This window comes from Devosia sp. 919 (assembly GCF_013185965.1).
Lineage (GTDB): Bacteria > Pseudomonadota > Alphaproteobacteria > Rhizobiales > Devosiaceae > Devosia.
Genome location: NZ_JABAOL010000001.1, coordinates 2,189,611 through 2,245,307, shown reverse-complemented (window position 1 = coordinate 2,245,307; position 55,697 = coordinate 2,189,611). Strand labels below are relative to the sequence as shown.

General features: G+C 61.5%; 58 protein-coding genes and 1 tRNA gene (2 of these 59 only partly in view). 18 read left to right on the top strand and 41 right to left on the bottom strand.

Annotated features, from left to right (window positions below):
• The 26 genes from dnaE to HRQ64_RS10925 all read right to left on the bottom strand — a co-directional run.
• Positions 1-33, bottom strand: partial view of a DNA polymerase III subunit alpha gene (gene dnaE / locus HRQ64_RS11050; RefSeq protein ID WP_172123313.1) — the beginning only. It extends 3,423 nt beyond the left edge of the window; the window shows 33 of its 3,456 coding nt (coding positions 1-33); it begins with the start codon at positions 31-33; its stop codon lies beyond the left edge, outside the window.
• Positions 34-480: 447 nt separating this feature from the next.
• A complete protein-coding gene (locus tag HRQ64_RS11045) occupies positions 481-1,167 on the bottom strand; it encodes an ABC transporter ATP-binding protein (RefSeq protein WP_172123312.1) in 687 nt (228 codons plus the stop codon).
• Positions 1,160-2,464, bottom strand: a complete 1,305-nt coding sequence (locus tag HRQ64_RS11040; protein WP_172124976.1) for an ABC transporter permease — start codon at positions 2,462-2,464, stop codon at positions 1,160-1,162. Before HRQ64_RS11040 ends, HRQ64_RS11045 begins: the two co-directional genes overlap by 8 nt.
• Before the next feature lie 59 nt (positions 2,465-2,523).
• A complete protein-coding gene (gene proS / locus HRQ64_RS11035; protein WP_172123311.1) occupies positions 2,524-3,873 on the bottom strand; it encodes a proline--tRNA ligase in 1,350 nt (449 codons plus the stop codon).
• 386 nt (positions 3,874-4,259) lie between these two features.
• A complete protein-coding gene (locus tag HRQ64_RS11030; protein WP_172123310.1) occupies positions 4,260-4,508 on the bottom strand; it encodes a DUF1467 family protein in 249 nt (82 codons plus the stop codon).
• A 96-nt stretch (positions 4,509-4,604) separates the two neighbouring features.
• The gene (locus HRQ64_RS11025; protein ID WP_172123309.1) at positions 4,605-6,278 is read right to left on the bottom strand and encodes a ribonuclease J; all 1,674 of its coding nucleotides are present in this window, start codon (positions 6,276-6,278) and stop codon (positions 4,605-4,607) included.
• A 73-nt stretch (positions 6,279-6,351) separates the two neighbouring features.
• Complete coding sequence (locus tag HRQ64_RS11020; protein WP_172123308.1) at positions 6,352-7,188, bottom strand: biotin--[acetyl-CoA-carboxylase] ligase; 837 nt, start codon at positions 7,186-7,188, stop codon at positions 6,352-6,354.
• Positions 7,189-8,634: an NADH-quinone oxidoreductase subunit NuoN gene (gene nuoN / locus HRQ64_RS11015; RefSeq protein ID WP_172123307.1), complete on the bottom strand. Its 1,446-nt coding sequence runs from the start codon at positions 8,632-8,634 to the stop codon at positions 7,189-7,191.
• Between the two features lie 12 nt (positions 8,635-8,646).
• Complete coding sequence (locus HRQ64_RS11010) at positions 8,647-10,155, bottom strand: NADH-quinone oxidoreductase subunit M (protein ID WP_172123306.1); 1,509 nt, start codon at positions 10,153-10,155, stop codon at positions 8,647-8,649.
• Complete coding sequence (gene nuoL, locus HRQ64_RS11005) at positions 10,155-12,266, bottom strand: NADH-quinone oxidoreductase subunit L (RefSeq protein ID WP_172123305.1); 2,112 nt, start codon at positions 12,264-12,266, stop codon at positions 10,155-10,157. Before nuoL ends, HRQ64_RS11010 begins: the two co-directional genes overlap by 1 nt.
• Before the next feature lie 11 nt (positions 12,267-12,277).
• Positions 12,278-12,586, bottom strand: a complete 309-nt coding sequence (nuoK, locus tag HRQ64_RS11000) for an NADH-quinone oxidoreductase subunit NuoK (RefSeq protein ID WP_127755220.1) — start codon at positions 12,584-12,586, stop codon at positions 12,278-12,280.
• 14 nt (positions 12,587-12,600) lie between these two features.
• Complete coding sequence (locus tag HRQ64_RS10995) at positions 12,601-13,209, bottom strand: NADH-quinone oxidoreductase subunit J (RefSeq protein ID WP_127753048.1); 609 nt, start codon at positions 13,207-13,209, stop codon at positions 12,601-12,603.
• A gap of 11 nt (positions 13,210-13,220) precedes the next feature.
• The gene (gene nuoI / locus HRQ64_RS10990) at positions 13,221-13,709 is read right to left on the bottom strand and encodes an NADH-quinone oxidoreductase subunit NuoI (protein ID WP_127753047.1); all 489 of its coding nucleotides are present in this window, start codon (positions 13,707-13,709) and stop codon (positions 13,221-13,223) included.
• A complete protein-coding gene (gene nuoH / locus HRQ64_RS10985) occupies positions 13,709-14,791 on the bottom strand; it encodes an NADH-quinone oxidoreductase subunit NuoH (RefSeq protein ID WP_248305287.1) in 1,083 nt (360 codons plus the stop codon). The genes nuoI and nuoH overlap by 1 nt, the downstream gene beginning before the upstream one ends.
• A 21-nt stretch (positions 14,792-14,812) precedes the next feature.
• Positions 14,813-16,879 carry an NADH-quinone oxidoreductase subunit NuoG gene (gene nuoG, locus HRQ64_RS10980; protein ID WP_172123304.1) on the bottom strand — a complete coding sequence of 689 codons (2,067 nt, stop codon included), beginning with the start codon at positions 16,877-16,879 and terminating at the stop codon, positions 14,813-14,815.
• Between the two features lie 6 nt (positions 16,880-16,885).
• Entirely contained in the window at positions 16,886-18,193 is a 1,308-nt protein-coding gene (gene nuoF / locus HRQ64_RS10975; RefSeq protein ID WP_127753044.1) for an NADH-quinone oxidoreductase subunit NuoF, read from the bottom strand.
• A gap of 2 nt (positions 18,194-18,195) precedes the next feature.
• On the bottom strand, positions 18,196-19,377 hold the full coding sequence (gene nuoE / locus HRQ64_RS10970; RefSeq protein WP_172123303.1) for an NADH-quinone oxidoreductase subunit NuoE: 1,182 nt from the start codon (positions 19,375-19,377) through the stop codon (positions 18,196-18,198).
• Complete coding sequence (locus HRQ64_RS10965; RefSeq protein WP_127753042.1) at positions 19,377-20,573, bottom strand: NADH-quinone oxidoreductase subunit D; 1,197 nt, start codon at positions 20,571-20,573, stop codon at positions 19,377-19,379. The genes nuoE and HRQ64_RS10965 overlap by 1 nt, the downstream gene beginning before the upstream one ends.
• Positions 20,570-21,187, bottom strand: a complete 618-nt coding sequence (locus HRQ64_RS10960) for an NADH-quinone oxidoreductase subunit C (protein WP_127753041.1) — start codon at positions 21,185-21,187, stop codon at positions 20,570-20,572. Before HRQ64_RS10960 ends, HRQ64_RS10965 begins: the two co-directional genes overlap by 4 nt.
• A 12-nt stretch (positions 21,188-21,199) precedes the next feature.
• The gene (locus tag HRQ64_RS10955) at positions 21,200-21,784 is read right to left on the bottom strand and encodes an NADH-quinone oxidoreductase subunit B (protein WP_127753040.1); all 585 of its coding nucleotides are present in this window, start codon (positions 21,782-21,784) and stop codon (positions 21,200-21,202) included.
• Positions 21,775-22,140: an NADH-quinone oxidoreductase subunit A gene (locus tag HRQ64_RS10950; protein WP_127753039.1), complete on the bottom strand. Its 366-nt coding sequence runs from the start codon at positions 22,138-22,140 to the stop codon at positions 21,775-21,777. The genes HRQ64_RS10955 and HRQ64_RS10950 overlap by 10 nt, the downstream gene beginning before the upstream one ends.
• A 271-nt stretch (positions 22,141-22,411) precedes the next feature.
• Positions 22,412-22,978 carry an outer membrane beta-barrel protein gene (locus tag HRQ64_RS10945; RefSeq protein ID WP_164854804.1) on the bottom strand — a complete coding sequence of 189 codons (567 nt, stop codon included), beginning with the start codon at positions 22,976-22,978 and terminating at the stop codon, positions 22,412-22,414.
• A 245-nt stretch (positions 22,979-23,223) separates the two neighbouring features.
• Complete coding sequence (locus HRQ64_RS10940) at positions 23,224-23,781, bottom strand: outer membrane beta-barrel protein (protein ID WP_127753037.1); 558 nt, start codon at positions 23,779-23,781, stop codon at positions 23,224-23,226.
• Between the two features lie 281 nt (positions 23,782-24,062).
• Complete coding sequence (locus HRQ64_RS10935) at positions 24,063-24,605, bottom strand: porin family protein (protein WP_172123302.1); 543 nt, start codon at positions 24,603-24,605, stop codon at positions 24,063-24,065.
• Between the two features lie 71 nt (positions 24,606-24,676).
• Positions 24,677-25,339, bottom strand: a complete 663-nt coding sequence (gene msrA / locus HRQ64_RS10930; RefSeq protein ID WP_349236737.1) for a peptide-methionine (S)-S-oxide reductase MsrA — start codon at positions 25,337-25,339, stop codon at positions 24,677-24,679.
• 169 nt (positions 25,340-25,508) lie between these two features.
• Positions 25,509-26,321 carry a DUF1206 domain-containing protein gene (locus tag HRQ64_RS10925; protein WP_172123301.1) on the bottom strand — a complete coding sequence of 271 codons (813 nt, stop codon included), beginning with the start codon at positions 26,319-26,321 and terminating at the stop codon, positions 25,509-25,511.
• A 315-nt stretch (positions 26,322-26,636) separates the two neighbouring features.
• Between HRQ64_RS10925 and HRQ64_RS10920 the strand changes: the two genes are divergently transcribed.
• Positions 26,637-27,098, top strand: a complete 462-nt coding sequence (locus HRQ64_RS10920; protein ID WP_127753034.1) for a MucR family transcriptional regulator — start codon at positions 26,637-26,639, stop codon at positions 27,096-27,098.
• A 133-nt stretch (positions 27,099-27,231) separates the two neighbouring features.
• Here the strand turns inward: HRQ64_RS10920 and HRQ64_RS10915 are convergent.
• Positions 27,232-27,308 (bottom strand) — tRNA-Asp (locus HRQ64_RS10915).
• Between the two features lie 590 nt (positions 27,309-27,898).
• Entirely contained in the window at positions 27,899-28,486 is a 588-nt protein-coding gene (locus tag HRQ64_RS10910) for a hypothetical protein (RefSeq protein WP_172123300.1), read from the bottom strand.
• Between the two features lie 457 nt (positions 28,487-28,943).
• Here HRQ64_RS10910 and HRQ64_RS10905 point away from each other — a divergent pair, with 457 nt between their 5' ends.
• The 9 genes from HRQ64_RS10905 to HRQ64_RS10865 all read left to right on the top strand — a co-directional run bounded on the left by HRQ64_RS10905 (position 28,944) and on the right by HRQ64_RS10865 (position 36,802).
• Positions 28,944-31,889: a monovalent cation/H+ antiporter subunit A gene (locus HRQ64_RS10905; RefSeq protein ID WP_172123299.1), complete on the top strand. Its 2,946-nt coding sequence runs from the start codon at positions 28,944-28,946 to the stop codon at positions 31,887-31,889.
• Positions 31,889-32,230 carry a Na+/H+ antiporter subunit C gene (locus HRQ64_RS10900; protein WP_172123298.1) on the top strand — a complete coding sequence of 114 codons (342 nt, stop codon included), beginning with the start codon at positions 31,889-31,891 and terminating at the stop codon, positions 32,228-32,230. Before HRQ64_RS10905 ends, HRQ64_RS10900 begins: the two co-directional genes overlap by 1 nt.
• Positions 32,227-33,855 (top strand): monovalent cation/H+ antiporter subunit D, encoded by a 1,629-nt coding sequence (locus tag HRQ64_RS10895; protein ID WP_172123297.1) that lies wholly within the window; start codon positions 32,227-32,229, stop codon positions 33,853-33,855. The genes HRQ64_RS10900 and HRQ64_RS10895 overlap by 4 nt, the downstream gene beginning before the upstream one ends.
• Positions 33,852-34,340 (top strand): Na+/H+ antiporter subunit E, encoded by a 489-nt coding sequence (locus HRQ64_RS10890; protein WP_172123296.1) that lies wholly within the window; start codon positions 33,852-33,854, stop codon positions 34,338-34,340. The genes HRQ64_RS10895 and HRQ64_RS10890 overlap by 4 nt, the downstream gene beginning before the upstream one ends.
• On the top strand, positions 34,337-34,618 hold the full coding sequence (locus tag HRQ64_RS10885; protein WP_127753029.1) for a K+/H+ antiporter subunit F: 282 nt from the start codon (positions 34,337-34,339) through the stop codon (positions 34,616-34,618). The genes HRQ64_RS10890 and HRQ64_RS10885 overlap by 4 nt, the downstream gene beginning before the upstream one ends.
• Positions 34,615-34,995, top strand: coding sequence for a monovalent cation/H(+) antiporter subunit G (gene mnhG / locus HRQ64_RS10880; RefSeq protein ID WP_172123295.1), 381 nt, complete (start codon positions 34,615-34,617; stop codon positions 34,993-34,995). Before HRQ64_RS10885 ends, mnhG begins: the two co-directional genes overlap by 4 nt.
• A 280-nt stretch (positions 34,996-35,275) precedes the next feature.
• On the top strand, positions 35,276-35,689 hold the full coding sequence (gene rnk, locus HRQ64_RS10875) for a nucleoside diphosphate kinase regulator (RefSeq protein ID WP_172123294.1): 414 nt from the start codon (positions 35,276-35,278) through the stop codon (positions 35,687-35,689).
• 124 nt (positions 35,690-35,813) lie between these two features.
• Positions 35,814-36,365 carry a nucleoside-diphosphate kinase gene (locus HRQ64_RS10870; RefSeq protein WP_172123293.1) on the top strand — a complete coding sequence of 184 codons (552 nt, stop codon included), beginning with the start codon at positions 35,814-35,816 and terminating at the stop codon, positions 36,363-36,365.
• Between the two features lie 44 nt (positions 36,366-36,409).
• Positions 36,410-36,802: a GreA/GreB family elongation factor gene (locus tag HRQ64_RS10865; RefSeq protein ID WP_127753025.1), complete on the top strand. Its 393-nt coding sequence runs from the start codon at positions 36,410-36,412 to the stop codon at positions 36,800-36,802.
• A gap of 663 nt (positions 36,803-37,465) precedes the next feature.
• On the opposite strand, the gene HRQ64_RS10860 is transcribed toward HRQ64_RS10865, so the two are convergent.
• The 10 genes from HRQ64_RS10860 to HRQ64_RS10815 form a co-directional block, all read right to left on the bottom strand.
• Positions 37,466-38,191 (bottom strand): RraA family protein, encoded by a 726-nt coding sequence (locus tag HRQ64_RS10860; RefSeq protein WP_164854802.1) that lies wholly within the window; start codon positions 38,189-38,191, stop codon positions 37,466-37,468.
• A gap of 55 nt (positions 38,192-38,246) precedes the next feature.
• Complete coding sequence (gene ugpC, locus HRQ64_RS10855) at positions 38,247-39,422, bottom strand: sn-glycerol-3-phosphate ABC transporter ATP-binding protein UgpC (protein WP_172123292.1); 1,176 nt, start codon at positions 39,420-39,422, stop codon at positions 38,247-38,249.
• A 17-nt stretch (positions 39,423-39,439) separates the two neighbouring features.
• Positions 39,440-40,336, bottom strand: a complete 897-nt coding sequence (locus HRQ64_RS10850) for a carbohydrate ABC transporter permease (protein WP_172123291.1) — start codon at positions 40,334-40,336, stop codon at positions 39,440-39,442.
• Entirely contained in the window at positions 40,323-41,300 is a 978-nt protein-coding gene (locus tag HRQ64_RS10845) for a sugar ABC transporter permease (RefSeq protein ID WP_248306964.1), read from the bottom strand. The genes HRQ64_RS10850 and HRQ64_RS10845 overlap by 14 nt, the downstream gene beginning before the upstream one ends.
• Before the next feature lie 121 nt (positions 41,301-41,421).
• Complete coding sequence (locus tag HRQ64_RS10840; RefSeq protein ID WP_172123290.1) at positions 41,422-42,765, bottom strand: extracellular solute-binding protein; 1,344 nt, start codon at positions 42,763-42,765, stop codon at positions 41,422-41,424.
• A gap of 313 nt (positions 42,766-43,078) precedes the next feature.
• A complete protein-coding gene (locus tag HRQ64_RS10835; RefSeq protein ID WP_164854799.1) occupies positions 43,079-43,375 on the bottom strand; it encodes a YciI family protein in 297 nt (98 codons plus the stop codon).
• Between the two features lie 4 nt (positions 43,376-43,379).
• Positions 43,380-44,282 (bottom strand): NAD(P)-dependent oxidoreductase, encoded by a 903-nt coding sequence (locus HRQ64_RS10830; protein ID WP_172123289.1) that lies wholly within the window; start codon positions 44,280-44,282, stop codon positions 43,380-43,382.
• A 2-nt stretch (positions 44,283-44,284) separates the two neighbouring features.
• Positions 44,285-45,190, bottom strand: a complete 906-nt coding sequence (locus HRQ64_RS10825; protein WP_172123288.1) for an amidohydrolase family protein — start codon at positions 45,188-45,190, stop codon at positions 44,285-44,287.
• A gap of 53 nt (positions 45,191-45,243) precedes the next feature.
• The gene (locus HRQ64_RS10820; protein WP_172123287.1) at positions 45,244-46,020 is read right to left on the bottom strand and encodes an RraA family protein; all 777 of its coding nucleotides are present in this window, start codon (positions 46,018-46,020) and stop codon (positions 45,244-45,246) included.
• 206 nt (positions 46,021-46,226) lie between these two features.
• Complete coding sequence (locus HRQ64_RS10815; RefSeq protein WP_127753016.1) at positions 46,227-46,922, bottom strand: GntR family transcriptional regulator; 696 nt, start codon at positions 46,920-46,922, stop codon at positions 46,227-46,229.
• 144 nt (positions 46,923-47,066) lie between these two features.
• Between HRQ64_RS10815 and HRQ64_RS10810 the strand changes: the two genes are divergently transcribed.
• The 3 genes from HRQ64_RS10810 to HRQ64_RS10800 are packed head-to-tail and all read left to right on the top strand — an operon-like array spanning position 47,067 to position 50,856.
• A complete protein-coding gene (locus HRQ64_RS10810) occupies positions 47,067-48,293 on the top strand; it encodes a CoA transferase (protein ID WP_172123286.1) in 1,227 nt (408 codons plus the stop codon).
• Entirely contained in the window at positions 48,290-49,078 is a 789-nt protein-coding gene (locus HRQ64_RS10805; protein WP_172123285.1) for an enoyl-CoA hydratase, read from the top strand. Before HRQ64_RS10810 ends, HRQ64_RS10805 begins: the two co-directional genes overlap by 4 nt.
• A gap of 20 nt (positions 49,079-49,098) precedes the next feature.
• Positions 49,099-50,856 (top strand): DUF4038 domain-containing protein, encoded by a 1,758-nt coding sequence (locus HRQ64_RS10800; RefSeq protein ID WP_172123284.1) that lies wholly within the window; start codon positions 49,099-49,101, stop codon positions 50,854-50,856.
• Between the two features lie 117 nt (positions 50,857-50,973).
• On the opposite strand, the gene HRQ64_RS10795 is transcribed toward HRQ64_RS10800, so the two are convergent.
• Both HRQ64_RS10795 and HRQ64_RS10790 read right to left on the bottom strand, forming a co-directional pair.
• Positions 50,974-51,750, bottom strand: coding sequence for an RraA family protein (locus tag HRQ64_RS10795; protein ID WP_172123283.1), 777 nt, complete (start codon positions 51,748-51,750; stop codon positions 50,974-50,976).
• Positions 51,751-51,775: 25 nt separating this feature from the next.
• Positions 51,776-52,273 carry an RpiB/LacA/LacB family sugar-phosphate isomerase gene (locus HRQ64_RS10790; protein ID WP_172123282.1) on the bottom strand — a complete coding sequence of 166 codons (498 nt, stop codon included), beginning with the start codon at positions 52,271-52,273 and terminating at the stop codon, positions 51,776-51,778.
• Positions 52,274-52,403: 130 nt separating this feature from the next.
• Here HRQ64_RS10790 and HRQ64_RS10785 point away from each other — a divergent pair, with 130 nt between their 5' ends.
• The 3 genes from HRQ64_RS10785 to HRQ64_RS10775 all read left to right on the top strand — a co-directional run bounded on the left by HRQ64_RS10785 (position 52,404) and on the right by HRQ64_RS10775 (position 54,569).
• Positions 52,404-53,129, top strand: coding sequence for an FCD domain-containing protein (locus tag HRQ64_RS10785; protein ID WP_248308204.1), 726 nt, complete (start codon positions 52,404-52,406; stop codon positions 53,127-53,129).
• On the top strand, positions 53,113-53,412 hold the full coding sequence (locus HRQ64_RS10780) for a response regulator (protein ID WP_172123281.1): 300 nt from the start codon (positions 53,113-53,115) through the stop codon (positions 53,410-53,412). The genes HRQ64_RS10785 and HRQ64_RS10780 overlap by 17 nt, the downstream gene beginning before the upstream one ends.
• A gap of 86 nt (positions 53,413-53,498) precedes the next feature.
• Complete coding sequence (locus HRQ64_RS10775; protein WP_172123280.1) at positions 53,499-54,569, top strand: M42 family metallopeptidase; 1,071 nt, start codon at positions 53,499-53,501, stop codon at positions 54,567-54,569.
• A gap of 15 nt (positions 54,570-54,584) precedes the next feature.
• On the opposite strand, the gene HRQ64_RS10770 is transcribed toward HRQ64_RS10775, so the two are convergent.
• Positions 54,585-54,968 (bottom strand): rhodanese-like domain-containing protein, encoded by a 384-nt coding sequence (locus HRQ64_RS10770; protein WP_172123279.1) that lies wholly within the window; start codon positions 54,966-54,968, stop codon positions 54,585-54,587.
• A 154-nt stretch (positions 54,969-55,122) separates the two neighbouring features.
• Here HRQ64_RS10770 and HRQ64_RS10765 point away from each other — a divergent pair, with 154 nt between their 5' ends.
• On the top strand, positions 55,123-55,593 hold the full coding sequence (locus tag HRQ64_RS10765; RefSeq protein ID WP_172123278.1) for a GNAT family N-acetyltransferase: 471 nt from the start codon (positions 55,123-55,125) through the stop codon (positions 55,591-55,593).
• Positions 55,594-55,670: 77 nt separating this feature from the next.
• Positions 55,671-55,697 carry the beginning of an SH3 domain-containing protein gene (locus HRQ64_RS10760; protein WP_172123277.1) on the top strand. Its footprint extends 480 nt past the window's final position, so 27 of the gene's 507 nt are visible here — the first part of the coding sequence; its start codon is at positions 55,671-55,673; its stop codon lies off the right edge, out of view.

Sequence of the window (55,697 nt, the reverse complement as noted above, 5' to 3'; positions counted from 1 at the left end):
GACGTGAAGGTGAATGAAACCGGGGCCGCTCATGCTCGTCTCCTAGGCCGTCTTTGTGACAGCCTGCGGGCAGCGGCGGAACCCATTGCGGTGCCGTTGCCCACAACAAGCCTCACACGAGTCGGCTGACGATATCCATCCAGGTGAGCGAGCCAATGGTGAAGGCGCCGAGGGTGACGAACGCGGCCAAATCCTTGATGAAGGTGATCATGTCGGTGTCTCCGTTGAATGCTCTCCTTGTATGTTCTCGTTTTGTTCTTGTCGAGATTGAACTCCGTGAACAGCGTGGATTGCCGCTGATTGGTTAGCTGATCGTTAAGGGATGAACGGTGCGAGCGAGGTCCCTGCCGGTTGTTAAGGCGGGGAGAAGAAGCTGCGCGTGACCATTCAGGCGGCCGCCAAATGGCAGAGGTACAGAAGGCAAACGCCCCTTCCCCGGCCTGGCCGAGGAGAAGGAGCATCAAGCGTCAGCGGCCGAGGCTAAAGCGTGTGTTCGACGACCAGACCGCCACGCAAGGTGACAATGCGGTCGGCCCTGCGAGCAAGGTCATGATTGTGGGTGGCGATCAAGGCCGCGGCGCCTTCGTTGCGGATCAGGGAGCGCAACGCTTCGAACACCAGGTCGCTGGTGTCCGGATCGAGATTGCCAGTCGGCTCATCGGCAAGGATGACCTTGGGGTGGTTGGCCGCGGCTCGGGCAATCGCGATGCGCTGCTGTTCACCGCCCGAGAGTTCGGCCGGCCGATGGGTCGCCCGTGGCTTTACGCCAAGCAAGTCGAGCAGTTCCATCGAGCGTGCTTGTGCCTCCGCGCTCGTCTTGCCCGCGATCAGCTGGGGCATGGAGACATTTTCCAGCGCCGTGAACTCGGGCAGCAGGTGGTGGAACTGGTAGACATAGCCAACTGTCGATCGCCGCAATTGCGTGCGGCCACGATCACCAAGCTTGCTGGTGCGGATGCCGGTGATCTCCACCTCGCCGCTTTGCGGCGACTCCAGCAGCCCGGACAAGTGCAGCAATGTGGATTTACCCGCACCCGAGGGCGCGACGAGGGCAACCAGCTCGCCGCTCTCCACCGTCAGATTGGCGGCTTCGAGCACGCGAACAGTCGCGTCGCCCTGGCCATAATGGCGGTGAACATCGGTCAGGACGAGGTGCGGTCTACTCATAGCGAAGCGCCTCTACCGGATCGTATTGGGCTGCCCGCCAAGCGGGATAAAGGGTGGCCAAAAAGCTCAGCGCGAGCGCAAGGCTTACCACGATGGTGACTTCCAGCGGATCGGTCTTGGACGGCAAGGACGACAGAAAGAACACCTCAGGTGGGAAAATCGCCACTCCGAGCGTATTGGAAATGAACGCTCGCAGCGGCTCGGCATTGGCAGCAACGATAAGCCCCAGAACGGTTCCGACCACCGTTCCGATCACCCCGATCGTCGTGCCTGTGATGGAAAAGACCCGCATGATGGCGCCGCGCGTCGCGCCCATGGTGCGCAGCACCGCAATGTCGGCGCTCTTGTCCTTCACCAGCATGATCAGGCTCGAGATAATGTTGAAGGCCGCAACCACGATGATCATCGATAGGATGGTGAACATCACCACCCGTTCGACCTGAAGGGCCGAGAAAAAGGTCTCGTTGCGCTGCTGCCAGTCGGTCAACACCAATGGACGACGGTCCGGATCAGAAAGCCGCTCGCGCATCAGCGTGACGTCATCGGGATTATCGATGAAGATCTCGGCGGCCGTTACGCGCGGCACCCGCTCATAGGCGGCATCGATTTCCGCATCAGTGGCCATGGGTCCGAGCGGGGGCTGTCCGGGCTTGAGCACCTCGTCTACGAGCTTGAAGTAATCCTGCGCGGGCTCCAGCGGCATATACATGAACAGCGAGTCGAACTCGATCATGCCCAGATCAAAGATGACGCTCACCGGGTAGGAGCGGATCTGGGGCGTGCTGCCAAATGGCGTCATCGCCCCATCCGGATTGATGATGGTTACCTGGTCTCCCAACGACAGGCCAAGCGTTTGGGCCAGGCGGTAGCCAATGGCAACGCCACGGCCTTCATCCCAGCCATCCCAGCCGCCTTGCTCGGCGGCCTGGTACAACAGGTCCAGCTTCTGGATGTTCTCCAGGTCCATGCCGCGAACGCTGACCCCGGTTGAATTGCCGCGCCCGGATGCCAGCACCTGCCCTTCCACGAAGTAAACCGCGAAGTTCACGCCTTCGACCTCTTCAAGATCCGCGATGGCAGATTTGTAGTCGGTGAACTCACGCTCGATCGGGAAAGCCGTGAAGTGGCCATTCAGCCCCAGGATCTTTGTCAGCAATTCCTCGCGAAAGCCGTTCATCACCGACATAACGACGATCAGGGTCGCAACGCCGATGGCGACGCCAACCATGGTCAGGCTGGCAATCACGGAGATGAATGCTTCCTTGCGGCGGGCGCGAAGATAGCGGCCGGCAATCATCCATTCGAAGCGGGAGAACGGGCGCGTGCCAGCGCTCGCGGCGGGCTGGACCTGATCGGTCAAATGTCGGTCTTTCTTTGCGGTTCAATCAGCGAGCGGAGCCGCTCGACGGCGGCGGCGATGGGCAGCGTCTCGCGCTCGCCGGTCTTGCGATGCTTGATCTCGGCCTCACCCGATTTGAGCCCACGTGGCCCAAGGATGATCTGGTAGGGAATGCCGACCAGATCGGCGGTAGCAAACTTGCCGCCCGCTGGCTGATCGCGATCGTCATAGAGCATGTCGAGACCCGCTGCCTGCAGCTCGCCATAAAGGGCGTCACACGCCGCATCGCAGGCGGCATCGCCGGCCTTGAGATTGATCAGCACCGCTTCGAATGGGGCGACGCTGACGGGCCAGATGATGCCGGCATCGTCATGGCTGGCTTCGATGATCGCCGGCAGCAGCCGGGTCAGGCCAATGCCATACGAACCCATATGCACGATGGTTTCCTTGCCGTCCGGACCGGTGACGCTCGCCTTCATGGGCTCGGAATACTTGGTCCCGAAGTAGAAAATATGGCCGACCTCGATGCCGCGCGCGGAAATGCGCTTGTCCTCGGGCACCTGGGCCTCGTAATCGCCCATGTCCACCATCTCCTCGGTGGCAGCGTAGAGCGAAGTCCAGTCGTCGACGATGGGGTTGAGGTCGCCGCGGAAGTCGGTGTCCTTGGCCGGAATCGGCTTGTCCAGCAGGTCGCGGTGGCAGAACACCTGGCTTTCGCCGGTTTCGGCCAGGATGATGAACTCATGGCTGAGATCGCCGCCAATCGGGCCGGTATCGGCGCGCATCGGGATGGCGGTGAGCCCCATACGGGCATAGGTGCGCAGATAGGCGACGAACATGCGCTGGTAAGCGCGAACGGCGTCTTCCTTGGTCAGATCGAAGCTATAAGCGTCCTTCATCAGGAATTCGCGCGAGCGCATCGTGCCGAAGCGCGGGCGCACCTCGTCGCGGAACTTCCACTGAATGTGGTAGAGGTTGAGCGGCAGATCCTTGTAGGATTTCACGTAGGCCCGAAAGATGTCGGTGATCATCTCCTCGTTGGTGGGGCCATACAGGAATTCGCGCTCGTGCCGGTCCTGGATGCGCAGCATTTCCTTGCCGTAAGCATCATAGCGGCCGGATTCCCGCCACAGATCGGCGGACTGGATCGTGGGCATGAGTAGCTCCACGGCGCCGGAGCGGTTCTGCTCCTCTTCGATGATGCGCTGCACCTTCATCAGTGCCTTATAGCCAAAGGGCAACCAGCTATAGAGGCCCGAAGCCTGCTGGCGGATCATGCCGGCGCGCAGCATCAAACGATGCGAGACGATCTCGGCTTCCTTGGGAACGTCACGGAGCACTGGCAGGAAATAGCGAGACAGGCGCATAGCGACTCCGAAAACATTAAAGCGAGGCAAGGGCTTGCTTGATGCCTATTGAAGGGCCGCGCGTCCATCCAATTCAAGCATAGAAGGCATGCAGAATCTGCGTGACAGTCCTACAACAACTTGTTAGGTTCCGTGTCAATAAAGCAAAGGCGGTTCACACCGCTAGACGTCGGCAGCGTCAGGGAGGAGCGTTGGCAGCCGCTTTCGAGCGAGCCTAAGACCAGCGTATGTCGTCAAACTCAAACAAGCAGGGCCATGTGCCCTGCTTTTTTGATTCAGTACCCTAGTCGCGCTACCCGCAAGACTAGGGGAGAGCGACTGCTTCCCGGTCATCGGCGCATCTGATCACCGTTCAGTATTGATGTCCCTCGATCGAACCGGCGCACTCAGCGGTTCCAGTAGTCGTGCAAGATACCGTTGTTGACACCCCAGAGCAGCAAGGGCGTCACAACTGCAGCAAGGAGAGTCGCCACAATGACCTTGCGCAACAAGCGCGGCACTGCCGGCGCACCCGGCTCGGTGCCAGGCGTCACATTGCCAATCTCATGCTGGCTTTGTGTGCCGATGGGCAGCACCGCGACAAAGCAGAGCCACCAGACGACAAAGAAGACAGCGAGGATCGAGCCGATCGGCATGGCAATGCTTCTTTCCTATTTGCCAACGAGACATGCGCGCGGCCGATACTAAAGTCGAGGGGGCAGAATGCCGCCCTCAAGCTTCAGTTCGGACGATCATACCCGGTGCACGAACACCGAAACATTGGGCTTGCGGCCCCAATAAAGGTTCACCTCGTTGCGGATCGCCTTGAATATCGCCGAGTTGAGCACTTCGGCATCGCTGCGCCGCTTGGGGGGCATGCTTTTCAACACGCCGGCAATCGTGTCCTCGACCAGGTCGGTCAGGGATTCGTCCTCGGTCTCAGGCAAACCTTCAACAACCAGGTCGGGACCCGAAACGATCTGGCCATTGCTGCCGACGCAGAGGCTGACCACCACATGGCCGCCAAAGGACAGGCGGCGCCGACCCTTGACGCCGGATTCCTCAGGCGTGCACAGCACCAGACCGTCGAGATAAAGCTCGCCGGTGCGCACTTCGGCCGGAAAGGCCAGCGGCTCTGGGAACAAGCGCACCATGTCGCCATTGCGCGCATCGATCACATTGGGAATACCTGACTCCCGACCAAGCTTGGCATGCGCCTGCAGATGCGCCGCCTCGCCATGCACTGGCACCAGCACCTCGGGCTTTACCCAGGAATATAGCTTTTGCAGCTCGCCACGGCGCGGGTGGCCCGTCACATGGACCAGGCCATTGTTCTGGGTGATCAGCTCCACGCCCTTGTCGATGAGGAGGTTTTGGATATCGATCACTTCGCGCTCGTTGCCAGGAATGGCCCAGGACGAGAAGATCATGCGATCGCCCGCATTGAGCTCAATGACCGGGTGCTCGCCCCGGGCAATGCGAGCAATGGCCGCGCGCGCTTCGCCCTGCGAGCCGGTGCAGATCAAAACGACCTTGTCGCGCGGTAGGCCCCGATAAGCATCCTGGTCCAGCAAGGGCGGCAGACCTTCGAGCATGCCCAGCTCGCGGGCAATGCCCATGATCCGGTGCAGCGAACGACCCGACAGCACGACCTGACGCCCCGCCTTTTCAGCGGCGCGTACGATTGAAACAACCCGGCCGACATTGGACGCAAAAGTCGTGACCGCGACGCGATTTGGTGCATTGGCGATCAGCGCTTCGAGGTTGATCGCGACCTCGGCTTCGCTCGGGCTTTCGCCCTCCTTCATTGCGTTGGTCGAATCGCAGACCAAAGCAAGCGGCGTCGAGGTATCCTCGCCAATAGCCTGCAGGCGGGCAAAATCGGTCGGCTTGTTGATCACCGGCGTAGGGTCGAGCTTCCAGTCACCCGTGTGCAGCACGCGACCGATGGGAGTCGAGATCAGCAGCGCATTGCTTTCGGGGATCGAGTGCGCGACGTTGATCGCCTCTATGGTGAACGGGCCGACATTGAACGGCTTGCCCGGCTGCATGATGGTGACATCGACATTCTCGACAATGCCATCCCCTGCCCGCTTGGCGGCCAGCATGGCGGCCGTAAAGGGCGTGCAGTAAACCGGCTTTTCAAAACCCGGCCACAGATCCAGTACAGCGCCGTAGTGATCTTCGTGGCTGTGCGTCAGGATCAGTCCAAGCACGTCATCAGCGCGTTCTTCGAGAAATTCGGGATTGGCCATGATCAGCTCGATCCCGGGCAGATCGGGACCGCCGAAGCTGACGCCGCAATCAACAACGATCCACTTGCGCGAGCGCTCAGGGCCAAAGCCATAGGCGCCCATATTCATCCCGATTTCGCCGACGCCGCCGAGCGGCACAAAAACGAGTTCGTCCCTTTGGTTTTGAGCCATGGGTTATTCAGTCCTTTCTTGGCGCGGCGCGCGGCGAACTTTGGCCACCGGTCGTCAACGCATATATTTGCGGTCAGCTCTGGGCGCTGGCCGTTGCCCCAAAATGTACGTCGCCAGCCGTGATGGCGATGCGACGATCGTCAGGCGCGCGCACAATCAGGCGTCCGCTGCCATCGATGGTTTCGAAGACGCCCCGCAGGACCTCTCCGTTCTGATTTATTGCCACCGGAGCCCCAATCCCGGCAGCGGCGGAACGCCACTCCTCAAGGATTGCTTCAACGCCGCGGCCGTCATCCCACAGCCTGAACGCTTCAACCCATGAATCGCTCAAGGACGCAAAGACTCGCTCAGCCGACTCGGACGCGCCAAGTTCCACGAGGCTCGTTGCGGGATAAGGCAGCCCGGTCGGCGCGGCAACCACATTGACGCCGAAGCCGATCACGACCGCCTGCCGCCCGTCAGGCGCCTTACGACCCTCCAGCAAAATGCCGGCGAGCTTAGCACCATCGGCCAGCACGTCATTGGGCCATTTCAGTGCTATCCGCGCGGGCGCACCACTTGCAGTGCCATCGGCACCATCGAGGCCGATCCGCAATCTGCCGGCCGACAGCAATTGAGCAAGTGCGCGGTTCATTGCCACCCCGGCTACGAAGCCGAGTGTTGCAGCCAAAGTGGGGTCGGCTTCGGGCACGATCAAGAGCGTGGCGGCCAGATTACCAGCCGGGGACTCCCAAAGCCGTCCACGGCGCCCCCTGCCTGCTGTTTGCTGACGGGCAGCGAACCATAACCCACCGGGATCGCCCGCCCCCGCGGCGGCGAGCGCCTCAGTATTGGTTGAGCCGATCGAGTCAAATCCGCGCAGGCGATACCCTGCCGCCCGCGCGGAGCCACCAAGAACGAACGACGTCACCTAGAACAAGCTTCCAGCCGCGGCATTAGCGGCAGAGGCAAGCGAATTGCCCAGGGTGAAGTAGTAAGTCACGACAAGGAAACCGCTGGCCGCCATGATCACGGTCAGCTCACGCGGCGCCGCTACAAACTGGCGCGTCGGTTCGTCGAAATACATGGTCTTGATCACGCGCAGGTAATAATAGGCGCTCACAGCTGAAGCCAGCACGCCGATCACGGCCAGCACGAAGAGCTGCGCTTCGATGGCCGCAAGGAACACGTACCACTTGGCGAAGAACCCGGCCAACGGTGGTAGGCCGATCAGCGAGAACATCAGGATCGCAAAAATGGCCGCCACAAAGGGCCGAGACTGTGCCGCACCGGCAAGGTCATCGATGTTCTCGACGTAACCGGCTTCGGTGCGCAGCGACAACAGGCAAGCGAACAGCCCTACAGTCATGGCCAAATAGATTGCCATGTAGATCGCGACGCCTTCCACCCCAACCTGCGTGCCGGAGGAAAGCCCCACAAGCGCAAAGCCGACATGGCCAATGGATGAATAGGCCATCAGGCGCTTCAGCGACTTCTGGCCAATGGCGGCAAAGGATGCCAGCACCATGGAGGCAATCGACAAAAAGATCACGATCTGCTGCCAGTCGCGGGTGATGGGCTCAAAGCTGTCCATCACCAAGCGAACCATCAGTGCCATGGCGGCGACCTTGGGCGCCCCGGCCATGAAGGCGGTAACGGGCGTTGGCGCACCTTCATAAACGTCGGGCGTCCACATATGGAACGGCACGGCAGACATCTTGAACGCGACGCCCGCAAGCAGGAACACCAGGCCAAAGATCAGCCCGATCGAGCGACCTTCGTTGGCGATCGCGGCAACAATACCCTGCAGATTGGTTTGGCCGGTGAAGCCATAGATCAGCGAGGCGCCGTAGAGCAGCATGCCCGAGGAGAGAGCACCCAGCACGAAGTACTTGATGCCCGCCTCGGTGGCGCGGCTATCGTCGCGCTTGATCGCGGCGAGCACATAAACCGCCAGCGACTGCAGCTCGATGCCAATATACAGGCTCATCAGGTCGTTGGCCGACACCATCACCATCATGCCCAAAGTCGCGAGCAGGATCAGAATGGAATACTCGAACCTGTGCGTGCCGTTCTCGTCAGCGTGCGGCCACGACATCATCAGCGCGAATGCCGAACCAACCAGCACCAGTGCCTTCATGAAGCGGGCAAAACCGTCCTGGATGAAGACGCCATTGAACAGCACGCCTTCAGCAGGCTGGAACACGACGAGCGCTGCCGTTGCCACCAGCAATACCACGCCCAGCATGCTGACCAGTGAAGAACGTTCTTTGTTGAGGATGACACCGACAAGCAGCAGCACAATTACGCCGACTGCCATCAGCATCTCAGGATAAGCGGGAGCCAGGCTCGCGAAATCGATGACGTCTGAGTTCACGGGGTTCCCCTCCTAGTGGGCAACAGCCACTTCGGCCGGCGCAGCAGCGCCGATCGAGGCGGAATAGTGGGCAACCAGATTGTCGACCGCGGCCGCGGTAGTATCGAGAATGGGTGCCGGATAGAAGCCGAAGAAGATGATCAGCGCGATCAATGGGTAAAGCGTCAGTTTTTCGCGCAGGTTGAGGTCGAGCATACCCCGCAGCGTTTCCTTGGTGAACGCGCCAAAGATCACACGTCGATACAGCCACAGCGCGTAGCAAGCCGACAGGATAATGCCGAAGGCCGCGAAGAACGCCACCCAGGTATTGACCTGGAAAGCACCCATCATGGTCAGGAACTCGCCGACAAAGCCGGACGTGCCGGGAAGGCCGACATTGGCCATGGTGAAGACCATGAACGCCACGGCATAGCGCGGCATGGGCGAAACCAGCCCACCATAAGCGGCAATGTCGCGCGTATGCAGCCGGTCATAAATGACGCCAACCGACAGGAACAAGGCACCCGAGACCACGCCGTGCGAGAGCATCTGGAAGATGCCACCCTGGATGCCGAACTGGTTGCCGGCAAAAATACCCATCGTCACAAAGCCCATATGGGCCACAGACGAATAGGCGATCAGCTTCTTGATGTCCTGCTGCACGAGGGCGATCAGCGAAGTGATGATGATCGCCGCCACCGACAGTACGAAGATGACATTGGCAAACTGTGCCGAAGCATCGGGGAACATGGGCAGCGAGAAGCGCAGGAAGCCATAGCCACCCAGCTTGAGCAGGATTGCCGCAAGGATCACCGAGCCAGCGGTCGGCGCTTCGACGTGCGCTTCGGGCAGCCAGCGGTGCAACGGCCACATCGGCATCTTGACCGCGAGCGAAGCGAAGAACGCCCACCACAGCCAGGGCTGCATTTCGATGGGGAAATCATGGGTCAACAGGCGCGCGATATTGGTGGTGCCGGCACTCCAATACATGGCCATCATGGCCAGCAGCATCAGCACCGAGCCGACAAAGGTGTAAAAGAAGAACTTGTAGCTGGCCTGGATCCGGCGCTTGCCGCCCCAAATGCCGATGATCAGGAACATCGGCAGCAAGGTGCCTTCGAAGAACACATAGAACATGGCCAGATCGAGCGTGGTGAAAACGCCGATCATCAGCATCTCGAGCACGAGGAAGATGCTCATATATTCCTTCACCCGGAAGGATATCGACTCCCAGCTGGCCAGGATGCAGAACGGCATCAACAGTGCCGAGAGCACCACAAACAGCACCGAGATGCCGTCCACGCCCACACGGTAACCGATATTATCGCCGATCCAGGGGCGGTCGACGACGAACTGGAAACCGGGATTTGCCGGGTCGAACATCGACCACATCCACAGCGACAGCACGAAGGTCACCACCGTGGTCGCCAATGCGGTCCAGCGGATCGCGTCGAACGCCGTCCTGGGCATGAAGAGGATCGCCACTGCGCCAAAAAGCGGCAGGAAAGTCAGGATCGTCAGGATAGTGTTGGCGAAGGTCATCAGATCAGTCCCCCGGCCGCAATGGCCCAGGTCAAAAGCGCCGCAATGCCGATCAGCATCACAAATGCGTAGTGGTAGAGATAGCCGGACTGGAGCTTGACGACCCATGAGGTGACGTTGTTGACCCGCCGTCCAACACCTTCGGTCAGCTTGGCATCGATCAACCAGTCATCAAAGCCATGCCAAAGCGCGCGGCCGATCCACAAGGCAGGACGCACGAAGATCGTGTTGTAGAGCTCGTCGAAGTACCACTTGTTGAGCAGGAACTTGTAGAGGCCAGGATTGGTCTCAGCGAGCCGGCGTGGGGTTTCAGGCGAGCGGATATACATATACCAGGCCGTCACAAACCCAATGATCATCGCGAAAGTGGCTGACCACTTCACCCACAATGGCACATGGTGCGCAGCCTCGATGATCTCAGGCTCAATAACGACCGAGCCGGCGAAGAAGTGTTCGATATGGCCCACGTCATGGAAGAACATGCCGTAGAACACCGCACCCGAGAACACTGCGCCAACTGCGAGCACATATAGCGGCACCAGCATGACATTGGGCGCCTCGTGGGCGTTGTAATAAGCACTGCCGTGATGACCATGAGCATGATCGTCATGGGCAGCATGCGCATCGCTGGCCGTCGCCGGCTCATGATGGGTTTCGGAGTCGCTATGCTCTGGCTCGGGATGAGCCGTCAGCGCATGCTGGGCATCGCGGGGCGAGCCGTGGAAGGTCAGGTGAATGAGGCGCCACGAGTAAAAGCTCGTGAACACGGCCGCGATCACCAGCAGCCAGAAGGCCATCGAGCCCACATTGCCGCCATAGGCGTAAGCCGCCTCGATGATGGAGTCCTTGGAGAAGAACCCGGCAAAGCCGATGAACTCGGTGCCCGGAATACCCACACCCGTCAGCGCCAGGGTGCCGATCAGCATCATGGCATAGGTGATCGGGATCTTCTTGGCGAGGCCACCCATGTTGCGCATGTCCTGCTCGTGATGCATGGCGTGGATCACGGCGCCCGCACCCAGGAACAGCAATGCCTTGAAGAAGGCGTGCGTGAAGAGGTGGAACACGCCGGCCGTATAAGCCCCCGTCCCCAGCGCCACGAACATGTAGCCCAGCTGCGAACAGGTGGAATAAGCGATCACGCGCTTGATGTCGTTCTGCACCAGACCGACCGTCGCGGCAAAGAACGCGGTGATCGCGCCGATGACGATGATGAAGGTCAGTGCCGTCGGCGAGGTTTCGAATAGCGGCGACAGCCGTGCAACCATGAACACGCCGGCCGTCACCATGGTCGCGGCATGGATCAGCGCAGACACGGGCGTTGGGCCTTCCATGGCGTCGGGCAGCCAGGTGTGGAGCAGGAACTGCGCCGACTTGCCCATGGCACCCATGAACAACAACAGGCAGATCACCGTCATCGCATGCAGGTCCCAGTTCAGGAACCGCATGCTCGCTTCGGCTGCCTCTGGGGCAGCATGGAACGCGCTGTCAAAGTCGAGATGGCCGAGCACCATGAAGGCGCCAAAGATGCCGAGCATGAAGCCGAAGTCGCCCACGCGGTTGACGATGAAGGCCTTCATGGCGGCAGCATTGGCCGATGGACGGGTGTACCAGAAGCCGATCAGCAGATAGGAGGCGAGGCCCACGCCTTCCCAACCAAAGAACATCTGGAGGAAGTTGTCGGCGGTCACCAGCATCAGCATGGCGAACGTAAAGAGCGACAGATAGGCGAAGAAGCGCGAGCGATGCGGATCCTCGGCCATGTAACCAATGGAATAAACGTGCACGAGGCTGGAAACGGTGGTGACGACCACCAACATGATAGCCGTGAGCGTGTCGACGCGCAGCGTCCAGTGCATGTTCATGCTGCCGACCTGAATCCAGCGCATCAGGTCGACCTTGAGCACCGCGGCATGGCTGCCCTCGGCAATCTCGGCTCCGACCAGCCCGCCGCCAAAGGCGATGGGCAGGAAGACGATCCAGCTCAGCACTGCGGCAATGATCAGCAAGCCGGTGGTGACGAATTCGCTCGGCCGATGGCCGATAATACGGCCCAGCAGGCCGGCAATGAGGGCGCCCGCGAGGGGCAGGAAAACAATCGCTTGGATCATAGCGGTGCTGCTTAGCCCTTCATCTGGTTGACGTCTTCAACCGCAATCGAGCCGAGATTGCGGTAGAAAATTACGAGAATGGCGAGGCCAATGGCCGCCTCGGCAGCCGCCACCGTCAGGATCAACAGCGCAAAGACCTGCCCCTGCAGATCGCCCAGATGCGCGCTGAATGCCACGAGGTTGAGGTTGACCGCCAGGAGGATCAACTCGATCGACATCAGAATAACGATGATGTTGCGGCGGTTGAGGAAAATGCCGAACACGCCCAGCGTGAACAGGATTGCCGCGACGGTCAGGTAGTGACCGAGGCCGATTGCCAAGCCCATGATTGCTCCTACAGCCCTTGACCGCTTTTGACTTTGACGACTTCCAGCGTGTCCGCGGGCTGGCGATTGACCTGCACCGACGGGTCCTGGCGCTTGATGCCGGGCTTGTGGCGCAGCGTCAGCACAATTGCACCGATCATTGCCACCAGCAGAATCGCGGCCGCGCCCTGGAACAGGAACACGTAGCGCGTATAAAGCACCTGCCCTAATGCGCGCGTATTTTCAACGCCCGCGTCGATCGGCAAAGCGCCAATTCCACCTGCTTCCGGTGCGATCCAGGAGCTGCCGGCCACGAGCAGGAGCTCGAGCAGCAATACGATCCCCACAAGGACGCCGATCGGTGCATATTGCAGCGAGCCGCGGCGCAGGTCCTTGAAGTCAACGTCCAGCATCATGACGACAAACAGGAACAGCACTGCCACAGCGCCGACATAAACCACGATCAGGATCAGGGCGAGGAACTCGGCGCCGGCCAGCATGAAGAGGCCTGCAGCGTTGACGAACACCACGATCAAAAACAGCACCGCGTGCACGGGATTGCGCGAGGACACGACCATGAACGCCGAAGCGATCGCCACGACCGAGAAGAGATAGAAAAAGAACAGGGGAAGGCTCATCCGGTCTTCCTTCAGCGATAAGGTGCGTCGGTGGCGATGTTGTGAGCGATTTCGCGCTCCCAGCGGTCGCCATTGGCCAGCAGACGCTCCTTGGAGAAGTAAAGCTCCTCACGCGTTTCGGTGGCGAACTCGAAATTGGGGCCCTCAACGATCGCATCCACCGGGCAGGCTTCCTGGCAGAAGCCGCAATAGATGCACTTCACCATGTCGATGTCGTAGCGCACCGTGCGCCGGGTGCCGTCATTCTGGCGGGGGCCAGCTTCGATGGTAATGGCCTGTGCAGGACACACCGCTTCACACAGCTTGCAGGCAATGCAGCGCTCTTCCCCATTGGGGTAGCGGCGCAGGGCATGCTCGCCACGAAAGCGCGGGCTTACCGGGTTCTTTTCGAACGGGTAGTTCACCGTCGGCTTGGGCGTGAAGAAGTAGCGCATGGCGAGGAAGAACCCCGTCACGAACTCCTTGAGCAGCAGCGAATTTACAAATCTCAGGGCGTGCATCAGGCAACCCCTCCATGCCAGCCCCAGCCAGTCAGCTGCAGGACGAATGCGAGAACAATGACCGAAACCAAGGAAAGCGGCAGGAAGATCTTCCAGCCCAGGCGCATCAACTGGTCATAGCGATAGCGCGGCACGATGGATTTGGTCATGGCGTAAAAGAAGAAGAAGAAACACACCTTGAGCACGAACCACACCGCACCCGGGATCCAGGTGAAGGGCGGCAGGTCGATCGGCGATGTCCAGCCGCCCATGAACATGATGGTCATCAGCGCGCACATCAGGATGATGGCGATATACTCGCCCAGCATGAACAACAGGTAAGGCGTAGAGGAATATTCCACCATGAAGCCGGCCACCAGTTCCGACTCTGCTTCGGGCAGGTCAAATGGCGGGCGGTTGGTTTCGGCCAGAGCCGAAATCATGAACACGATGAACATCGGGAACAGCGGCAGCCAGAACCAGTTGAGGAAGGTCAGCCAGGGCAGCCCGATCATGTGCGCCAGGCCCATCTCATACTGCGCCTGCACGATATCGGTCAGGTTCAGTGAGCCCACGCAGAGCAGCACCGTGATGATCACGAGGCCGATCGAGACTTCGTAGCTGACCATCTGCGCCGCCGAACGCAGCGCGCCCAGGAACGGGTATTTCGAGTTCGAGGCCCAGCCGCCGATGATCACGCCGTAAACGCCGAGCGAGGAGATCGCGAGCACGTAAAGAATGCCCACATTGATGTCGGCAATCGCCCAGCCGGGGCTGATGGGAATAACCACCCAGGCCGACAGCGACAGGGTCGCAGTGATCAGCGGCGCCAAAAGGAACATGAGCTTGTCCGACCCAGCGGGCAGGATAGGTTCCTTGAACACGAATTTGAGTAGGTCGGCAAAGCTCTGCAGCAGGCCAAACGGGCCCACGACGTTGGGGCCACGGCGGATCTGCACGGCCGCCCAGATCTTGCGGTCGGCGAGCAGGATGAAGGCGGTGAAAATCAGCAGCGTAACGAGGAGCAGCAGCCCCTTATACACGAAGCCGACCTGGGTCCCCCCGAGGAAGGGCACGCCAAGCAGGTAGTCAAGAACGGCCATAACAGAGTCCATAGCGCTCCCCTACTCCGCTGCCTGACGCAGGCCGGCGGCCATGGCAGCGCATTCGCCCATGGTTGCCGATGCGCGCGCGATCGGGTTGCTGAGATAAAAATCACTGACCGGAGAAGCAAAGCTGAGCTTCTTGCCGCGGGTCGAGCCCTTGGCCAGCTTGGTGATGTCGGCCAGCTTGGTGGGCGCAACATCATCGATCCGGGCCAGATGCGGGTATTCAGCATAAAGCGCGGCGCGCAGCTGCGGCAGCGAATTGAACGGCAGGGTCACGCCGGCAACTGCCGAAAGCGCCCGCAGGATGGCCCAGTCTTCCTTGGCCTCACCTGGGGGGAACACGGCGCGGTTGGTGACCTGCACCCGCCCTTCCGTGTTGACATAGGTCGCGCTCTTTTCGGTATAGGCGGCGCCGGGCAGGATGACGTCGGCGCGGTGAGCGCCATTGTCGCCGTGGGTGCCCAGATACACCACCATGGTGTCGCCAAGACCGGTCAAATCGTGTTCGTCGGCGCCCAGCAGGAACAACACGTCAACGCCGCCCGCCAGCATGGCCGCCGTATCCGCAGCGCCCTTGGCGGGCACGAAACCGACATCGAGAGCGCCGACGCGAGCTGCCGCATTGTGCAGCACGGCAAAGCCGTTCCAGCCTTCTGCCAGTTCCGGATTGCCGGTGGCGAGCTGTGCGGCCGCAGCCAGGACATCGGCCGTGGCAGCGCCTTCGCCCACGATCACCAGCGGTCGCTTGGCCTGCTTCCAGGTATCGGCGAACGAGCCGAGACCCGCAGCCAGGTCCAGCAGCGTGTTGTTACCGTGACCAAGGTGCTCATAGGTGTAGGTCAGGTCAGCGGCTTCTCCGATCACGCCGATCGGCAGGCCGGTGGCGCGCCACACCTTGCGGATGCGGGCATTGAGCACGGCCGCTTCACGGCGGGGATTGGTGCCGACGAGGAGAATGGCGTCAGCCTGCTCGATCCCGGCAATAGTGGGATTGAACACATAGCTGGCGCGACCGCCGGCAGGGCTCAGGGCCGATCCAACCGGGCGCGCATCGATATTGCTCGAGCCGAGCGAGGCCAAAAGCGTCTTGAGCGCAAACATTTCCTCAACGCCGGCAAGGTCGCCGGCAATGGCACCGATGCGCACGCCCGGCTTCTTGACGGCCTTGGCAACGGTCGCGAACGCGTCTTCCCAGGTGGTGGGAGCCAGTTTGCGGTTGCGCCGGACATAGGGGCGGTCAAGGCGCTGGGACTTGAGCGCATCCCACACATAGCGGGTCTTGTCGGAAATCCACTCTTCGTTGATCGCCTCATTGACGCGCGGCAGGATGCGCATCACTTCGCGACCACGGCTATCGACGCGGATGGCCGAACCCAGGGCATCCATGACATCGATGCTCTCGGTCTTGCTCAATTCCCACGGACGGAACGAGAAGGCATAGGGCTTTGATGTGAGCGCGCCCACCGGGCACAGATCAACCACATTGCCCTGCAGCTCGCTCGACAGCGCCTTTTCGAGATAGGAGGTGATCTCGGCGTCCTCGCCGCGACCCAGCAGGCCCATCTCGGCAATGCCGGCCACTTCGGTGGTGAAGCGAACGCACCGCGTGCAGTGAATGCAGCGGTTCATCGAGGTCTTGACCAGCGGCCCAAGATACTTGTCCTCGACCGCGCGCTTGTTTTCGGCAAAGCGGTTCTTGTCCACGCCATAGGCCATGGCCTGGTCCTGCAGATCGCACTCGCCGCCCTGATCGCAGATCGGGCAATCGAGTGGATGGTTGATCAGCAGGAATTCCATCACGCCTTCGCGGGCCTTCTTGACCATTGGCGTGTTGGTGAACATTTCGGGCGGCTCGCCATTGGGGCCGGGACGCAGGTCCTTGACCGCCATGGCGCAGGAAGCCTGTGGCTTGGGGGGGCCGCCCTTCACCTCGACCAGGCACATGCGGCAGTTGCCGGCCACCGACAGGCGCTCATGGTAACAAAAGCGCGGGATTTCGGCGCCGGCCGCTTCGGCAGCCTGCATCAGGGTGAAGTGATCGGGAACTTCGACGAGTTGGCCGTCGACTTTGATATTTGCCATCGGGCCCTACTCCGCCGCGATCGACGGCACCGCGCCGTCGGAGGTGGATGAATATGTGTACTGGTCGATCCGCTCTTCGATCACGTGCCGGAAGTTGCGGATCAGGCCCTGGATCGGCCAAGCCGCGGCATCGCCCAGCGCGCAAATGGTGTGGCCCTCGATCTGCTTGGTCACTTCGAACAGCATGTCGATCTCGCGCTTCTGGGCGCGACCTTCAACCATGCGATCCATGACGCGCATCATCCAGCCCGTGCCTTCGCGGCAGGGCGTGCACTGGCCGCAGCTTTCGTGCTTGTAGAAAGCGGCAAGGCGCCAGATGGCCTTGATGATGTCCGTCGACTTGTCCATCACGATGATGCCGGCGGTGCCGAGCGAGCCGCCCACTTCGCGCAGGCCGTCGAAGTCATAGATGGCGTGGCGGATCTTTTCGCCGGGCACGCAGGGCACGGACGAGCCGCCGGGGATCACGGCGAGCAGATTGTCCCACCCGCCGCGAATACCGCCGCAATGCTTCTCGATGATCTCTTCAAAGGTGCAGCCAAGCGCTTCCTCGAAGGTCGCGGGCTTGTTGACGTGCCCCGAAACGCACATCAGCTTGGTGCCGGTATTGTTGGCGCGGCCGATAGAAGCGAACCAAGCGCCCGAACGACGCAGGATTTCGGGCACAACGGCGATGGACTCGACATTGTTGACCGTGGTCGGGTTGCCGTAAACGCCCATGCCGGCGGGGAATGGCGGCTTGAGCCGGGGCTGGCCCTTCTTGCCTTCCAGCGATTCCATCAGCGCAGTTTCTTCGCCGCAGATATAGGCCCCCGCGCCGTGATGGACGATGATGTCCAGGTCCCAGCCATGGATGTTGTTCTTGCCGATCAGCTTGGCGTCATAGGCCTCCTGAACGGCCTGCTCCAGGTGCTGCCGCTCGCGGATGAATTCGCCGCGCACATAGATAAAGGCCAGGTGCGCATCCATGGCGCGGGCCGCCAGAAGGCACCCCTCCACCAGATGGTGCGGATCATGGCGCAGAATATCGCGGTCCTTGCAGGTGCCGGGCTCGGATTCGTCGGCATTGACCAAGAGGTAATGCGGGCGCCCGTCAGACACCTTGGGCATGAAGGTCCACTTCAGCGCCGTCGGGAACCCTGCCCCGCCGCGGCCGCGCAAGCCCGAAGCCTTGACCTCGTTGGTGATCCAGTCGCGGCCAGCATCGATGAACTCGCGGGTGCCTTCCCAGGCACCGCGCGAGCGCGCACCGGCCAGTGTCCAGTCGCCCTGACCATAGAGATTGGTGAAAATGCGATCTTTGTCAGCGAGCACGATTATGACTCCGACTTGTCGTCGTTGGAGATGTCGCCGCCATGTTCCACGGTCGGCTTCAAATCCTCGGTTTTGGGCTTGCGGCGCCGAACGGGCTTTTTGGCCGCAGCATCAACGGCTGCCGCGTCTTCCCCGCTCAACTCCTTGCTGTCGACCACCGTGCTGCCGGAGGTCGATTCCGCTTCTTGGGCATCTGGCTGCGTACCGCCGCCGGCGGCGCCATCGCTGCTGCCCGAGCGGCTTTCCTTGCCTGGAGCCTTGCCACCGTCGATCTTGCTGGCGTCGCTTTCCGCGCCAGTGGCGTCAGGCCGCATCGCCTTGTTGGGCTCGCCATCGGCATTGGCTTCGCGGTCGAATTCCTTGCGCTCGGCTTCGGCATGGGCCTGTGAAACCTTGCCCTGGGGCGCCGGTCCCTTGAAGGCAGGTGCAGAGTCTTCGTTGACATCACGCGGCTTGGCCGCAGTGGTCGGCGCCTGGGGCGCTGCCGGCTTGGGTGCAGCAGGCGCGGCACCTGCCGGTGCGGCAGCGTCGGCCGGAGGCGCTGGCGGCACGAACTTTTCGCGCTTCGCGGTCGGTGGCTCGTTGAGCGTCGTGCGTCCGCCTTCGGCCGCGGAATTCAGCCGCTCGATCTGGGTGCCCGTCTTGATGCTGGCGCCCTGCCCCGCCGCAAAGGCATCGACGATCTCTTCGAAGCGCTCTGGGCTCAGGTCTTCGTAGGTGTCGTGGAAGATGGCGACCATGGGAGCATTGACGCAGGCGCCCAGGCACTCGACCTCTTCCCAGGACATGGTGCCATCCGCATTGGTATGGCGCTGTTCAGGATGGATCTTGCTTTTGCACACCTTAATCAGCGCTTCCGAACCGCGCAGCATGCAGGGCGTCGTGCCGCAAACCTGAATATGGGCGCGGGTGCCGACAGGTGCCAGTTGGAACTGCGTATAAAAAGTCGCAACTTCCAGCACCCGGATATAGGCCATGCCAAGCATATCCGCGATCGTCTCGATCGTGGCCCGGGTGACCCAGCCATCCTGATCCTGTGCCCGCATCAGCAGCGGAATCACTGCCGATTGCTGGCGTCCTTCGGGATAAAGGCCAATGGTGCGTTCCGCCCAGCGGGCGTTTTCCGAATTGAACGCGAAAGTAGCCGGTTGAACCGACTCGTCTGCAAGGCGACGCGCAACCATCAGCGATCAACCTCTCCGAACACGATGTCTAGTGAGCCCAGGATCGCCGAAACGTCCGCCAGCATGTGGCCGCGACACAGGAAATCCATGGCTTGAAGATGGGCAAAGCCGGGAGCCCGGACCTTGCAGCGATACGGCTTGTTGGTGCCGTCCGAGACCAGATAGACGCCGAACTCGCCCTTGGGCGCTTCGACGGCGGCATAGACCTCGCCGGCGGGCACCTTGAAGCCCTCGGTATAAAGCTTGAAGTGATGAATCAGCGCTTCCATCGACCGCTTCATCTCACTGCGCTTAGGGGGCACGACCTTGCCGTCGAGCGCAGCGATCGGACCCTTGCCTTCCGGGGCATTAAGGCGATCGATGCACTGCTTCATCAGCGAGGTCGACTGGCGCATTTCTTCCATGCGGATCAGGTAGCGATCATAGCAATCGCCATTCTTGCCGATCGGAATGTCGAACTCGAGCTCTTCGTAGCACTCATAGGGCTGGCTCTTGCGCAGGTCCCAGGCAGCGCCGGCGCTGCGCACCATGATCCCCGAGAAACCCCAGTTCCAGGCATCCTCGAGTGACACGACGCCGATATCGACATTGCGCTGCTTGAAGATACGGCTGTCCGTCAGCAGCGTGCCGATATCCTCGAGCGCTGAAGGGAAGGTCTTGGTAGCAAAAGCCTCGATATCGTCGATCAGGTCCTGCGGCAGGTCCTGGTGCACGCCACCGGGGCGGAAGTAAGCGGCGTGCAGGCGACTGCCCGACGCGCGCTCATAAAACATCATCAGCTGTTCGCGCTGCTCAAAGCCCCAAAGCGGCGGGGTAAGTGCGCCGACGTCCATGGCCTGGGTGGTCACGTTCATCAGGTGCGACAGCAGCCGGCTGATTTCACAGAACAGAACGCGGATCAGTTGCGCGCGGCGCGGCACTTCGATGCCGAGCAGCTTTTCCACTGCAAGGCAGAAGGCGTGCTCCTGGCTCATCGGCGCGACATAATCGAGGCGATCGAAATAGGGCACGGCCTGCAGATAGGTCTTGTGCTCGATCAGCTTTTCGGTGCCGCGATGCAAGAGGCCAACATGCGGGTCCACGCGTTCGATGATTTCGCCATCAAGCTCAAGGATGAGGCGCAGCACGCCGTGCGCCGAAGGGTGCACGGGACCGAAATTGAGTGTGAAATTGCGGACTTCGGCTTCTAAAGTCATTGCTTCGCCTTCTCGTCGCCCGGCAGCACGTAATCGGTGCCTTCCCAGGGCGACAGGTAATCGAAAGAGCGGAATTCCTGGTGCAGCCGGACCGGCTCATAGACCACCCGCTTGCGCTCCTCATCGTAGCGAACTTCGATGAAGCCAGTGAGCGGGAAGTCCTTGCGCAGGGGATGACCGTCAAAGCCGTAGTCAGTCAGCAGACGTCGCAGGTCCGGATGGCCCGAGAACAGCACGCCGTAAAGATCATAGGCCTCGCGCTCGAACCAGTCGGCGCCCTTGAACACGCCCGTGATGCTGGGCACCGGCACGATGTCGTCGGCGGCCAGCTTCACGCGGATGCGCAAATTCGTATAGGGGCTGAGGAAGTGGTACACTACCTCGAAGCGTTCCTCACGCTCGGGGTAGTCGGCGCCGCAAATGTCGATGATGCTGACCATCCGGCATTGCGGGTCGGTGCGCAAGAATTCAGCTACCGCCACAATCGAGTCGCGCTCGACCATAACCGTCAGTTCGCCAAAAGCGATAGCGGTCTCCAGCACGGCGCTGCCAAGCGAGCGCGCTACATGCTCGCCCAGGGCGGCGAGTGGATCGACCTGGATTGCCTCATCCATACCCAAAAGACCTTATCGCTCGATGGTACCGGTGCGGCGGATCTTCTTTTGCAGCAGCAGAATGCCGTAAAGAAGCGCCTCCGCGGTTGGGGGGCAGCCAGGAACATAGATGTCGACCGGCAAGATGCGATCGCAGCCACGCACCACCGAATAGGAATAGTGGTAGTAGCCGCCGCCATTGGCACAGGAGCCCATGGAGATCACATAGCGCGGCTCGGGCATCTGGTCATAGACCTTGCGCAGGGCCGGAGCCATCTTGTTGGTCAGCGTGCCCGCCACGATCAACACGTCAGATTGGCGTGGAGACGCGCGCGGTGCGGTACCGAACCGCTCCACGTCATAGCGCGGCATCGACATCTGCATCATCTCGACGGCGCAGCAGGCCAGGCCCGTCTGCATCCACATCAGCGAGCCGGTACGTGCCCAATTGATCAACTGGGAAACGCTGGAAACCAGGAAGCCCTTGTCGGCCAGCTCGTCGGTCACATCCGTGAAGAACGGATCGTCGGCGCCGGCCGGCTTGTTGGTGCGCGGGTCGATCAGGCCACTGGGACGAGGCGTCACCAGCGTGCCGTTGTTTTGTTCACTCAATCCCATTCAAGTGCACCTTTCCGCCATTCATAGAGGAAGCCGACGGTCAACACGCCCAGGAAGATCATCATCGACCAGAAGCCGAACCAACCCACATCCCGGAAAGCCACGGCCCAGGGGAACAGGAACGCAACTTCAAGATCGAAGATGATGAAGAGAATCGAGACGAGATAGAATCGCACATCGAACTTCATGCGGGCGTCGTCAAAGGCATCAAAGCCCGCCTCAAAGGCCGATACTTTTTCTGGATCGGGGCGCTTCACTGCAATCAGGAACGGCGCGATCAGCAGTGACATGGCGATCAAGCCAGCCAAACCGACAAAAAGCACGATGGGCAGGTAGTTGCTGAGCAATTCAGTCATGCGGCAGCCTGTGTTCAAGACCCGACCGGGCGGTCGGTTTGCGCGCCGGCAGCGCAAGCAATTGGGGCGAGCGACGCGGGGCGAAATTGATGCCTCCGCTTAGACCTTCCACCCGGTTGTTTCAAGGGAAAGAAAATCTGATCTAACAGATCATGTATAGGCGAGCAGACGTGCCGACGTTTCGACCGCTTATTTAGTGCAGAGCAGGCAAAAGAAAAGGCCCCGCAATGCGGGGCCTCAACACTAGACCGTCATCAAACAGTCGGCATTCTTAGAAGTGGTAGAACACACCAACGGTGGCCTTGCCAGCAGCGAAGAAGTCGTCGTTGCCGTCGATGTCATCGTCGTCGTCCAGGTTGCCCAGGCCGAGAACTTCACCACGGAGCGACACGGAGTCGGTCAGGGCAACTTCAACGCCAGCGCCGAGAGCATAGACGCCCTGTTCGTCGTCGCCACCAACGGTGGAGCCGAGACCACCAGCTGCGTAGATCAGGACCGAGTCGGTCAGCAGAGCGCCAACGCGACCGAGGGCCAGGATCAGGCCGGCATCATCGTCGCCGTCCAGGAACAGGTAATCAGCCTGCAGCTCGATACCGACAACGATCGGATCGGCAACGGTGAAGTTCACACCGATGATACCGCCGACCAGGCCGGTGGTGTCGACGTCGTCGGCAAAGATGCCGCCGGCTTCGATACCAGCATAGAGGCCATCCCAGCTGAAGCCGGCAGCTTCATAGATTGGCTCTGGGGTGGTTGGGATGATGAGATCGGCAGCCTGCGCGCCGACCGAAGCAACAACGGCGATGGAAGCGCCAAGGAGAAGAGAACGAATGGCCATTAAAGCCCCCATATCAAGGAAGAATACGAGAGTAGTGGGGCAAGTACAGATTCGCCGCAAGGGCGATTGTGGCCTTCCGGGCCGGCCGGGCAACGCTTGTTGGCAGCTGTTGCACTAAGGCCGCACTGTGGCAGATCGTGTTAACACCTTGTTAAAACCAAAACGGCGAACCGCGGTGCGGTTCGCCGAATTGGGTTTGCAAGTTTGTGCTGGCAGGGCGTCACCGCCCTGCCAGCTTGCAGATCTTAGAAGTGGTAGAACACGCCAACGGTTGCCTTGGCAGCGTTGAAGAAGTCGTCGTTGGAATCGTCGTCGTCGTCGAGCGAGCCGAGACCAAGAACTTCACCGCGCAGCGACACGGAGTCGGTCAGAGCAACTTCAACGCCACCGCCGAGAGCGAAGACGCCTTCTTCGTCGTCACCACCAACAGTGGTGCCAACGCCGCCAGCTGCGTAGACCAGGACCGAGTCGGTCACAACGGCGCCAACGCGGCCGAGAGCCAGGATCAGGCCGGCGTCATCGCCGTCCAGGAACAGGTAGTCAGCCTGCAGCTCGATACCGACAACGATCGGATCGGCAACAGTGAAGTTCACACCAACGATACCACCGACCAGGCCGGTCGTGTCGACGTCGTCGGCAAAGATGCCGCCGGCTTCGATACCAGCATAGAGGCCATCCCAGCTGAAGCCAGCAGCTTCATAGATTGGCTCTGGAGCGGTTGGGATGATGAGGTCGGCAGCCGAAGCGCCGGAAACGAGGAGCGCCGTAGCGGCGACACCGAGGGTAAGCGAACGTACAAACATAATCTTGCACTCCCATAGAGTTAACCGTAGTCGACGGCTTAGATGCCTCACTACAATGCGCGAGGCAACCCTATGGTGACGCAAAAATGGCACCGCAGCTAACACCTGGTGACCATTCGGGGGTCGGTGTTGCCAGAATACCGCGCTTTTGGCTCAGTTTGATACAATTGGGCAGGCGGCAGCAAGAATTCTGGCGGCAATGTGTCACAACCGAGGCAGCTTGGCGACTCAAATTGTGAAGAATGCAGGCAGATTCGCGCGCTCACCGGCAAATGGGGCACTCAGAAGTGGAATCGCGCCCCGAGGGTGACCTGATCGCTTGATTCCTCTCCTGCGATCGGGAACCCATGGAGATACTGCGCCTCGACCGTTACGCTCTCGCTTACCGCGAACTCGAGGCCTCCACCCAGCAGCACCTCTTCTTGTTCGGGCGCGCCCCGGTCGATCCCATAGCCTCCGGCGGCATAAACCAGCACGTCATCGGCGACGATCAGGCCGGCGCGGCCCAGGATCTGCCCGTAGCTGGCTCCCCCCACATCCCCGGAAAGCCCCTGCACGGAGACTTCCGCCCCCACGAGATAGAAGTCGAACTGGAGATTGACGCCAGCCTGGATGCCAAGCATGGCTTGGGTGTCCGAACCGGTGGCGCGCGCGCCACCATAGATGCCAGCGTAAAAGCCGCTCCAATCGAATGGAGCCTCTTCATATAAGGGCAAGGCGGCCGGGGTGCTGGTTTCCACGAGGATCGGATCAGCCGCATGCGCTGCGCTCACCCCGAGAAGGGTCAGCAGCACCGGTACAATTAGCTTTCCCGTTCTGGCCATGGCGTGCGTCCTTGCCTGGCCAACCAACGTGGCGGCCACGCAGCAGTTCCTCTGCCCGGCAAATGTGCTCTTTATAGGGTACCCACGAGTACGGGCTCCTCGCGGAACCGCTCGGGAAAGAGTGCCTTGAGCGCGGTGATCTTGGGCAGGTCATGCACCGCAATGTAGGGCCAGGTTGGATTGAGCGTCAGAAAGTCCTGGTGATATTGCTCGGCCGGGTAGAACGCCATCAAGGGCTCCAGCGTCGTGACGATCGGGCCTTCGAACAGTTCGGCACCATCAAGCTGTTTGATATAGGCAGCCGCGATTCGCTCCTGCTCAGGGTTTTGCACGAAGATGGTCGAGCGATACTGGGTGCCGTGATCGGGCCCCTGGTAGTTCAGTTGCGTCGGATTATGGGCAACGGAGAAATACACCTGGAGCAGATCGCCATAGCTCACCACGGAAGGGTCATAGGTCACTTCAACCGCTTCGGCGTGCCCCGTGGTCCCGCTGCTGGTCAGATCATAGGTCGCGGTTTCGGCCGCGCCACCGGAATATCCCGATACAGCCTTGGTAACGCCCTCCAGGTGCTGGAACACCCCCTGCACCCCCCAAAAGCAGCCGCCGGCAAAGACTGCCACGGCGGTGTTGCCGGTTTGGGTCAAGTCGACCGTAGGTGGGGGAATCTCCACGGCCTTTTCCTGCGCCATCAGCGGGGCGCAGAACCAGGCCAGGGCTAGCAGGGGCAATATAAAGAGAGTGGCCCAAAATCCGGTTGAGCTAGAGGCACGCAAGGCAGCAGCGGAACGGTTCGATGGCACGGGATGATCCTCTCGGGCGGCTGGGCCGCATTGCCCAACAATATGGAGCCGGCCACGCCAGAGTTCACGGGGCTCACCACAAGGTGAAATTGCCGCCCGGCTAGGTCAAGGCCGCGGCCGCCTGGCGGAGATCGGGCGCGTCAATGCGCCGGTAGCGGGCCTGCACCAGACCATAAAGCCCGAACGCCACGAGGCCCAGCGCAGCCAGACCATATAGAATGCGGCCGAACGGCAGGTGGCGGATATAATCGAGGGCTTCGGTTGTGCTCCCAGCTTGCTGCGGATCGACCGCCAGCGCCGCAAACACGAACAATACGCCCACCACTGCAAACAGGACGCCCCGCGCTGCCAGGCCGAACAGGCTCACTGCATGGATTTTGCCGGCATGTTCGGCCGGAATGGAAAGGCGGTCTTGGTACTTCTTGGAGTAACCGCGCCAAATCTGGAACAAGCCGCCACCAATGATGGCGATCCCCACCGCGCCGACCAGCCAGCGGCCGAAAGGTTGTCCCATCAACCAGGCGGTCATGCTGTCTTCGCCGTTGGAGCCGCCCTGCCCACCCGCTCCCAGGGCGAGGCTTGCTGCGGCGATCGCCAATGTAGCGTTACCCGCCGCGCTGATCAGGCTGGCGGCCCTGGCGCCCAGACCCTTGGCATCGCTGCCGTGGTGATCGGCATCGAGAAAGGCCTGCGCCAGCCGCCACGCCACATAGCCAAACAGGCCCACCGCCACTGCGCTCAGCAGCACTCGCCCAAAAGGCGCGCCCAGGAGGTTCCCCAAAGCATTCTCGTTACTGGCTTGCTGGCCTGCGCCATAGAACGCGCTGGCGAGCGCCAAGCCGCCGAGCAGGACATAAACAATCCCGCGCGCCGCATATCCCCACCGCGCCAATAACTCGAACTTGTTCTTCATGCCGCTCTCCAAATCAGGCCTGAGGAACTGCCTGCACGCGAGCAGGTTCCCTTCGCCGATCTCGGGGAGCGCACTGGCTGCATCAAAGGGACTTCTACCCATTGAACGCCTGGCAAAGCCCGAGGTGATGCTCTGCGAGCAGTACCGCTGCTGATTGGCCACCTGGGGTGACGATCGGCGACAACCTCAAGAACACCGCCTAGCGCCCCGGACCCAAGCTCCCTCGCCTCAGCTATGCTGGCTAATCACCTAATGACTTTTGTGGAGTGGGTGAGCGCGGAAAAAACGCCAATTCTGGGCCGGTGAACTCACCGAATGAACATGACTGAACCGCTCACCAAAGCTCAGGTCTTTCAAGCCGCCGCGACCGTTGCCAGTGGCTATTTCGCTGGCAGTCCCACCGCTTTGGCGGAGGTTGGGCCGGCCTTTGCCAAAATTCTCCAGATCGTGGCTGCGGCCGGCGGTCCGGGTGGCAATATCTCGGGCCTCGAGCCCGCGGTCCCGTTCGATCAATCCATCAAGCGCGACTTCATCATCTGCATGGTCTGCGGAAAAAAGCTGCGCAGCCTCAAGCACCATCTGCGCTCGCTCCACAGCCTCACCCCAGAGCACTACCGCTCGATGTGGAACCTGCCCGACAACTATCCGATGGTCGCCGAAGAACTGTCACTGGTGCGCTCCGACATTTCGCGCAAGACCCAGGCCGACTTCAAGGCCGCGCACGGCATGTCCCTGCCCCGCGCCAAGCCACCGCGACGCCGGCAACGCAGCGCCTAGGCAGGCACCACAGCCCAAAAAGACAAATTCTAGGCGTCGCAGAAGCCCGAGAATATCTGTAATGAAGGGGATCGGGCCACCTGCCCGCACAACGCGCCCCCTTCCAAAGTCTCGACAAGATCAAGAAGAAGGGTGGCGCGAGAGACGGGGCTCGAACCCGCGACCTCCGGCGTGACAGGCCGGCGCTCTAACCAACTGAGCTACTCCCGCAGCGGCAAACTGTCTGTCTGCGCAACGTGTGGTGGATGTACCCAGCGCCCCCTGCCAAGTCAAGCAGCCAAAACCGTTTCGGCGAGAAATTTCGCTTGGCCTGCAGCGCTGTGGATAACTTTGCGCTCGCGCTACCCGAGCCTCGCCGGCCTTCTGTCACCCCTCAGCAAAAGGCGCCGCAGATCAGCCCCGGATGTCTCAAAACAAATCATCCCGCAGCTTGGCGCGAGCGACGGCGCCGGCATGAACTGCCCAAACAAAGTGCTGGCTTGCACACGCCCGCGCCAAACAAGCCGCCGGCCGTTTTCTTGGACCGTATCAGACAGCCCTAGCCGTAGCGCTGCTTTCCAGGCGCTGCAGTCGGCAAAATTGCTTGCCGCAACACGCCCGCACCCTCACGCCAATGGCTTCAGCTCACCTCGGGCGGTGGGACACAAAAAGAACCGGTCCGCCGATCCGGGATCGACATTTCCGTCAGGAAAGCCCGATTTTTCCGTCGCCGTGCCATCCAACGCGGCGAATCTGCGCGGAATCAGCCGCGCTGCCCCCGACTCGCACGGCGTCGGCTCATTCATCGCTCGGCCAAGAGGCTAAAGCTTGAAGCGCAGGCCCAGCGTCGCCGCGTTTGACCCGTCGATCTCAGCGATCACTCCATACCCTCCCGAGCGGTGATGAATGCGGGCAAACATTTCGAGGTCCGGGAAGTCGGCATGCGATACGGCAATTTCCGGGCCCATATAAAAGAGCACCGGTACGTTCCGGTCGATCCAGCCGGCCCGCTCCTTTTCGACCCCGATAGTGTCGGACACCATCGAGATGCCGCCGGTGATCGCTGGCGAGATGGTGACATCGCCGATGGTCACGCCATCGTTCTTGAGCACCACCCCCGTCCAGATCTCGGCTGATGCTTCCTGCCCCACCCGCATCCCCACCCCAAGCTCGAGGCCAAAGTGAAAATTGGCCGGCAGGTCGGCAACAAAGGTCTGGTAGCCTGCCCCCACGAAATAGTTGTCTTCATAATGGGGCCGCCAGAACGCGGCAGTTTCCCAGACCCACTCGTCCTGAAAGCGTCCCCCGAAAATAAAGACGTTTGAGCCATCGGTAATTGGTCCGGCATAGCTCGGCGCTGCTGACAATGCAGCCACGGCAATGCAGGCCCCGATTTTGGCACGGTACATATGCAATACTCCGCATGCCCCCCGCCCAACCGTACCGGCTACGCCGGCCATGGGCAATAAATCTCCCGGTGATTGTGAACGCATAAGGTAAAGCTGGCGTTCTGCCTTGGGGACTGGCGCCACTGCCCCGAGCGCAGCCCACTGCTTGATCACCATTTTCGGAGGGAAAGTGTCTGGGAAAACGGCGCCACAGCGAAAATGCCGCCCGCTGCTCCTGGCCGTATTTCGGATGGGGTCCATCCCTGCCGCTGCGGGAGATAATCGCCCCGCCAGGGTCATGATCTCGGGTTGGAGCGGGGCGGCCGGGCCAAAGGACTGGTCGGGGTGCCAACAAGTTGCAGGCCAGGACAAGCGCTTCCGCGACAATGTTTCGGGTTGCGCTGAGCTGCTACTCCAGTAACAAGCATCTGGTATCCCAGCCTCCCCCCAAAACTACTCAAAGGTGCCCGCCCGGACAATGACCCCGTCTGTTTTGCTGATCGCGGTTCTGCTCTTGCCCTTCATGGCTGCTATTGTCGCAGCGGTGTTGCCCTCAAATGCGCGGAACGCGGAAGCGTGGCTGGCGGGTGCCGTGGCGGCACTGGGCTTTGCCGCCATGGTCTGGCTGTTCCCCCAGATCGGCGATGGCGATGTGATCCGCCACGAGATCAGCTGGGTGCCGGCACTCAATCTCAATCTCGTGCTGCGGCTGGATGGGTTTTCCTGGCTCTTCGGGGTTCTGGTCACCGGCGTCGGGTTTTTGGTGGTGCTTTATGCCCGCTATTATATGTCGCCCAATGACGCGGTACCGCGCTTTTTCGCGTTCTTTCTGGCCTTTATGGGCTCGATGCTGGGCCTGGTGCTCTCGGGCAACATCATCCAGATGGCAGTGTTCTGGGAGCTGACCTCGATCACCTCGTTCCTGCTGATCGGGTACTGGTTCCATCTCGGGCAGGCGCGCGACGGCGCGCGCATGGCCCTCACTGTCACCGGACTTGGCGGCCTGTGCCTGCTCGTCGGCATGCTGCTGATCGGCCATATTGTGGGCAGCTATGACCTTGATGTGGTGCTGGCTTCGGGCGATACGATTCGCAATCACCCGCTTTACCTGCCTACCTTGCTGCTGGTGCTGATGGGGGCGCTGACCAAATCGGCCCAGTTCCCGTTCCATTTCTGGCTGCCCCACGCCATGGCGGCCCCCACCCCCGTTTCGGCCTATCTGCACTCGGCGACGATGGTGAAGGCGGGCGTGTTCCTCCTTGTCCGCTTCTGGCCAGTTCTGGCCGGCACCGACCAATGGTTCTGGATTGTCACCTCCGCCGGACTGATCACCTTGGTCTTTGGGGCCTTCGTCGCCATCTTCCAGACCGATCTCAAGGGCCTGCTGGCTTATTCAACCATCAGCCATCTCGGCCTGATCACCGCCCTTTTGGGCATGTCGACCCCGCTCGCGACCGTGGCAGCGATCTTCCACATCGCCAATCACGCGACCTTCAAGGCTTCGCTCTTCATGGCGGCGGGCATCATCGACCATGAAACCGGCACCCGCGACATCCGCAAGCTCAGCGGCTTGTTCCGCTACATGCCCTTTACCGCCACCCTTGCGATGGTCGCCAGCGCCGCCATGGCCGGAGTGCCGCTGCTCAACGGCTTTTTGTCCAAGGAGATGTTCTTCGCCGAAACGGCGCAGCGCGACGCCAATCCCTTTGTCAACATTGCCCTGCCTGCTGCCGCCATTCTCGGCAGCCTCTTTGCCGTCACCTATTCGCTGCGCTTCGTGCTGGGCGTCTTCTTCGGTCCCCCGCCGCAGGGCCTGACCAAAGTGCCGCATGAGCCCCCGGCGCTGATGCGCCGGCCCATCGAAATTCTCGTTCTGCTTTGCCTTGTCGTGGGCGTAGTTCCCGGCATCACTATCGGCCCCTATCTGGCGGCGGCCGTGGTTTCGGTCACCGGCCCCGACACCCCTTATTACAGCCTCTCGGTCTGGCATGGCTGGAACTTTGCTCTGTTCATGAGCCTGATCGCCCTGGTCGGCGGCGCCCTGCTGTATTGGGCGCTCCATGCTTATCTGCAAAAGGGCATCGAAGGTCCCCCGCTGCTGCGCCGGCTCAAGGGCAAGCGCATCTTCGAGCGCATCATGCTTACCGTCACCTCCAAATGGGCCCGACGGCTGGAAAGCTTGTTCGGCACGCGTCGGCTGCAGCCGCAATTGTTTCTGCTGTTTTTCGCCGCCACGGCCGCTGCAGCCGTCATCCTTGCCGGCCGCTTGGGACGGCTCGAACTGGGGCTCGACGGGTTCGATCCGGTGTTCGCCCTTCTTTGGCTCATCGGCATCGTTTGCGCCGTCACTGCCGCGCAGCAGGCCAAGTTCCACCGGTTGGTGTCGCTGGTTCTTCTGGGCGGCACGGGCCTTGTCACGTGCATGACCTTTGTTTGGTTCTCCGCGCCCGACCTTGCCGTCACCCAGCTCCTCGTCGAGATCGTCACCACCGTGCTGATCCTCCTCGGCCTGCGCTGGCTGCCCAAGCGGGTCGAGGACATGCGCGACGTGGTGGTCCTGCGCCGAGCCCGCTTCCGTCGCTATCGCGATCTCGCCCTGTCGCTGGTGGCAGGCCTCGGCCTCGGTCTGCTGTCCTATGCGGTGATGACGCGCCAGCTCCCCAACGGCATTTCCGAGTTCTTCCTCGAAAACGCCTACAAGCTTGGCGGCGGCACCAATGTGGTCAATGTCATGCTGGTGGATTTCCGCGCCTTCGATACGCTGGGCGAAATTACCGTCCTGGGCATTGTAGCCGTCACGGTCTTTGCCATTCTGCGCCGCTTCCGCCCTGCGGCCGACTCGATCGACAAGCCCGAGCAACAGTTGATCCAGAATGCCTTCGATGACCGGGCGCCCGAGCGCAGCCCGGGCGACACAGTCAATGAATACCTGCTGATCCCCGCCGTGATCATGCAGTGGATGTTCCCCGTCATCATCGTTCTGGCCCTGCACCTGTTCCTGCGCGGCCATGATCAGCCCGGCGGCGGCTTTGCGGCTGGCATCGTCATGTCGATCGGCTTCATCCTGCAATATATGGCAGGGGGCACGCGCTGGGTGGAGGACCGCCTTCGCATCTTGCCCGTACGCTGGATCGGCAGCGGTCTGCTTCTGGCGCTGCTGGTGGGCATGGCTTCCTTCGTCTTTGACTATCCCTTCATGACCACGGCATTCCAATATGCCGACCTGCCGCTGATCGGCCGGGTGCCCTTGGCAAGCGCGCTGTTATTTGACCTTGGCGTGTTCAGCCTCGTGATCGGCGCGACCGTGCTGATCCTGATCGCCCTTGCTCACCAGTCGATTCGTTCGCCCAAGCCCGCGCGGCGACCCGTGCCGCCGGTGCCCGAAGCGGAAGTGTCGGCCGATGCACCGGTGGAGGCTCGCTGATGGAACTCGTTCTTGCAATCAGTATTGGCGTCTTGGCCAGCTGCGGCGTTTACCTGATGCTGCGCCCGCGCACCTTCCAGGTCATCATTGGCCTGTCGCTCCTGTCCTATGCGGTGAACCTCTTCATTTTCGCCATGGGCCGCCTCAAGATGAACGGCGCGCCCGTTCTGGGCAAAGATGGCGTGGTCGACCCCAGCCTTTATGCCGATCCCGTGCCGCAGGCCCTGGTGCTGACGGCCATCGTCATCGGCTTTGCCATGACGGCGCTGTTTCTTGTGGTGCTGCTGGCCGCGCGCGGTTTGACCGGAACCGACCATGTCGACGGGAGGGAACGGCGGTGACCGGCTTTATCGATAACCTGATCATCCTGCCCATCCTCTTGCCCATGGCCACCGGTGCGCTGCTGCTGATGTTCGATGATCGCCTGCGCAATGCGCGGGCGCTGGTCAGCCTCGGCTCGACAGTCATGCTGCTGGTGGGCTCGGTCCTGCTCGTGATGCAGGCCAATGCCCAACCCACCGGCGCGCTTGCCGTTTACGAGCTTGGCAACTGGCCGGCCCCCTTTGGCATCGTCCTTGTAGCCGATCGCCTTTCGGCCATGATGGTGCTGGTGACCGCGATCCTTGGCATCTCGGCGCTGGTGTATTCCCTTGCCCGCTGGCACTCCGCGGGCAGCAGCTTCCACAGCTTGTTCCAGTTCCTCTTGATGGGCGTCAACGGCGCCTTTCTCACCGGCGACGTCTTCAACCTCTTTGTGTTCTTCGAGGTGATGCTGGCCGCCTCCTATGGTCTGGCCCTGCACGGCCAGGGCGCCGCGCGCGTCAAGGCCTCGCTGCACTATATCGCCGTCAATCTGGCCGCCTCCTTCCTGTTCCTGATCGGGGCGGCGCTGATCTATGGCGTCACCGGCACCCTCAACATGGCCGATCTCGCGGGCAAGGTCGCCAACATCGCCGAAACGGATCGGGGCCTGCTCGAAACCGGCGCCGCCATTCTGGGCGTCGCCTTCCTGATCAAGGCGGGCATGTGGCCGCTCGGCTTCTGGTTGCCCACCTCCTATGCAGCAGCCGCCGCACCGGTCGCGGCGGTCTTTGCCATCATGACCAAGGTCGGCGTTTACGCCGTGTTGCGGATTTCGACCCTCGCCTTCGGGGCCGAAGCGGGGGTTTCCGCTGGGTTCGGAAACACCGTTCTCTTGATGGGCGGCCTTGCCACCCTCGCCTTTGGGACCATTGGCGTGCTGGCCGCCCAGACGACGTCCCGGCTCGCCGGGTACAGCGTCCTTGTCTCTTCGGGCACCCTGCTCGCCACCATGGGCATGGGCAATGCCGGCGCCACCAGCGGCGCGCTCTTTTACCTCGTCGTCTCGACCCTCGCCATCTCGGCCTTCTTCATGCTGGTGGAACTGCTCGACCGGGTGCGTATTGAAGGCGCTGATGTGCTCGCCGTCACCATGGAAGCCTATGGCGATGACGAGGAAGGTGATGAAGAAGACGAAATCGGCGTCGCCATTCCCGCGACCCTCGCCGTACTCAGCATCAGCTTTGGCCTTTGTATCCTGCTGATCGCCGGCCTGCCGCCGCTGGCCGGTTTTGTGGCCAAGGTCGCGATCATCTCCGCCATCTTCAACCCCGATGGCCTTACTCAAACCGCGCCCATTCCACCCTCCGCCTGGTGGCTCACCGCCTTGCTGATCTTTTCCGGTTTTGCGGCGCTTGTGGCGCTGACCCGCACCTGGATCAACACCTTCTGGGCCACCATGTCCGAACGCCCAGCGCCGGTCCGGGTGATCGAGATCGCCCCGGTGCTCCTGCTCCTCTGCCTCACTGTCGCGACCACCATCCTGGCCGGACCTGCCCTTAGCTACACCCAGGCCATCGCCGACCAGCTCTACACCCCCGCGCCCGTAATCGAGGAAGTGCTGGAGCCACCCGCGCCGGGTCAGCTGGTGGAGGTGGTGCCATGAGAAAGCTGCTGCCTTACCCCATCCTGTCGCTCAGCCTTCTGGTGCTGTGGCTGCTTCTGCAGCAGTCCCTTGGCCTCGGACAAATCCTGCTTGGCGCCGTCATCGCCGTGCTGGCCGCCCGTGCCTTTGCGGCGCTTGAGCCCCAACAGCCCCGCGCCCGTAAGCTCGGCAGCATTTTCCGGCTCGCCGCCTATGTGGTGGTTGATGTGATGCGCTCCAACCTTGCCGTCGCCAGCATTGTGCTACGGGATCGGCACCACCAGCGAACCGCTGGCTTCGTCGTCATGCCGCTGACGCTGCGCGACCGCTCAGGCCTTGCCATTCTCGCCTGCATCATCACCGCGACGCCTGGCAGTGCCTGGCTCGAATATGACGCTGTGCATGCCACCGTGCTGATCCATGTGCTTGACCTCGTTGATGAAGCGACCTGGATCGATACCATCAAGAACCGCTATGAGCGTTTGCTGCTGGAGATTTTCCAATGAGCGCAGCCATTCTCCATTGGTGCCTGTTGCTGTCGCAATTGCTGGTCGGCCTCGCCTTGATCCTTGCCACCTACCGGATGATCCGCGGGCCCCGCGCGCAGGACCGCATTCTTGCGCTCGATGCCTTTTACGTCGCCGCCATGCTCATGCTGGTGCTGTTCGGCATCCGCATTGGCTCCAACATTTATTTCGAAGTGGCTCTGCTGATCGGGGCCCTGAGCTTTGTCGGCACCGTCGCCCTGGCCAAGTTCCTCATGCGCGGCGAGGTCATTGAATGAGCGAAATTCCTGTTTGGCTCGCGGTCTTGGTTGGCGGCCTGTCCATTCTGGGCGCCGCCTTCACCCTCCTGGGCTGCATCGGCTTGGCTCGCTTTGACAGCTTTTACGCCCGCATCCACGCGCCGACCCTCGGCACGAGCCTTGGCAGCATCGCGATTCTCCTCGCTTCGATAGTCTACTTCACCGTGTCGGCCCAGCGCCCGGCCGTGCATGAAGTGCTGATCCTGGTGTTCGTGTCGATCACGACGCCCGTTACCCTGATGCTGCTGGCCCGCGCCGCGCTGTACCGCGACCGCGCGGAACGCAGCGGCGACGTTCCGCCGCAATGGGGCCAGGATATCGTGGTGGAACGCACCGACGCCCCGACCGAGGGCTGAGTTCCCTTCGCTCTGCGCCGCTGCCCTCCTGAGCGGCACGGCGTCCCACACTGGCTTGACTTTAGTTCTGTTGCGCCTACCTTGGGTGCATGAACCCTTGTTTCAACATCCTCCACGCGTTTGCTCGCCGGGCCACTCCGGTCGAAGGATAGTTGCCCTAAGCCTGGCGCTTCGTCGCAAGGTTTAGGGATAGGGATTTCCACAAGTCATTGTTATAGCTTGCTGCGCAGGGTCTTTTCAGATCTGGCGCTGCTTGCTGCTATTTACGCGGAGAAGCGTCATGCGCACCCACAATCTACGGCCTGCTCTCACGGTGGCCCAAACCGAACATCGTCAACTGCTGGCCCTCGCCGCTTCAGGCGGCGGCTCGCTAAGCGCTGCGGCCGAACGTCTCCTCGAGGAGATGGAGCGGGCCCGCGTCGTGCCCGACGCCAAGCTGCCCAAGGACATCGTGCGCATGGGCTCCACGGTTCAGTACCGCACCGACCAGGACGAGGTTGTCGAGGTCACCCTCGTCTACCCCGCCAAGGCCGATATCTCGCAGGGCCGCATTTCCGTGCTGACCCCCGTGGGCGCGGCGCTTATCGGCTTGCGCACCGGTCAGTCCATCACCTGGGAAACCCGCGACGGACGCAAGCACGTGCTCACCGTCATGTCCGTCATCCAGCCCGTCGATGAACCTGCGGAGGCCTAGATGCGCCCGTCTTTCCCAGCGGTACGGCACACCCAAGCAAGACCTTTTCCCCTGATCCGCTAGGCATCGTCCTCCGGGTCAGGGGTCTCGTCTGCTGCCAATCCCCCCTGTTCTGGAGTTTCTCATGTCCGACCAGCTCGCGTCCGACCAACCCGAAATCATTTTGACCGCCAAGGACTTTGCCCTCCTGCAAAGCCTCTTGCACGAATACGGCGAACCCTTTGCCGGTGCGGCGGAAATCATCCGCCATAAGCTCGGCGTCGCTCAGGTCATGTTCCCGGCCGATATCCCGGGCGATGTGGTCACCCTCAATAGCCGGGTGCGCTTTCGCGTCGGCAGTGCGCCCACCCAGGATCGCTCCCTCGTCGCGGGGCCCAGCGAAGAAGTCTATGGCCTCACCGTGCTCCTGACCGTGCCACGCGGCCTTGCCCTTTTGGGTGCAAGGGCGGGGCAAACGGTGCAGGCCCGTCGCCGCGACGGCTCGGTGGAAAATCTCGTGATCGAAGCCGTGCTGTTCCAGCCCGAGCGCCGGCGCTCTTCGCCACCCTTGCAGGTCGTCGCTCGCAACGAGGCCACACCCTCCCCGCTCGCCCCGCTCGCCCCCCGCAGCCCGTCCTCGCGCTTCGTGCCTGCGGGCTTGGGCGGCGGCGACGATCCCGGCCCGAGCGCCGCCTGATCGCCCAAGAGGCACAACCACACTTCAATCATCTGGAGGATGACATGGGTATTTTCGGATCCGATCTTCCCCCCATCATGGTGGGTGAAGCCGATCGTCACGATCTGCTGGTTCTGGCCATGGGCGGCATCGGCCACAGCCCCGACCAGGCCGACGACCTGCTCTACGAACTCGGCCGCGCCAAGCTCGTCGCCGACAAGCGCCTCCCGCCCGATGTGGTGCGCATGGGTTCGCGCGTGGTGGTCAGCTTCAACGGCGCGCCCCCGCAAAGCGGTGTGCTCTCCTATCCCCGCCAAGAAGGGCGCGAGCGCATCTCGATCTTCTCACCCCTCGGCACCGCCCTAATCGGCCTGCGCGCCGGCCAATCCATGCGCTGGACCGACCGCACCGGCCAGCAACACGAAATCCGGCTTTATTCGGTCAGCAATCCTGGCTAACCCGCTCGGGGGCGGCACCCCGCCCCGGGTACCTTGGCTGTGATAGCCGCCCTCGCCCTTCGAGGCCGCTACGCGGCACCTCAGGATGAGGGCTCATCGAGGTCCCGCAACCGACCAGATCTATCTGAAGCCCTCATGGTGAGGTGCGTAGCGTAGCGTAGCCTCGAACCACGAGGGCGGCCAACACCAGTCCCCGCGGCGCCTCCCCCCACAAACTTATCCCCGCCCCCGAAAACCTCAGGCACAATCCCCCTTGTTCCCGGGCAAGCTGCGCGGTCGCGACGAACGGTCGGTGCGGGAATATCGGATGAGTTTGGGGTCGCCCAAGCTCCTTCGGGACGAGGATGATCCGGGACCGATTTCATCCCCCGGTCCAATGAAGCTTCAGGGCTTCTGGCGTTTGGCACGGGTCTAGCCACGGACGGTCCTCACCGAAGAGTCTCCGATAGAGCATGGGGCGAAGCTTGCTTCACCTTCTATTTCCCGCCGGACGACCGGCACCGAGGCGAACTTCGCCCCATGTCGCAGTTCTTGCTGCGATGCCCGTCTGCCCCATACCCGCAGGGCCCAAGGCCGGTGCGGCTTTAGCTGCACCGGCACGGTTTAGCCGCTGGCAGCAGGCACCAAGAAGTCGCCCGCTGACCTGCTGCCCTGCCGCGCCGACTACCAGGGGCGCTCTTCCAGTGCCACGGTCTTGTCCATGGGCATGCCCAACTTTTCATAAAAGGCGCGGCGCATGCGACGGTCCTTGTCCTGCACTCTCCACGCCCGCTTGGCGACTTCCTCGCCGTCTTCGTGCGGGATCACGACAATGCCGTCATCATCGGCGATCACGCCGTCGCCGGGGCGGACATAAACGCCGCCGCAGGTGATGGGCTTGCCCATGGAAGAAAGTTCCAGCCGCCCGGCCATGTGCCGCATGGAGCGAACCGAGCAGAACACGGGATCCTTCTGCATGATGCATTCGCCCGTGTCCCGGCAGGCGCCGTCGATAACGAAGCCCACTGACCCTTTCACCCGGGCATCGAGCAGATTGTTGGAGCCAAGCAAGCCGCAACGCGACTGCTTGGTATCGATTACGTGCACTTCGTCGGGCGCCCCAAAGCTGTGCCCCGCAGGCCAAAGCGCTTCTGGATGGCTGGAGCGATCCTCGTGGCGCTTGTATTGCCGGTCGTCAAATTCCTCATAGGTCATCGCAGGGATGTGGCGGTTGATGATGTTGAATTCGGCAGTGCTGGCAATCCCAGCGAAGAACACGCCCGGAAACAGCGGCCGCAGCCGCGGGTCCATCTCATAGGTGTTCATATAACCCATAGAGTCGAGCGCGTCAGTGACGTCTGATGTACGTACCTTCCGAAGGATCTCGAGAGTACTGGAGCTGATAGCCATTATTGTTTCCTTTGCTGCTGGGATTGCCTACGGCGCTCGGACGCCGCGGGCGGTTTCAGTCGAGAATGGAAAGCCCGCTCTCGCCGTCGAAATAGTGCATGCGGGTGGTGTCGAGGCGGACCGTCACGGTTTGCCCCAGCCGCACCTGGCATTTGGCCGGGAATCGGGCGACGCAGCGCGATTTCCCCTCCTGCACCTTGATCTCATCAAGACTGTCGGAGCTGCGGATATCGGCGGCCGGCGCATCGATGCCGAAATGGACGATGACGTCCGAGCCAAGCGCTTCCACGAGGCTCACATCCGCGGTGATTGTATCGGCAGCGCCGGTCTGATCCACTCCGGCCTCGGCGATGTCCTCGGGGCGGATGCCCACGACGACCCGCTTGCCGGCATAGCGGCGCAGCCCCTGATGCTCAGCTAGGCTTTGCGCCGGCATCCGGATCAGATAGCTGCCCAGACGTACGCCCAAACCATCGCCCTGCCCTTCCAGCGTCGCCCAGTAAAGGTTCATGGTGGGCGAGCCGATAAAGGCGGCCACGAAGGTGTTAGCGGGCTTGTTGTAGATGTTGCTCGGCGTGTCCACCTGCTGCAGCACACCGTCCTTGAGCAGCGCCACACGGTGGCCCATGGTCATGGCTTCCACCTGGTCGTGGGTCACGTAAACGGTCGTGACGCCCAGCCTGTGCTGCAGCGAGGCGATCTCGGCCCGCATCTGCACCCGAAGCTTGGCGTCGAGGTTGGACAGCGGCTCGTCCATGAGAAAGACGGCCGGCTGGCGCACAATGGCTCGTCCCATCGCTACACGCTGGCGCTGCCCGCCTGAAAGCTGGCCCGGTCGGCGCTTGAGATAATTCTCAAGCTCCAGAATGCGCGCTGCTTCCTGCACCCGCCGGTCGACTTCATCCTTGGGCAGCTTGGCGATCTGCAGCGGAAAGGCGATGTTGTCGTAGACCGTCATATGCGGATAAAGCGCATAGGACTGGAAGACCATGGCAATGTCGCGGTCCTTGGGATGGGTGTCGTTGACGAAATCGTCGCCAATCCACACTGCACCATCGGTGATTTCCTCGAGGCCCGCGATCATGCGCAGTGCGGTGGACTTGCCGCAGCCTGACGGGCCGACCAGAACGAGGAACTCCCCATCCTCGATGTCGAGTGAAATACCGTTGACCGCCCGCAGCTGGCCGCCGGCATAGGTCTTGGTCAGATTTTGAAGCGTTACGCTGGCCATGATTTACTCCGACCGGATCACTTGAAGCCTTGGGTAGCGATGCCCTTGGTGAGCAGACGCTGCGAAGCGAGGAAGAAGCCGAGAACCGGACCGATGGACACCAGCACCATGGCGAACAGCCCGCCAAACGAGGATGAGCCACTGCTGGGGTCAAGGAACAGCCGCAGCGCCACGGGCACTGTCATGCGGTCGGTGTCGGTCAGGTAGATCAGCTGGCTGAAAAAGTCGTTGTAGGTATTGATGAAGGTGAACACCGCCGTTGTCGCCAGCGCCGGCATCGATAGCGGCAGGATGATGCGCCAGTAGCGCTGCCAGTAGGAGGCGCCATCAACCACCGCCGCCTGCTCCAGCTCGCTGGGCAGCGAACGCATGAACTGCACCATCAGGAAGATGAAGAAGGCGTCGTGCGCCAGGAACTTGGGCACGATCAGCGGCAGTATGGTGTTCACCCAACCGATGTTGAGAAAGAAGATATATTGCGGAATGAGCTGCACATGGATGGGCAGCATCATCGTGCCGAGCATGATCCCAAACAGGATCCACTTGCCCCGGAACTCCAGGCGGGCAAACGCATAGGCAGCCATGGAACAGGCCAGGAGATTGCCGACAATCGCCAGCGCGCAGATGATGAAGGAGTTGATGTAGAACTGCGTGAAGGTCAGATTGCCGTATAAATTCCAACCGCGGACAAAGTTCTCAAACGTCCAGTTGGTGGGTATGAAGCCCATATCCCCAAAGATCTCGGCTTCCGGGCGAAGCGCGCTGAACACCATCCAGATCACGGGATAAAGCATGATCCCGAGCAGCGCGATCAACACCAGGTGCAGTCCCAACCCCTTGATGCGGCGCCAGTTCGCGCGCCGCCGGCGTTCCAGGTGCAGCAGTTCGGGATCATAGGTTTTAGCGGTCGCCATAGAACACCCAGAAGCGCGAGGACCAGAACAGCAGCGCGGTCGCGATGCCGATGGCGATCAGCAGGATCCAGGCCATCGCCGAGGCGTAGCCCATCTGCAGCTGCTGGAAGGCCTGCTGGTAGAGATAGAGGGAGTAGAGCAGCGTCGAGTCTACCGGGCCGCCGCGACCATTGGAGACCACGAAAGCCTGGGTGAAGGACTGGAACGAGTTGATCAGCAGCAGGACGGTATTAAAGAAGATCACGGGCGTGATCAGCGGCAAGGTGATGCGGCGGAATCTTTGCCAGGCATTGGCGCCATCGATAGAGGCCGCTTCATAATAGGAGTCCGGGATCTGCCGAAGCGCGGCCAGGAAAATCACCATTGAGGCGCCGAAGGTCCAGACGTTCAGCGCGATAACGGATGGCAGCGCAAAGGTGGGATTGTTGATCCAGCCCCGACCGGCAATGCCAAACCATCCCAGCATGTGATTGACCACGCCGCGTTCGCCAAAGACTTCCTTCCACAGCAAGCCGATGCCGACACTCGCACCGATTAGCGAGGGCACGTAAAACAGCGACCGGTAGATGGCGAGACCGCGCAAGCCCCGGTTGAGGAATACAGCGACCGTAAGCGAGAACAGCAGCACCAGCGGCACGGAAAAGCCGACATATTTCAGCGTCACCCAAATGGAGGTGACGAAGCGCCGGTCCGAGGTGAACAGGCGAACATAGTTCTCCAGCCCAATCCAGCTCGGCCACCCGATCACCGCATAATTGGTGAAGCTGAGATAAAGCGAAGCCAGCATCGGCAGTGCAGTAATGAGGATAATGCCAGCGAGCCACGGCGCCAGGAAGAGGTAGGCGGCTCGGTTCTCCGCCTTCCTGAACGCCGAGCCCGTCCGGTTCTGGGGTATCGTGCGCACCGGGCGCCCAACCTCCGCGACGGGCAGAACCGGATTGTTTGCAGCATCCAACATGCTCATGTGAACTCACCTCCCGTCAGGGTCTAAGCCGCCGGAGCAATGCCGGGGACAGCCTAATCCGGCGCTTGTTCCACCGCTTGGGTGCGGACCGGATCAGCGGTCCGCACCGCGAGTGTCTAGGTCAGCGTGCTGCCTGATCGAGCTGCTGCTGCAGTTCGGCGATCAGTTGGTCAGCACCCTCTTCCACGCTGAGCTGACCGAAAGCCACCGCGTCATAGGTGCGGTTGAGCACATCGGTCATCGCCTGGTAGCCGCCGGCTGGCCAGAACACGGGCTTGGCCGTATCCACCACCTGGTTATAGAGCTCGATATGGCGGACCTGGGTGGGCTGAGTGTCGGGGTCCTGCGCCTGGGCAGCGGCGAGTTCGGGAATGGCCACTACGCCATTATCGGATTCATAGATGCCCGCCGCTTCCGGATCCTGGGTCCAGAAATTGATCCATGCCGCGGTCGCCGGAATATTCTCAGCGGCGCAACTGGCGCCAATGGCGATGCCGTTGGAGCCCAGATCCATGCCTACTGTCCCATCCTCGCCAACTGGATATGGCCGGGTGTTGATGGTAGCGCCAGGGTTGACCGTGTTGGTCACCGTCTGCACCGAACCGAGTTGGTTGGGTGGACGATTGGTGGCGTAGCCACGGCCATTGGCGAGGTTCGATTCCTCAACGAGAGCGCTGTTCTCGCTGATCATGCCCTCAGGTGACTCGGTCACCCCTTCGTTGCGCAGGGTTTCCCAGTATTCAAACCACTCCATCGCCAAATCGCGAGAGAACGCGACCTTGGAGCCGTCGAACACCTTTTCGCCGTGCGATTGCACCCAAGGAACAAAGGCGTCGGGCTCACGCCCCATATTATGGGTCGCAACTGCGCCTTCCGGCAGGGTTGGCTGGACGGCGCGCAGATGGTCGGCATATTGCGTCCAAGTATAGGGCCACTCGAGTGGCTCCACGCCGGCCGCGACTGCATTTTCGAGCATCTGCTCGTTGTACATGAGGGCGAAATAGAACACCCCGTGCGGGATCATATATAGATTGCCGTCCGCGCCGCGGGCCGCATTCATCACCGCCTCAGGTATACCCTCGACGTTGAGCGTACCATCAGCGACCATCTCGTCTAGCGGCAGCAGGATGTCCGGACGGGCATAGGTCGCCAGCCAGCGGGATTGCATGGTGATCGCGCAAGGTTGGTTGTTGCCGGTCGACTGGATGGTCAGGCGTTCCCAATAGGGGGCAAAGTCCGCGTTTTCGCGGGTTATGCTGACGCCCGGGTTCTTTTGCTCGAACAGCTGGATGATCCGGTCGGTCTTGTCGTTACGAACCTGGCCACCCCACCAGCTGAAGCGGATGTCGCCCGTTAAGCCGCTGTCTTGCGCACCGGCGCCGGTGGGCACTGCCGCCAAGGCCAGAGCCAGCAGCGAGGTCGCAATCAGCGGCCGGACCGTCTTAGTCAAAAGCGTCTTCGGCATAAGTTCCTCCCTTTGCATTCAGTTGTGCCCACAAGCCAAGCGCGCGGCATCGTGAGCCCGCTTGCGCTTTCTGTGGCGATAAAGCTCTCCTCTTCAGAACCGCTTTATCCTCAACACCTGAGCATTCTTGTATGCAAGAAACCGAGGTGTCAACGTCTATAAGATCATAATTTTATACCCTGCATCGACGGCGGAGATTCTTATCCAGCACTGAGCTGGCGGCACCTTCCCGTGCAAAAAGCTAGTGGGACTCGTAACTGTCTCTTAGAGAACACTTACGAGCCAGCAACCGGCTTTTGTATGCAATCCAAGCTCATGAGACGAGGTCGTCCGGCCGCTTCATGAACCAATCCCATCTAGAAATATCGAGCGTTTCGAACACACCTTGTGTCCAGTACGGATCGGCACGGGCGAACCGCTCAGCCGTTTCCTGATCTGCGGCCCGCATTACGATCATGCTGCCGATGGGCTCGCCCGCAGGGTCCAGGTACGGACCGGCGAGCACCAGATCATCCCCGAGCGCCGCGTAGTAGGCACGGTGCTCGGACCGGAATTCAAGCCGGCCTTCAATCCCCCCGGGTTTGTCTCGCCCGCTTACAATGAACAGCACGGACCTATTCCTTGCGATCAGCGTCCTGGTAGAGACGCGAAACCGAGGCGCCATCCTCCATCTCGTTGCCGGCCTCCACATATCTCCGGTACTGGCTAACAGCGACCTGGATCAAAGGCAGTTCGAGCCCCAGCTCATCCACATAGTGGGCAACGGATTTCAGGTCCTTGTCGACCTGACGGGCATAGCTGCGCGGCGGATCGAAATCCTCGGCGCTCATCTGGGTGTAAATGCGCTGCAAAATCGCACTGTCGGCGAGCCCACCCTTAAGACATACCGGCAACAAGTCCGGATCGATCCCGGCCGCCCGGCAGGCGGCGAGAACTTCGGCCATGAGGATATAGTTGGCACCGACAATTGCCTGGTTGAGGATCTTGGTCTTTTGGCCCGAACCGAGCTGGCCCATATAGGTCACGTTCTGACCCATTACCCGTAGCAGGGCCTCGGCTTGGTGGAATGCCTCCTCGTTCCCTCCAACCATGACGGTAAGCTCCCCGTCCCGGGCGGGCTTTGGCCCGCCGGAGACGGGCGCATCTAGCCACTCGGCCCCGACCTCCTTCCTGAGCCGCTGGCCCAGTTCCAGGGTTGCGTCTGGAGAGGTGGTGGAAAGGTCGATGAGAACGCTGGCCCCAGCGCCAGCCTTGGCAAAGCCGTCCTCCCCGAAGCAAACACTTTCAATGGCATCGTCGCCTAGAACGCAGACCAGAACAGCGTCGGAGGCCCGCCACACCTCGGCCGGTGATTGCGCCCACTGAGCGCCGCTATCCTTCACCCGGTCGTAATAATCTGGCTCAAGGTTCCATACCGTGAGCTCATAGCCTTGATCGCGCAGCCGTTGCGCGATCGGCGCGCCCATGATGCCTAGCCCAACCAGCCCCAGGCGCATCTTCTTGGTATTGTCCGACATGCTCAATTCCCTTCGGATAAATCGATGCGATAGAAGCGGGCCGCATTACCGCAAAACAGCGCCTCGTGATCGGCGGCAGGCAGGTCCGCAACGCTTTGGCGGAAGCCATCAAAGATCGTGGCAAAGCTGGCGACGAGGCTGTCGACGGGGAAATTGGAGGCGAACATGCAGCGCTCCACGCCAAAAATCTCGATCGTCTCGCGAATGATCGGACGATTGGCCTCCACCGTCCAGGGCTGCTCCTTCTGACCGAGACCCGAAATCTTGACTGCGATATTGGGGCACCCCGCTGCCTCTCGCATGGCGGCGCGCCACCCGTTAAGCCCGCTGTCGCTTCGATCCGATGGCAGTCCGGTATGATTGATGATGATCTGCGTTTGCGGGAAAGCCCGCGCCAATTCGGCAGCTTCTGGCAGGTGCCACCACGGCGTTTGCAGGTCGAAGCTCAGCCCGTTGGGTGCCAGCATGGCAAAGCCTCGGCGGAACGCCGCATCCCCCATGGAACCGGGCGCCCCTGCCACCACCTCATCGGGCCGCGTGGCTGCTTTGGGCTTGTGTCTGATCCCCCGCGCAAATGGAACCTGCCCTAAGGCCCCCAGCACCTGCTCTGCATCCTCGCGGTCGAGCCAGGCCTGCGCGACCATGACGCTAGGGAGGGCTTCTCGTGCTCGTAGATTGTCAACCCAGGCCACTTCCCCCATGGGATCCTCGGGGTTCCACTCAGTCTCGATGAACACGCTGCCGGCAAGCTCATAGCCTTCGGCATCGCGCCGATAGTCGGGGGGCATGTAGTTGCGCTTCAGGGCATCGTAATTGCCGTAGCGGAAACTCACGGGTTTGTCGGCCAGCCACGGAAGATAGTTGGCATCCAGATCCCAGAAATGCTGGTGCGCGTCGAGAATCCGCACGGTGTCCTCCCCGATACAAAAGGGACCGGTCGCGCCGACCCCTTCCCTTCGCCTCAGGCGCCAAGCTCGGCGTAGAAGTGCTCGATCGCGTCGGTATCAACAGTCTCGTCATGGGCACGCCCAAGGACATCATAGCGCCGGCGGCGCGCATTCATGTCGGCCAGCAGCACCGCTTTGGCATGCAGTGCCACCTGCTTGGCGATCTCGATGGGCACCACCACCAGCCCGTCATCGTCGCAACCAACAATGTCGCCCGGACGAACCTGAGCGCCACCGATGCCGACGGGCGTGTTGAGTTCCACCACTTCGATGCGACCGGGTATGATGGTGCGCCCGCGCTCTCGGCAGACCATTGGCGTTTTTTGCATGGTGACTTCACCGGTGTCCCGGCAGTGGCCATTAGTGACAATTCCCACGGCGCCGCCGGCCTGCAGGGCCAGGACGTTCTCTGAGCCAAAAAAGCCTACTTCGTTGGAGCTGCCGACGTCCGTCACCACCACGCATCCGGGCTCGAGGAGATCGGCGAGACCCCGCCCATTGTGGCCATAGCGGTTGAACCAGAGCCCATGGGCACCAACGATTTCCTCGGTTGTTTGCAATGGCCACATTGGCTTGTTTGCTGGCACGCAGCGCTGCGTAACAGCAGGACCCCAGAACTTCATGCCCAGCCAGAGCGGCCGGATTTCCTGCGACACCAAGCCGATGTTGAAATAGCCCAAGCCATCCATTGCATCGACGACATCGACCACGCGGAGCGGCTCGAAATAGCGGCGGACATGGTAGGGATCCACGGCGTTGCCCTGGGTGTCCTTTGGCTCATAGCTCGACATGACAAATCCTTGCTGGCGCAGGCTGCTGCGCCGCCACAAATTGGTGTGATTTGGCAGGGCTCCTCCCCAGCCACCGTTATTCTTGTATGCAAGAGTCGAGTGAGTCAACGGCTCACTTTGACTTTTTGTTTGCCGACAAAAACCAGCATAGGCTCACCTGATCGGCGAACTCTCGTGCACGAGCACCAATACAGAAAAGATGCGCTTTAGTCGCCGGAGCGCTGCAGGAAGGGCAAGCTGTTCACGAAGTGCTCACGAGTAAGCTGGTTGAGCTGTTTACCGTCCCGCGCCGCGAGGACCGTGAACATCTTGGTGTGTTCGAACAGCGCACCGGTCCATCGCCCAGTGTCTAGATTGGCAAGCGCCCGAGCTCGTTCCACTCGGGGCACAAGGGACTGCCACACCGAATACAGCACGGGATTGGCTGCGATCTCGACGGTTCTCCGGTGGATTTCCTGGTTGATCCGCATATAGGGCGCACGCTCCTTGCGGGTGTGATAGTCCACCATCTCGGCCAACAGGCGGCCGATCTCGGCGATTTCCCCCTCGGTGATCCGCTGGCAAGCCAGTTCTGCTGCCAACCCTTCCACTGCGCCGAACACCACAAACAGGTGCTCCAGATCAGGCGCGTGCAACTGCGACACCAATACGCTTCGATTGGGCAGCAGATCCACGAGACCCTCTGCAGCAAGGGTGCGCAATGCCTCCCGTACCGGGGTGCGGGATACGCCAAGCTGCTCGCAGAGTTGGAGCTCGCGTAGGCGCGCTCCTGGCGGCAACTCGCCGGATAGGATCATGCTCCTGAGCCGGGCTGCCGCTTCTGTATGCAAATGCCCCTTGCGGCGACTGCCGCCGTCGGTGGCAAGCTCCGGTAACTCAGCGAAATCAGCATCTTTGTCCATGCTTGCTCGTATGCAAATCCATGGAAAAAAGCAACATCGGGCACCTGCCCCCTTGATTTCCACAAAACGGCAGTCTTGTATGCAAGATTAGGAGGCCGGCGATCAGGCTCGCTGCATCGTCTTGCCCCGTGGAGGGAGGAACTTATGTCGCAAGGTGCCGAACCGGTGCAGCCCAGCGAGGCTTCCGCACATCTGCCGCCACTAACCGGCCTGCGCGTACTTGATCTGAGCCAGGTTATGGCGGGCCCGTTTTGCTGCATGCTGCTGGGCGACATGGGTGCCGATGTGATCAAGGTGGAACCGCCCGGCGTGGGGGACCAAACCCGCAAGTCCATGGGCTTTCGCATGAAAGGGGAAGACAGCCCCGGCTTTCTTGCCCTCAACCGCAACAAACGCAGCATAACCCTTGATCTGAAAACCGAGCACGGACAGCAAGTGCTGCACCGGCTGGTGGAAACCGCCGACATTCTGGTCGAGAACAGCCGTCCGGGCGTCACCAAAAAGCTTGGGGCGGATTACGACACCCTTTCACGCATCAATCCCCGCCTGATCTATGCCAGTATCTCGGGCTTTGGCCAGACCGGTCCCTGGTCGCAACGGCCGGGCTTTGATCTGATCGCCCAGGCCATGGGCGGCATCATCAGCGCGACCGGCATCCCGGGAGCGGAGCCAGTCAAGTCGGGTATTCCCGTGGGCGATCTTGGCGCTGGCATGTTCGCCTGTTATGGCATCCTGTCGGCTGTGATCGGCCGCGAACGCACTGGCCGCGGGCAATATGTCGATAGCTCATTGCTGGACGCGGCGCTGTCGCTCTCAGTCTGGGAAAGCACCGAATACTGGGCGACCGGTAAATCGCCCGGCCCGCTAGGGACCGCGAACCGCATGAGCGCCCCCTACCAAGCCTTTGCCGCCTCCGACAACAACTTCGTGGTGGGCGCAGCCAATCAGAAGCTGTGGTTGATCTTTTGCGACGTCATCGGCCGCCCCGAACTCAAGAGTGACCCGCGCTATGCTGGCGCGGTCGACCGCGTGAAACTGCGCAGCGAACTGGCCGACGAACTGCGGCCGACCTTCCGCACCCGCACAGCGAGCGAATGGGTGGATATGTTTCTTGCCGCTGGCGTTCCCGCCGGTCCGATCTACGATTACAGCGTCGCCCTTGACAATGAACATGTGCACCACCGCAAGGCCGTGATTGAAATCGATCACCCGGTGGAGGGCAGCTTCAAAGCCCTGGGCTTTCCCGCCAAGCTTTCAGATACGCCCGCCAGTGTCAGGCGCCCTCCCCCCTTGCTCGGCCAGCACAACGACGAGATCCTTGCTGAGTTGGGCCTGCTTGATCCCCAACCGGCCGGCGGAACGTCCGCATGAGCCAGGACAATAACCTTGGGCAAGTCCGGCTGGACCGAGAGGGCGCTATTGCCCGCATCCTCTTTGACCGGCCAGCTGCCCACAATGCCTTTACCTGGTCGATGTGGGAAGAACTGGACGCTGTTTTGGCCGAGGTCAGCGCTGACCCTAATTTGCGTGTCGTTACTTTGCGCGGCGCCGGGGGCAAGGCCTTCGTTGCCGGGTCGGACATCGCCCAGTTCCGCGACTTCACCGGTGGGCAGGACGGGATCGCCTACGAAGCCAAGATGAACAGCTATTTCGAACGGCTTCTTGCCGTGCCGATACCCACTGTGGCCATTGTGGATGGTTGGGCTGCGGGTGGCGGTCTCAATCTCGCGGCCTGCTGTGACATCCGCGTCGCCAGCCGCCGCGCGAAATTCGGCAGCCCTATCGCCCGCACCATCGGCAACTGTGTCTCCATGCAGACCTATGCACGCGTGCTGAATGGCTTTGGCGAGGCCCGGGCAAAGCGCATGCTGCTCTTGGCCGAGTTCATCGACGCCGAAGAAGCCTTTGCCAGCGGGTTCCTGGCGCGCCTGGCCGAGCCCGAGGCACTGGAAGCCGTTGCCGATGAGGTAGTGGCCCGCCTGCTTGAAAACGCGCCTTTGACCCTGCGCGTCAGCAAGGCCGCTTTTGGACGCATTCTCGCGCGCGACATCGATCCAGCTGACGATCTCATCTCGCTTATTTATGGCAGCGAGGACTTCCGCCGGGGCGTCGAAGCCTTTGTGGAGAAAACCAAGCCGGAATGGCTGGGCCGCTAACGGCTGAGGGAGGAATAATCGTGACCACTGCACAAGGCCACGTAAAGGTATGGGCCAAGCTGGACCTCATCTTCCAGGCCGCCAGCAGCTTGTCCAATCCCTACGCCGACGTTCTGGTGTGGGTTGATCTGGAAGGGCCCGGTTTTGCCAGGAGAGTTTATGGTTTTTGGAATGGTGGCAACGAGTTTGTCGTGCGCGTGCTTGCCACTGCGCCGGGCGAATGGCGCTGGACCAGCGGCAGCACCCCGGCGGATGCGGGTCTTTCCGGCAGAAGCGGCAGCTTCGTTGCCGAAGCTTGGAGTTCTCAAGAGCTTGAGGAGAACCCCAATCGCCGCGGCATGGTCGCCGCCACGCCAGATGGACGAGGCTTGCAATACAACGATGGCACGCCGTTTTTTCTCCTCGGCGATACCTGGTGGTCCCTGCCCAGCTTCCGCTTCCCATTCGCTGACAGGCTAGCATCCCCCGGCCCGCTCGGTCCCCAGTCCACCCTCAATGACTATGTTGCCTTCCGGAAGGCGCAGGGTTTCAACTGCGTTGGTCTGATCGCCGCGCAGCCCGCCTGGGCCAATGACGGCGCACCCAACAGCCTGCAGATGCCTGATGGAACTTGGGTGCGCGCGGCCTGGAAGCAGCCCGGCACGCAGTCAGCCAAGGATATGCACAATGAAGGGGGCCGCCCGTTCGAGTTTCCCGGCAAGGTGCCCGGTTTCGAGCAGATCTTTCCGGACATGGACCGGATCAACCCGGAATACTTCAAGGCACTCGATCGCAAGATCGACTACCTCAATGAACAAGGCATCGTCCCCTTCATCGAGTTCTCGCGTCGAGACGCCGGCCAGTGCTGGCAGAAATTCTACGACTGGCCGGAATCCTATAGCCGGTACGTGCAGTATCTGATCGCCCGCTATGGCGCCAATATCAGCCTGCTTAGCCCGATCCACTACGACTATTTCGAGCAGACCATCCCGGCCGAAGACTACAACATCCCCATCAAGCTGGCGCTTGAACGCTATGGCAAGCCGCCCTTCGGCAATATGCTCACCGCCAATCCTAATCCCTCTACCCTGGTCAATTTCGGACCGGGCAGCTGGGTCGATCTGCATCAGTCGGGCAATGTGCGCGAGCACTACACCTACTGGTATCTCACCGAAATTTTCGAAACCGAGCGAAAGCCTGCCATCAATGGCGAGCCCTATTATGCCGGCCTGCACCAGTTGGGCCAGCCCTACCCTTTGCGCGTGCCGCCCGACAGCGAAGACGACCGCATCTATGTGCGATCGGGCCTTTATGGCAGCTTCCTATCCGGGGGGTTGGCTGGCTTCATCTATGGCGCGGAAGGCATCTGGCAGTCTGACATTGAAGAGCAATCGCTCCACAAGATGTGGGACAGCTTTGGATGGCACTCGGCCGCGGAGGTCCAACACCTCAAGAGCTTTGCCACTGTGTTGGGCCAGCGCTACCTGGAGCTCGAACCCGATGTCGAACTGATCGTGCCCAATAAGACCGGGCCGGGATTTGCCTACAAGGGCTGGAACTATTGCGCCCGCACCCAGGATCGCTCCTGGTTCATGCTGTATTTCGAGGCCGACGCGCCGATCGAGGCAAAGCTCCGCGGCGTCACCGCCGGTGACCGTTACCGCCCGCGCTTTTTTGATCCGCGCAGTGGTCAATGGAGCGAACCGGGCGAGACCATCGAGGTTCCCCGCAGTTCTGTCCTCCCCCTGCCCCCTCGCCCCGACAGCAGCGATTGGGGCATGATGCTCGAGCGCGTTTAGCGCCGATCCTTCCTCCCAAGGAAGAAGCGCCGAACCCTGCAAGGTTCGGCGTTTTCTTTTGTCTTACGGCAAAGATAAGAGGCGCGCGCAGGCGCCTCCAAACTCATTGCTTCGGCTTCACTTGCGACCCAGCCGCTTCATGAAGTCCTCCCGGTTCTTGCGGTATGGATGGGCTGGCATATCTGGGAACATGGACTGCGTTGATTCATCGGGCGCGATGCCAAGCGCCTCGAACAGCATGCTCCGGTCATAGCGATCATTCTCGGATTCCTGCTTGGCGTAATAGATTACGTCCTCGATTACGTCCTGCGGCACCACAATGGCCCCGTCGCCGTCGGCCACCACCAGATCGCCTGGCCGGACGGTTGCGCCACCGATCTCCACTGTCGAATTGGGTTCACCGAATTCAACGCGCCCCTGATACATGGGCTGCACCACCCAGCGGTGCCAACACGGCATGGCCTTTTGGTACAGCTGCTCGTCCGTGTCTCGTGCGCCACCATTGGTCAGCACGCCCTTGACCCCGCGCGCAGCCCAGACCATCGAATCCATCGAGCCGATGGCCGGCGTCTTTTGCCCCAGCGTGTCAATCACCAGGAAGTCGCCTTCGCCGACCTGCTCGCGGAAATCTCCCATGTTCCAGAGCTGACTGTACCAATATTCATAAGCCCATTTGGTGTAATCGGCCGGTGACAGTTCCGGCACCCGGATCTGAGTGGGTATATGCTTGTAGGTCTGCGCGAACCCGGCCGCTTTGGTTCGGTAGAGTGGCCGGATCTCGGGATCGACCGTGCCCACATGATGCAAACCCACCCAATCCATGCCATCGCGAATATCGGTCACCCTGAGCTTGGCGACGGTATCCAGAACTTCCCTGCGCTTGTTGGCGTCCATCCAATCCTCCCTTTCAAATCAACGATCAGGCGCCGCGTGCCCGGTCCATTTCGGCGAGCTTTTCTACCCGGCGGCGGAATTGCGGTTCGGTGCTGAATTGCGCCGCCAGGAAGGCACGCGTGACCTCGGCTGCAATCTGTGGACCCACGATCCAGGCGCCGATGCACAGCACATTGACGTCGTCATGCTCCACGCATTGGCGAGCCACGTAAGTGTCATGGGCGACCGCTGCGCGGATGCTCGCCATCTTGTTGGCGGCGATGCAGGCCCCCGCCCCTGTTCCGCAAACCAGAACCGCGCGCTCCACCTTGCCCGATTGAATGAGACCCACGGCCTCACGGGTCACATCAGGAAAATCCACCGGCTCTTCGGAAGTGGCGCCAAGCGCGATTACCTCGTCGCAGTGTTGCGCCAGCAACTCGCGAATAAATCCCTTCATGGGAAAACCTGCATGATCCGCGGCTAGAGCAATGGCTTTGCGGCGCCGAATTGCCGGGCCGCTCGCGGCCAGAGTTTCGCTCATCTGGGTCTCTCCTCTGTTCCCAAGTGATCTGGCCATGGTATTACCAATTTGGCACGAAGACTGCCGGCGGACAAGCGTGCCTTGACACCACGTATACCGGCGGCCATTCGCTTGAAAAGCTTGGGGGCAGATGATGGACGCAGCGCTGACGCGGCAGGACGAACCCGAGGCCAAGGGCTACGAGAAGGTCTTCGCCTTTGTGCGTGACCAGCTTTTGTCGGGTCAGCTCAAGACTGGCGATCGCCTGCTGCCGGAGCGAGAACTCGCGACCCGCCTTGGCGTCAGCCGTCCCGTGATCCGTGAAGTGCTGCGGGGGCTTGCAGCCATCGGTGTGATCGAAATCCGCCATGGATCGGGTAGCGTGGTGCGGCAGCCCGGCTTTGCCGAACTGGGTGACCTCTTCACCATGATGCTGGTGCAGCAGGCAGAGGTGGTCGAGGATGTCATGGAGGCGCGTATTGCCATCGAACGACAAGCCATTCGCCTGGCCTGTTCACGCGCCACTCCCGCCGACCTGCAGGCCCTTCGGCAGGCCTTGCAGCGGATCGAGGAAACCGTTGATGATCCCCTTATTGGTGGCGAAGCTGACTTTGCCTTCCATGCCGCTTTGATCGCGGCGGCCCATTCCCCAACACTTGCCAGCCTTCATGCCGCAATTGCGCTGCTGCTGCGCCGCTCCCATTTTCAGCGTCGCGCCCGCATCACCGACCAGGCCGGCATCGAGGTCTATCTGATCGAGCATCATCGCGAACTGCTCGCGGCAGTGGTTGCCCGAGATGCCGACGGCGCTGATCGCTTGCTGATGCACCATTTCGAAATCGGTTCCGAATTCCAGCGCCGTGCCGCCGCTCGTTGATGCCGCCGGGGAGGCCGCCAACACCGCCGAAGCTTTGGCCCTGCTCGAAGCGGACGCGTCCAAAGTGATCGGACTGATCACCGACATCAACATGCCAGGCACCCGCAGTGGGATTGTTCTGGCCAACCATGTCGGCTGCATCTGGCCCCATATCAACATCATCGTCGTGTCGGCGGTTCGCCGGCCACTGCCGGGTGAATTGCCGTTTATGGCGAAATATCTCGCCAAGCCGGTGCCAGGCACCAAGCTCGTATCGACCATACACGAACTGGTCCCGCACTGATCCGATGGGCGTGACCGACAGCCAGCCGTTCTATCGCGCCCAGCCGGTGCCGGGGCGCGACCTCACCCTTTGTTGGAAACCAAGCCATGCGGGATCAGTCCCTCCAGTTTTTACGCGATCTGGTGCAAACGCCTTCCCCGAGCGGTTATGAGCAGCGCGTTGCCCAGCGCTACCGCAGCTATGTCGAGCCGCTTGCGGACGCGGTGTCCGTTGACCTGCATGGCAACGTCATTGCCGCCCTCAACCCGGCCGCATCCACCAAGATCATGCTGGCCGGCCACATGGACGAGATCGGCTTCATCCTCCACTATATCGGCGAGGAGGGGCTGCTGTATTTCAGCGCCATCGGCGGGCATGACAGCGTCATCCCGGTTGGCCAGACGATGTGGGTCCATGGTCGCAACGGACGCGTTGCCGGCGTTGTTGGTCGCAAGGCCATTCACCTGATGGATCCGGACGAGCTCAAGGAAAAGCCCAAGCTCAAGGAGCTCTGGATCGACATCGGCGCCGGCTCGCGGGCCGAGGCGCAAGCGGTGGTCGCGCTTGGCGACGTGGTCACCTACCAGCAGGAGTTTCAGCCATTGCTGGGCGATCGGGCGGTCGGCCGCGCTTTTGACAACAAGGCGGGCCTGTTTATCGTGGCTGAAGCCCTCCGGCTGCTGGCGGAGAACGGTGGCCTCCACCCCGAGGTCGGCGTTTATGCGGTGGGCACCGTGCAAGAGGAGATCGGTTCGCGCGGCGCTCGCACCGCCGCCTTCGCCATTGGGGCGCAAAGCGGGATTGCCGTGGATATGGAACATGCCATCGACTACCCTGGGGTGAGCCCGTCCCAGCACGGGCAACTCGAGCTGGGCAAGGGCCCAACGGTGTCCCTCGGCGCCAACACCAATCGCGTCCTGTTCGACCTGGTGACGCAGGCCGCCGAACGGGAAGCTATTCCCTACCAGGTGCAGGTCGCGCCGGGCGCCACCCCGACCGACGCCAACGCCTTGCAGCTCAACCAGGCCGGCATGGCCACGGGCCTGCTCGGCGTGCCATTGCGCTACATGCATACGCCGGGCGAGGTGGTCAGCCTCACCGATGTCGAGCATTGCGCGCGCTTGGTTGCCGCTTATTGCCGGATGGTCACGCCGGAAACTGACTTCACCCCGCGCTAAACGGGGGGATCCCGGCTAGGAAAGCTTTTCGACCTCGCCGCCATCCTCGACCCAGTCCTTGAAGCCACCAAGGTTAAACACCTGCTGATAGCCCATATCCTTGAGGGTCTTGCCGGCAAGGGCCGAGCGGCCGCCGGAGGCACAATGCAGGATCACCGGGCGGTCCTTGGACAGGTTGGGGTCATGATATTGCGTCGCCTCGTCGGCTCGAAACTCGAGCATCCCACGCGGGATGTGGACCGAACCCGGAATTTTGCCGCTGGCCTGCAACTCGGGCATGTCGCGCACATCCACGATCACCGCATGCTCTTCGGCAACCATCCGGCGCGCGTCCTCGGGCGAGATCCGTGGCACTTCCGCATTGGCCGCCGACAAAAGCTCTTTCACATTGGTCGTCATCGCGTCCTCCTCTTGATCAGGCACAACCTACGCCTCTGCGCCATCCGAGGCCAGTCACCCCGTCGGGGAGCCTACCCGCCCGGCGACCACTGCCACCTCCTCGGGGAACCTGCCGCATTGACCCGCCAGGAGCGAAGGGCCTATTGCTCGCATCATGTCCCCACCAGCCGTAACGATCCGCCAGGCACGGCTTGAAGACCGGCCGTTGCTGAACCAGGTGATGCTCAATGCTTCGCTTGCCGTTGAAACGGGCGAGGTGCTGCGCCGCCTGACCGAAGCGCCGGGGCATTTCCGGATCGACGAAGATTTGCTCCGTCACGGCCAGATCGTCGTAGCCGAAGCCAATGGGGCGCCGGTAGGCTTTGCCGCCTTCAGCATCGGGGGCAGCGAGTTTGCCGAGCTGGCCGGCATGTTCGTTGATCCACCTTATTGGCGCCGCGGCATTGGCCGGCAGATCCTTGAGGCGGTTGAGCGCGAGCTGCTGGTGCGGCAAGCCACCGGCATCCGGGTGGTGGCCGGCACCACAGCAGTGCCGTTCTACCAGGCACAAGGTTTCACCGTTGTCGGCAAAGAAAAAACCCCGCTTGGCCCCGTGGTGCCGGTGATGACCAAATCCATTGGCTAGCACCACAACGGTTTCCCGCTCCGTTCAGGCGCGGTTCACCTCACCCCTTCTAGTGTCGGCGCAAAGAGGAGGTAGCCATGTCCAAGATCAAGCTTTTGCTTATT

Bases quoted from the DNA above. Each gene is read 5' to 3' on its own strand.
- HRQ64_RS11045 (WP_172123312.1), bottom strand. From the start codon at position 1,167: ATGAGTAGACCGCACCTCGTCCTGACCGATGTTCACCGCCATTATGGC.
- HRQ64_RS11040 (WP_172124976.1), bottom strand. From the start codon at position 2,464: ATGATTGCCGGCCGCTATCTTCGCGCCCGCCGCAAGGAAGCATTCATC.
- proS (WP_172123311.1), bottom strand. From the start codon at position 3,873: ATGCGCCTGTCTCGCTATTTCCTGCCAGTGCTCCGTGACGTTCCCAAG.
- HRQ64_RS11030 (WP_172123310.1), bottom strand. From the start codon at position 4,508: ATGCCGATCGGCTCGATCCTCGCTGTCTTCTTTGTCGTCTGGTGGCTC.
- HRQ64_RS11025 (WP_172123309.1), bottom strand. From the start codon at position 6,278: ATGGCTCAAAACCAAAGGGACGAACTCGTTTTTGTGCCGCTCGGCGGC.
- HRQ64_RS11010 (WP_172123306.1), bottom strand. From the start codon at position 10,155: ATGACCTTCGCCAACACTATCCTGACGATCCTGACTTTCCTGCCGCTT.
- nuoL (WP_172123305.1), bottom strand. From the start codon at position 12,266: ATGATCCAAGCGATTGTTTTCCTGCCCCTCGCGGGCGCCCTCATTGCC.
- HRQ64_RS10995 (WP_127753048.1), bottom strand. From the start codon at position 13,209: ATGAGCCTTCCCCTGTTCTTTTTCTATCTCTTCTCGGTCGTGGCGATC.
- nuoI (WP_127753047.1), bottom strand. From the start codon at position 13,709: ATGCACGCCCTGAGATTTGTAAATTCGCTGCTGCTCAAGGAGTTCGTG.
- nuoH (WP_248305287.1), bottom strand. From the start codon at position 14,791: ATGGCCGTTCTTGACTACCTGCTTGGCGTGCCCTTCCTCGGGGGGACC.
- nuoG (WP_172123304.1), bottom strand. From the start codon at position 16,879: ATGGCAAATATCAAAGTCGACGGCCAACTCGTCGAAGTTCCCGATCAC.
- nuoE (WP_172123303.1), bottom strand. From the start codon at position 19,377: ATGGTTGCGCGTCGCCTTGCAGACGAGTCGGTTCAACCGGCTACTTTC.
- HRQ64_RS10965 (WP_127753042.1), bottom strand. From the start codon at position 20,573: ATGACTTTAGAAGCCGAAGTCCGCAATTTCACACTCAATTTCGGTCCC.
- HRQ64_RS10960 (WP_127753041.1), bottom strand. From the start codon at position 21,187: ATGGATGAGGCAATCCAGGTCGATCCACTCGCCGCCCTGGGCGAGCAT.
- HRQ64_RS10955 (WP_127753040.1), bottom strand. From the start codon at position 21,784: ATGGGATTGAGTGAACAAAACAACGGCACGCTGGTGACGCCTCGTCCC.
- HRQ64_RS10950 (WP_127753039.1), bottom strand. From the start codon at position 22,140: ATGACTGAATTGCTCAGCAACTACCTGCCCATCGTGCTTTTTGTCGGT.
- HRQ64_RS10945 (WP_164854804.1), bottom strand. From the start codon at position 22,978: ATGGCCATTCGTTCTCTTCTCCTTGGCGCTTCCATCGCCGTTGTTGCT.
- HRQ64_RS10940 (WP_127753037.1), bottom strand. From the start codon at position 23,781: ATGTTTGTACGTTCGCTTACCCTCGGTGTCGCCGCTACGGCGCTCCTC.
- HRQ64_RS10935 (WP_172123302.1), bottom strand. From the start codon at position 24,605: ATGGCCAGAACGGGAAAGCTAATTGTACCGGTGCTGCTGACCCTTCTC.
- HRQ64_RS10925 (WP_172123301.1), bottom strand. From the start codon at position 26,321: ATGAAGAACAAGTTCGAGTTATTGGCGCGGTGGGGATATGCGGCGCGC.
- HRQ64_RS10920 (WP_127753034.1), top strand. From the start codon at position 26,637: ATGAACATGACTGAACCGCTCACCAAAGCTCAGGTCTTTCAAGCCGCC.
- HRQ64_RS10910 (WP_172123300.1), bottom strand. From the start codon at position 28,486: ATGTACCGTGCCAAAATCGGGGCCTGCATTGCCGTGGCTGCATTGTCA.
- HRQ64_RS10905 (WP_172123299.1), top strand. From the start codon at position 28,944: ATGACCCCGTCTGTTTTGCTGATCGCGGTTCTGCTCTTGCCCTTCATG.
- HRQ64_RS10900 (WP_172123298.1), top strand. From the start codon at position 31,889: ATGGAACTCGTTCTTGCAATCAGTATTGGCGTCTTGGCCAGCTGCGGC.
- HRQ64_RS10890 (WP_172123296.1), top strand. From the start codon at position 33,852: ATGAGAAAGCTGCTGCCTTACCCCATCCTGTCGCTCAGCCTTCTGGTG.
- HRQ64_RS10885 (WP_127753029.1), top strand. From the start codon at position 34,337: ATGAGCGCAGCCATTCTCCATTGGTGCCTGTTGCTGTCGCAATTGCTG.
- mnhG (WP_172123295.1), top strand. From the start codon at position 34,615: ATGAGCGAAATTCCTGTTTGGCTCGCGGTCTTGGTTGGCGGCCTGTCC.
- rnk (WP_172123294.1), top strand. From the start codon at position 35,276: ATGCGCACCCACAATCTACGGCCTGCTCTCACGGTGGCCCAAACCGAA.
- HRQ64_RS10870 (WP_172123293.1), top strand. From the start codon at position 35,814: ATGTCCGACCAGCTCGCGTCCGACCAACCCGAAATCATTTTGACCGCC.
- HRQ64_RS10865 (WP_127753025.1), top strand. From the start codon at position 36,410: ATGGGTATTTTCGGATCCGATCTTCCCCCCATCATGGTGGGTGAAGCC.
- HRQ64_RS10860 (WP_164854802.1), bottom strand. From the start codon at position 38,191: ATGGCTATCAGCTCCAGTACTCTCGAGATCCTTCGGAAGGTACGTACA.
- ugpC (WP_172123292.1), bottom strand. From the start codon at position 39,422: ATGGCCAGCGTAACGCTTCAAAATCTGACCAAGACCTATGCCGGCGGC.
- HRQ64_RS10850 (WP_172123291.1), bottom strand. From the start codon at position 40,336: ATGGCGACCGCTAAAACCTATGATCCCGAACTGCTGCACCTGGAACGC.
- HRQ64_RS10845 (WP_248306964.1), bottom strand. From the start codon at position 41,300: ATGAGCATGTTGGATGCTGCAAACAATCCGGTTCTGCCCGTCGCGGAG.
- HRQ64_RS10840 (WP_172123290.1), bottom strand. From the start codon at position 42,765: ATGCCGAAGACGCTTTTGACTAAGACGGTCCGGCCGCTGATTGCGACC.
- HRQ64_RS10830 (WP_172123289.1), bottom strand. From the start codon at position 44,282: ATGTCGGACAATACCAAGAAGATGCGCCTGGGGCTGGTTGGGCTAGGC.
- HRQ64_RS10820 (WP_172123287.1), bottom strand. From the start codon at position 46,020: ATGTCGAGCTATGAGCCAAAGGACACCCAGGGCAACGCCGTGGATCCC.
- HRQ64_RS10815 (WP_127753016.1), bottom strand. From the start codon at position 46,922: ATGGACAAAGATGCTGATTTCGCTGAGTTACCGGAGCTTGCCACCGAC.
- HRQ64_RS10810 (WP_172123286.1), top strand. From the start codon at position 47,067: ATGTCGCAAGGTGCCGAACCGGTGCAGCCCAGCGAGGCTTCCGCACAT.
- HRQ64_RS10805 (WP_172123285.1), top strand. From the start codon at position 48,290: ATGAGCCAGGACAATAACCTTGGGCAAGTCCGGCTGGACCGAGAGGGC.
- HRQ64_RS10795 (WP_172123283.1), bottom strand. From the start codon at position 51,750: ATGGACGCCAACAAGCGCAGGGAAGTTCTGGATACCGTCGCCAAGCTC.
- HRQ64_RS10790 (WP_172123282.1), bottom strand. From the start codon at position 52,273: ATGAGCGAAACTCTGGCCGCGAGCGGCCCGGCAATTCGGCGCCGCAAA.
- HRQ64_RS10785 (WP_248308204.1), top strand. From the start codon at position 52,404: ATGATGGACGCAGCGCTGACGCGGCAGGACGAACCCGAGGCCAAGGGC.
- HRQ64_RS10775 (WP_172123280.1), top strand. From the start codon at position 53,499: ATGCGGGATCAGTCCCTCCAGTTTTTACGCGATCTGGTGCAAACGCCT.
- HRQ64_RS10770 (WP_172123279.1), bottom strand. From the start codon at position 54,968: ATGACGACCAATGTGAAAGAGCTTTTGTCGGCGGCCAATGCGGAAGTG.
- HRQ64_RS10765 (WP_172123278.1), top strand. From the start codon at position 55,123: ATGTCCCCACCAGCCGTAACGATCCGCCAGGCACGGCTTGAAGACCGG.